Annotated in this window: 52 protein-coding genes and 4 tRNA genes (2 of these 56 only partly in view); 40 read left to right on the forward strand and 16 right to left on the reverse strand. The window is 60.1% G+C overall.

From position 1 onward, the window contains the following. The 3 genes in view from C9411_RS07425 to C9411_RS07435 are tightly spaced (at most 29 nt apart) and all read left to right on the forward strand, a layout consistent with a single transcriptional unit that may run on beyond the window. Positions 1-1,164: the 3' portion of an FAD/NAD(P)-binding oxidoreductase gene (locus C9411_RS07425; RefSeq protein ID WP_107226770.1), read on the forward strand. Its footprint begins 27 nt before the window's first position; 1,164 of the gene's 1,191 nt are visible here — the last part of the coding sequence; its start codon lies off the left edge, out of view; it ends in the stop codon at positions 1,162-1,164. Beyond that, positions 1,161-1,565, forward strand: a complete 405-nt coding sequence (locus C9411_RS07430; RefSeq protein ID WP_107226771.1) for a hypothetical protein — start codon at positions 1,161-1,163, stop codon at positions 1,563-1,565. Before C9411_RS07425 ends, C9411_RS07430 begins: the two co-directional genes overlap by 4 nt. 29 nt (positions 1,566-1,594) lie before the next feature. Then, entirely contained in the window at positions 1,595-2,788 is a 1,194-nt protein-coding gene (locus tag C9411_RS07435; RefSeq protein ID WP_063991385.1) for a methionine gamma-lyase, read from the forward strand. A gap of 36 nt (positions 2,789-2,824) precedes the next feature. On the opposite strand, the gene C9411_RS07440 is transcribed toward C9411_RS07435, so the two are convergent. From C9411_RS07440 to C9411_RS07455, 4 genes are all read right to left on the reverse strand, one after another. Further along, complete coding sequence (locus tag C9411_RS07440) at positions 2,825-4,219, reverse strand: amino acid permease (protein ID WP_063991384.1); 1,395 nt, start codon at positions 4,217-4,219, stop codon at positions 2,825-2,827. A gap of 102 nt (positions 4,220-4,321) precedes the next feature. Beyond that, positions 4,322-5,857, reverse strand: coding sequence for a histidine ammonia-lyase (gene hutH, locus C9411_RS07445; protein ID WP_063991383.1), 1,536 nt, complete (start codon positions 5,855-5,857; stop codon positions 4,322-4,324). After that, on the reverse strand, positions 5,854-7,545 hold the full coding sequence (hutU, locus tag C9411_RS07450; RefSeq protein ID WP_175089867.1) for a urocanate hydratase: 1,692 nt from the start codon (positions 7,543-7,545) through the stop codon (positions 5,854-5,856). Before hutU ends, hutH begins: the two co-directional genes overlap by 4 nt. Positions 7,546-7,919: 374 nt before the next feature. Continuing rightward, a complete protein-coding gene (locus C9411_RS07455) occupies positions 7,920-9,260 on the reverse strand; it encodes an aromatic acid/H+ symport family MFS transporter (protein WP_063991381.1) in 1,341 nt (446 codons plus the stop codon). A gap of 326 nt (positions 9,261-9,586) precedes the next feature. Here C9411_RS07455 and queE point away from each other — a divergent pair, with 326 nt between their 5' ends. Then, positions 9,587-10,258, forward strand: a complete 672-nt coding sequence (gene queE / locus C9411_RS07460; RefSeq protein WP_063991380.1) for a 7-carboxy-7-deazaguanine synthase QueE — start codon at positions 9,587-9,589, stop codon at positions 10,256-10,258. Between the two features lie 30 nt (positions 10,259-10,288). Here queE and queD read toward each other — a convergent pair whose 3' ends face one another. Beyond that, positions 10,289-10,648: a 6-carboxytetrahydropterin synthase QueD gene (gene queD, locus C9411_RS07465; protein ID WP_004932638.1), complete on the reverse strand. Its 360-nt coding sequence runs from the start codon at positions 10,646-10,648 to the stop codon at positions 10,289-10,291. A 436-nt stretch (positions 10,649-11,084) separates the two neighbouring features. Here queD and cysJ point away from each other — a divergent pair, with 436 nt between their 5' ends. From cysJ to C9411_RS07480, 3 genes are all read left to right on the forward strand, one after another. Next, entirely contained in the window at positions 11,085-12,887 is a 1,803-nt protein-coding gene (gene cysJ, locus C9411_RS07470) for an NADPH-dependent assimilatory sulfite reductase flavoprotein subunit (RefSeq protein WP_107226773.1), read from the forward strand. After that, positions 12,887-14,602: an assimilatory sulfite reductase (NADPH) hemoprotein subunit gene (gene cysI, locus C9411_RS07475; RefSeq protein ID WP_107226774.1), complete on the forward strand. Its 1,716-nt coding sequence runs from the start codon at positions 12,887-12,889 to the stop codon at positions 14,600-14,602. Before cysJ ends, cysI begins: the two co-directional genes overlap by 1 nt. A 61-nt stretch (positions 14,603-14,663) precedes the next feature. After that, positions 14,664-15,398 carry a phosphoadenylyl-sulfate reductase gene (locus C9411_RS07480; protein WP_016929052.1) on the forward strand — a complete coding sequence of 245 codons (735 nt, stop codon included), beginning with the start codon at positions 14,664-14,666 and terminating at the stop codon, positions 15,396-15,398. 55 nt (positions 15,399-15,453) lie between these two features. On the opposite strand, the gene C9411_RS07485 is transcribed toward C9411_RS07480, so the two are convergent. Then, positions 15,454-16,524, reverse strand: a complete 1,071-nt coding sequence (locus C9411_RS07485) for an aminopeptidase (RefSeq protein WP_060422571.1) — start codon at positions 16,522-16,524, stop codon at positions 15,454-15,456. 261 nt (positions 16,525-16,785) lie between these two features. Here C9411_RS07485 and cysG point away from each other — a divergent pair, with 261 nt between their 5' ends. From cysG to C9411_RS07510, 5 genes are all read left to right on the forward strand, one after another. After that, on the forward strand, positions 16,786-18,216 hold the full coding sequence (gene cysG / locus C9411_RS07490) for a siroheme synthase CysG (RefSeq protein WP_107226775.1): 1,431 nt from the start codon (positions 16,786-16,788) through the stop codon (positions 18,214-18,216). A gap of 22 nt (positions 18,217-18,238) precedes the next feature. Then, positions 18,239-19,147 (forward strand): sulfate adenylyltransferase subunit CysD, encoded by a 909-nt coding sequence (gene cysD / locus C9411_RS07495; protein ID WP_063991376.1) that lies wholly within the window; start codon positions 18,239-18,241, stop codon positions 19,145-19,147. A gap of 11 nt (positions 19,148-19,158) precedes the next feature. Continuing rightward, complete coding sequence (cysN, locus tag C9411_RS07500) at positions 19,159-20,586, forward strand: sulfate adenylyltransferase subunit CysN (RefSeq protein ID WP_107226776.1); 1,428 nt, start codon at positions 19,159-19,161, stop codon at positions 20,584-20,586. Then, complete coding sequence (cysC, locus tag C9411_RS07505; RefSeq protein ID WP_080473437.1) at positions 20,525-21,214, forward strand: adenylyl-sulfate kinase; 690 nt, start codon at positions 20,525-20,527, stop codon at positions 21,212-21,214. Before cysN ends, cysC begins: the two co-directional genes overlap by 62 nt. Positions 21,215-21,298: 84 nt before the next feature. Then, on the forward strand, positions 21,299-21,625 hold the full coding sequence (locus tag C9411_RS07510; protein ID WP_063991373.1) for a DUF3561 family protein: 327 nt from the start codon (positions 21,299-21,301) through the stop codon (positions 21,623-21,625). A 52-nt stretch (positions 21,626-21,677) separates the two neighbouring features. Here C9411_RS07510 and C9411_RS07515 read toward each other — a convergent pair whose 3' ends face one another. The 3 genes from C9411_RS07515 to C9411_RS07525 all read right to left on the reverse strand — a co-directional run bounded on the left by C9411_RS07515 (position 21,678) and on the right by C9411_RS07525 (position 23,988). After that, positions 21,678-22,400 (reverse strand): amino acid ABC transporter ATP-binding protein, encoded by a 723-nt coding sequence (locus C9411_RS07515; protein ID WP_060445929.1) that lies wholly within the window; start codon positions 22,398-22,400, stop codon positions 21,678-21,680. Then, a complete protein-coding gene (locus C9411_RS07520; RefSeq protein ID WP_042706788.1) occupies positions 22,384-23,103 on the reverse strand; it encodes an amino acid ABC transporter permease in 720 nt (239 codons plus the stop codon). Before C9411_RS07520 ends, C9411_RS07515 begins: the two co-directional genes overlap by 17 nt. Before the next feature lie 114 nt (positions 23,104-23,217). After that, positions 23,218-23,988 (reverse strand): basic amino acid ABC transporter substrate-binding protein, encoded by a 771-nt coding sequence (locus tag C9411_RS07525; protein WP_107226777.1) that lies wholly within the window; start codon positions 23,986-23,988, stop codon positions 23,218-23,220. A 403-nt stretch (positions 23,989-24,391) separates the two neighbouring features. Here C9411_RS07525 and ftsB point away from each other — a divergent pair, with 403 nt between their 5' ends. The 8 genes from ftsB to rpoS all read left to right on the forward strand — a co-directional run bounded on the left by ftsB (position 24,392) and on the right by rpoS (position 30,697). Then, positions 24,392-24,712: a cell division protein FtsB gene (gene ftsB, locus C9411_RS07530; RefSeq protein ID WP_021505314.1), complete on the forward strand. Its 321-nt coding sequence runs from the start codon at positions 24,392-24,394 to the stop codon at positions 24,710-24,712. A 3-nt stretch (positions 24,713-24,715) separates the two neighbouring features. Next, the gene (gene ispD, locus C9411_RS07535; protein WP_107226778.1) at positions 24,716-25,423 is read left to right on the forward strand and encodes a 2-C-methyl-D-erythritol 4-phosphate cytidylyltransferase; all 708 of its coding nucleotides are present in this window, start codon (positions 24,716-24,718) and stop codon (positions 25,421-25,423) included. A 10-nt stretch (positions 25,424-25,433) separates the two neighbouring features. Next, the gene (gene ispF, locus C9411_RS07540; RefSeq protein WP_004932594.1) at positions 25,434-25,907 is read left to right on the forward strand and encodes a 2-C-methyl-D-erythritol 2,4-cyclodiphosphate synthase; all 474 of its coding nucleotides are present in this window, start codon (positions 25,434-25,436) and stop codon (positions 25,905-25,907) included. 4 nt (positions 25,908-25,911) lie between these two features. Beyond that, positions 25,912-26,958 carry a tRNA pseudouridine(13) synthase TruD gene (gene truD, locus C9411_RS07545; RefSeq protein WP_107226779.1) on the forward strand — a complete coding sequence of 349 codons (1,047 nt, stop codon included), beginning with the start codon at positions 25,912-25,914 and terminating at the stop codon, positions 26,956-26,958. Beyond that, positions 26,939-27,700, forward strand: coding sequence for a 5'/3'-nucleotidase SurE (gene surE, locus C9411_RS07550; RefSeq protein ID WP_063991368.1), 762 nt, complete (start codon positions 26,939-26,941; stop codon positions 27,698-27,700). Before truD ends, surE begins: the two co-directional genes overlap by 20 nt. Further along, the gene (locus C9411_RS07555) at positions 27,694-28,320 is read left to right on the forward strand and encodes a protein-L-isoaspartate(D-aspartate) O-methyltransferase (protein ID WP_004932585.1); all 627 of its coding nucleotides are present in this window, start codon (positions 27,694-27,696) and stop codon (positions 28,318-28,320) included. The genes surE and C9411_RS07555 overlap by 7 nt, the downstream gene beginning before the upstream one ends. Positions 28,321-28,645: 325 nt before the next feature. Continuing rightward, positions 28,646-29,644 (forward strand): murein hydrolase activator NlpD, encoded by a 999-nt coding sequence (gene nlpD, locus C9411_RS07560; RefSeq protein ID WP_063991367.1) that lies wholly within the window; start codon positions 28,646-28,648, stop codon positions 29,642-29,644. 54 nt (positions 29,645-29,698) lie between these two features. Then, a complete protein-coding gene (rpoS, locus tag C9411_RS07565; protein WP_004932578.1) occupies positions 29,699-30,697 on the forward strand; it encodes an RNA polymerase sigma factor RpoS in 999 nt (332 codons plus the stop codon). Positions 30,698-30,776: 79 nt separating this feature from the next. On the opposite strand, the gene mutS is transcribed toward rpoS, so the two are convergent. The 4 genes from mutS to C9411_RS07585 all read right to left on the reverse strand — a co-directional run bounded on the left by mutS (position 30,777) and on the right by C9411_RS07585 (position 36,447). Next, entirely contained in the window at positions 30,777-33,332 is a 2,556-nt protein-coding gene (mutS, locus tag C9411_RS07570; protein ID WP_063991645.1) for a DNA mismatch repair protein MutS, read from the reverse strand. A gap of 308 nt (positions 33,333-33,640) precedes the next feature. Then, complete coding sequence (locus C9411_RS07575) at positions 33,641-34,633, reverse strand: hypothetical protein (RefSeq protein WP_233221887.1); 993 nt, start codon at positions 34,631-34,633, stop codon at positions 33,641-33,643. A 29-nt stretch (positions 34,634-34,662) separates the two neighbouring features. Next, positions 34,663-35,634: an aldo/keto reductase gene (locus tag C9411_RS07580; protein ID WP_107226780.1), complete on the reverse strand. Its 972-nt coding sequence runs from the start codon at positions 35,632-35,634 to the stop codon at positions 34,663-34,665. Between the two features lie 12 nt (positions 35,635-35,646). Then, a complete protein-coding gene (locus C9411_RS07585) occupies positions 35,647-36,447 on the reverse strand; it encodes an SDR family NAD(P)-dependent oxidoreductase (RefSeq protein ID WP_175089869.1) in 801 nt (266 codons plus the stop codon). A 106-nt stretch (positions 36,448-36,553) separates the two neighbouring features. On the opposite strand from C9411_RS07585, the gene C9411_RS07590 reads away from it, so the two are divergent. From C9411_RS07590 to chbG, 6 genes are all read left to right on the forward strand, one after another. Then, positions 36,554-37,447 carry a LysR family transcriptional regulator gene (locus C9411_RS07590; RefSeq protein ID WP_107226781.1) on the forward strand — a complete coding sequence of 298 codons (894 nt, stop codon included), beginning with the start codon at positions 36,554-36,556 and terminating at the stop codon, positions 37,445-37,447. 417 nt (positions 37,448-37,864) lie between these two features. Then, positions 37,865-38,182: a PTS sugar transporter subunit IIB gene (locus tag C9411_RS07595; RefSeq protein ID WP_004932561.1), complete on the forward strand. Its 318-nt coding sequence runs from the start codon at positions 37,865-37,867 to the stop codon at positions 38,180-38,182. Positions 38,183-38,194: 12 nt separating this feature from the next. Continuing rightward, a complete protein-coding gene (gene chbC, locus C9411_RS07600) occupies positions 38,195-39,556 on the forward strand; it encodes a PTS N,N'-diacetylchitobiose transporter subunit IIC (protein WP_063991364.1) in 1,362 nt (453 codons plus the stop codon). Between the two features lie 43 nt (positions 39,557-39,599). After that, positions 39,600-40,985, forward strand: coding sequence for a glycoside hydrolase family 1 protein (locus tag C9411_RS07605; protein WP_063991363.1), 1,386 nt, complete (start codon positions 39,600-39,602; stop codon positions 40,983-40,985). 15 nt (positions 40,986-41,000) lie between these two features. Next, positions 41,001-41,849 carry a transcriptional regulator ChbR gene (gene chbR / locus C9411_RS07610; RefSeq protein WP_063991362.1) on the forward strand — a complete coding sequence of 283 codons (849 nt, stop codon included), beginning with the start codon at positions 41,001-41,003 and terminating at the stop codon, positions 41,847-41,849. Between the two features lie 148 nt (positions 41,850-41,997). Further along, positions 41,998-42,759, forward strand: a complete 762-nt coding sequence (chbG, locus tag C9411_RS07615; RefSeq protein WP_107226782.1) for a chitin disaccharide deacetylase — start codon at positions 41,998-42,000, stop codon at positions 42,757-42,759. Between the two features lie 9 nt (positions 42,760-42,768). On the opposite strand, the gene C9411_RS07620 is transcribed toward chbG, so the two are convergent. Beyond that, entirely contained in the window at positions 42,769-44,148 is a 1,380-nt protein-coding gene (locus C9411_RS07620; protein ID WP_063991360.1) for an MFS transporter, read from the reverse strand. A 243-nt stretch (positions 44,149-44,391) separates the two neighbouring features. Between C9411_RS07620 and pncC the strand changes: the two genes are divergently transcribed. The 13 genes from pncC to luxS all read left to right on the forward strand — a co-directional run bounded on the left by pncC (position 44,392) and on the right by luxS (position 54,207). Then, positions 44,392-44,880: a nicotinamide-nucleotide amidase gene (gene pncC, locus C9411_RS07625; RefSeq protein ID WP_107226783.1), complete on the forward strand. Its 489-nt coding sequence runs from the start codon at positions 44,392-44,394 to the stop codon at positions 44,878-44,880. Between the two features lie 111 nt (positions 44,881-44,991). Continuing rightward, entirely contained in the window at positions 44,992-46,056 is a 1,065-nt protein-coding gene (recA, locus tag C9411_RS07630) for a recombinase RecA (protein WP_107226784.1), read from the forward strand. Positions 46,057-46,116: 60 nt separating this feature from the next. After that, entirely contained in the window at positions 46,117-46,629 is a 513-nt protein-coding gene (gene recX / locus C9411_RS07635) for a recombination regulator RecX (protein WP_107226810.1), read from the forward strand. A 133-nt stretch (positions 46,630-46,762) separates the two neighbouring features. After that, on the forward strand, positions 46,763-49,390 hold the full coding sequence (gene alaS, locus C9411_RS07640; RefSeq protein WP_107226785.1) for an alanine--tRNA ligase: 2,628 nt from the start codon (positions 46,763-46,765) through the stop codon (positions 49,388-49,390). A gap of 252 nt (positions 49,391-49,642) precedes the next feature. Next, positions 49,643-49,828, forward strand: a complete 186-nt coding sequence (gene csrA, locus C9411_RS07645) for a carbon storage regulator CsrA (RefSeq protein ID WP_004091602.1) — start codon at positions 49,643-49,645, stop codon at positions 49,826-49,828. A gap of 310 nt (positions 49,829-50,138) precedes the next feature. Beyond that, positions 50,139-50,231: transfer RNA gene (locus C9411_RS07655), tRNA-Ser, on the forward strand. A gap of 3 nt (positions 50,232-50,234) precedes the next feature. Next, positions 50,235-50,311: transfer RNA gene (locus tag C9411_RS07660), tRNA-Arg, on the forward strand. Positions 50,312-50,508: 197 nt separating this feature from the next. Continuing rightward, positions 50,509-50,585: transfer RNA gene (locus tag C9411_RS07665), tRNA-Arg, on the forward strand. A 53-nt stretch (positions 50,586-50,638) separates the two neighbouring features. After that, a tRNA-Arg gene (locus tag C9411_RS07670) sits at positions 50,639-50,715 on the forward strand. A 173-nt stretch (positions 50,716-50,888) separates the two neighbouring features. Beyond that, complete coding sequence (yqaB, locus tag C9411_RS07675; protein ID WP_033637176.1) at positions 50,889-51,455, forward strand: fructose-1-phosphate/6-phosphogluconate phosphatase; 567 nt, start codon at positions 50,889-50,891, stop codon at positions 51,453-51,455. After that, positions 51,452-51,880 carry a YqaA family protein gene (locus C9411_RS07680; RefSeq protein WP_004932520.1) on the forward strand — a complete coding sequence of 143 codons (429 nt, stop codon included), beginning with the start codon at positions 51,452-51,454 and terminating at the stop codon, positions 51,878-51,880. The genes yqaB and C9411_RS07680 overlap by 4 nt, the downstream gene beginning before the upstream one ends. An 82-nt stretch (positions 51,881-51,962) precedes the next feature. After that, the gene (gene gshA / locus C9411_RS07685; protein ID WP_107226787.1) at positions 51,963-53,525 is read left to right on the forward strand and encodes a glutamate--cysteine ligase; all 1,563 of its coding nucleotides are present in this window, start codon (positions 51,963-51,965) and stop codon (positions 53,523-53,525) included. A 166-nt stretch (positions 53,526-53,691) separates the two neighbouring features. Next, positions 53,692-54,207 (forward strand): S-ribosylhomocysteine lyase, encoded by a 516-nt coding sequence (gene luxS, locus C9411_RS07690; protein ID WP_019455133.1) that lies wholly within the window; start codon positions 53,692-53,694, stop codon positions 54,205-54,207. A gap of 66 nt (positions 54,208-54,273) precedes the next feature. Here luxS and C9411_RS07695 read toward each other — a convergent pair whose 3' ends face one another. Both C9411_RS07695 and C9411_RS07700 read right to left on the reverse strand, forming a co-directional pair. After that, positions 54,274-55,563 carry an HlyC/CorC family transporter gene (locus C9411_RS07695; protein WP_146158875.1) on the reverse strand — a complete coding sequence of 430 codons (1,290 nt, stop codon included), beginning with the start codon at positions 55,561-55,563 and terminating at the stop codon, positions 54,274-54,276. A gap of 42 nt (positions 55,564-55,605) precedes the next feature. Next, positions 55,606-56,397 (reverse strand): inner membrane protein YpjD, encoded by a 792-nt coding sequence (locus C9411_RS07700; RefSeq protein ID WP_063991354.1) that lies wholly within the window; start codon positions 56,395-56,397, stop codon positions 55,606-55,608. A gap of 169 nt (positions 56,398-56,566) precedes the next feature. Between C9411_RS07700 and ffh the strand changes: the two genes are divergently transcribed. Continuing rightward, positions 56,567-57,671: the 5' portion of a signal recognition particle protein gene (gene ffh / locus C9411_RS07705; RefSeq protein WP_004932504.1), read on the forward strand. It continues 257 nt past the right edge of the window; only the first 1,105 of its 1,362 coding nucleotides appear in the window; the start codon lies at positions 56,567-56,569; the stop codon falls past the right edge of the window.

Consider the following 57,671-nt stretch of genomic DNA (forward strand, 5'->3'; position numbering starts at 1 on the left):
GGCGGAACCGGCGGCACCATCCTGGCGAATCTATTGGCGGCAAAATTACATCGGGAAATTATTAATAATAAAGTCGAGTTATTAATGATATCGGATTCGCCGCTGCATTATTACAAGCCGGCGTTTATGTATGTGGCGTTCAATGCTTTTTTCAAACAGGAACTCACGCGCTCACAGCAGAGTTTATTGCGGCCCGAAATACAATTTCTTGTTGATAAAGCGGAATCTTTCGATTTAAAGCAGCGAAGTTTAGCCACGCAAAGCGGTAAACTTTATTCCTATGATTTTCTGGTCTTTGCTACCGGCTGTGTCCCCTGGCCGGAGCGCATCGAAGGGCTGGCGCACGCAGGCGATCATTTCTACCAGTATCAGGCCGCCAGGCGGTTGGCGCATAAACTGGCGACCATAGAAAAAGGACGTATCTTTATCACTGTTTCTTTCCCTGAAACGCCCAACGTGCCCCACCAGTGCGGTATCGCACCGATTGAAACCACGCTGATGTTGGACGATTACCTGCGGCGGCGCGGCGTACGTAAGGCGGTAGAGATCGTTTATACCTACCCGACGATTTCCCAACTGCTGCGCAACTGTCTGTTTTTGCAGCGCCCGACCGGCGAAGCGCTGCCCGCCATTTTTGCCGCGCGCGATATCCGTCACCAGCGCGGTTTTACCCTCAGTCGGGTGGATGCACAGCGCAACATCGCCTATTCCGCGGAAGGTGAGGAACAGTCGTTTGACATCCTGATGGCGACGCCGCCGATCCGAGCGGTGGAGGCGGTGCGCAATACCGGGCTAAGCGATATTCAAAACGGTGAGGGCTGGTTGCCGACCGATCACCAAACGTTACAGGTGTACGGCCAACAGGGCGTATACGTGATCGGCGACACTGTGGATCTGCCGGTCAGCAAAGCCGGCGGTTCTTGCCACAACCAGGCACCGGTGATTGCCGACAACATCGTGGCTGAAATACGGCTGGGGCAAACGGTCAGCCATTACGACGGCAAGGTGCAGGCGATCGCGCAAATGGGGCTGCATGCCGGCATGCCGCTGGTCTACGACTACCGTCATGATGTACTGCCGACCCCGGCTACCAAGGTGGGGGGCATGCTGCGTAACGGCTTTAATCGCGGCCTTTATTGGGCCACGGTAAGGGGGATGCTATGACAGAAAGCACGGTGCATGGCGACGAACTCCAATCGCTGGTGGGCTTGCTGGAAAAACTGCGGCCGCTGCTGGCCGGCGGGCGGTTGGACAACGTGGTCGATCTGCTGTCGTTGCTGTCGGACGTAGTGGATATCGCCGACAACGCGCTGGTAGAGAAACTGGCCGGCGTGTTTGAAGGGCTGGTTACGGTCGGTTGGGAGGGAGGGACTGCGTTGAAGATGGCGCACAGCGAGCTGCAATTGAACCCGCCGCCCGCCAATTTTCGTGCGGCTTACGCCTTGCTGAAGCATCCGGATACTTTACTGGGCATCATGCTGCTGCTGCGTACTCTGCAAATCATCGGCCGGCGCACGCAGGACAGCGCGTTGCCGCCATCGCTCCAGGATGAGCCATCGAATTAAGCTTTCCCACTCAGGTAAGGAGTTGCGTTATGTCCGCCATCACTGGCCACGCTTTCGCCACCCGCGCCATTCATTACGGCTATGATCCTCAGCAGCATCAGGGGGCACTGTGCCCGCCGGTATTTATGAGTTCCACCTTTACCTTTCCCACGGCGGAATATGGCGGTGCTTGTTTTGCTGGCACCGAGCCGGGGTATTTTTATTCGCGTATCGCTAACCCAACGCTGAATCTGCTGGAGCAGCGCATCGCCAACCTCGAAGAAGGGGAAGCGGCGGTGGCGTTCGCTTCTGGCATGGGGGCGATCACCGCCTGTTGCTGGACGTTGCTCAACCCGGGCGACGAGCTGATCGTCGATGAAACGGTGTATGGTTGCACCTTCAGCTATTTTCATCACGGTCTGGCGCGTTTTGGCGTCAAGATAACCCACGTTGATATGACCCGGCCGGAGCAGTTGGCCGCGGCGATCGGTCAGCGTACCCGGCTGGTGTATTGCGAAACCCCGGCCAACCCCAACATGCGATTGATCGATATCGCCGCCGTGGCGGAGATCGCCCACCGTCACCAGGCGCTGTTGCTGGTGGACAACACCTATTGCACGCCGTACTTGCAGCGGCCGCTGACGCTGGGCGCCGATATCGTGGTGCACTCGGCGACCAAGTACCTCGGCGGGCACGGCGATCTGCTGGCCGGAGTAGCGGTGACGAGCGAGGCGCTGGCGCAGGAGATACGGTTGGAGGGGCTGAAGGATATGAACGGAGCGGTGTTGTCGGCACAGGACGCCGCATTGGTGCTGCGTGGGTTGAAGACGCTGCCGCTGCGTATGGATCGTCATTGCGATAACGCGCAGCGCCTGGCAGAGATGTTGGCGGAGCATCCGGCGGTCGAGCGAGTGTATTACCCCGGCCTGGCGAACTTCCCGCAGCATGCGTTGGCGCAGCGGCAAATGGCGCGCCCCGGCGGCATGCTGGCGTTTGAACTGCGGGGCGGCATGGCGGCGGGTATTCGCTTCCTCAATGCGCTGCAGCTCATCTTGCGCGCGGTCAGCCTGGGCGATTGCGAAAGCCTGGCGCAACACCCGGCCAGTATGACTCACTCGGCTTACACGCCGGAAGAGCGGAAGCGGCACCACATCAGCGAGGGGCTGGTGCGGCTGTCCGCGGGGTTGGAGGAGTTCGACGACCTGAGGGCGGATATCTTGCAAGCGTTGACGCAGGTGCAATAAAAAACCCGCCGCAGCGGGTTTTATCAGAAGCGAGCGTTACATCTGCTGCGTTGCCGCGCTCACCGGTGAACCCCCGCCTTTTTTGCGCACCCACAGCCAGTAAGCTACGGTGAGGAGGGCGATCCACACCAGCCCGACGTACAGGGCGATGCGGCTCTCTTCGAAGTAGCCGAGCAGGCCGATGACAAATGCCATAAAGGCGGTCGCCAATGCCGGCGCCACCGGCCACCATGGCACCGGGAAGCTCAGCTGACGGGTTTCCTCCGGTGACAGCGTGCGGCGCATGACGATCTGCGACAGCAGGATCATCAGCCACACCCAGACGGTGGCGAAGGTGGCGATCGAGGCAATGATCATGAAGACCTTCTCCGGGATCAGGTAGTTGAGCACCACCGCCAGCAGCAGGGCGACCGACATCACCAACACCGTCATCCACGGCACGCCGCTGGCGGTCAGTTTGGTGAAGCTGCGCGGCGCCTGGCCGTCCTGCGCCATGCCGTACATCATGCGGCCGGCGCCGAAGATGTCGCTGTTGATGGCCGAAATGGCGGCGGTGATCACCACCACATTCAATACGTTGGCGGCGGAGCTGATGCCGAGGTTGCTGAAGATCTCAACGAACGGGCTGCCGTTCTGGCCGATGCTGTTCCACGGGTAAATCGCCATCAGCACCGTCAGCGTCAGCACGTAAAACAGCAGGATGCGCACCGGCACGGCGTTGATCGCCTTCGGCAGCACTTTGGCGGGGTCTTTCGCCTCGCTGGCGGTAATGCCGATGATCTCGATGCCGCCGAAGGCGAACATCACCACCGCCAATGACGCGACCACGCCGCCCATGCCGTTAGGCATAAAGCCGCCGTGCTGCCACAGGTTGCTGATGCCGGTGGCGTGCTGGGTTTGGCCGAAGCCGAACAGCATCACCGCCGCGCCGCCGACGATCATCGCCACGATGGCGGCGACTTTGACCAGCGACAGCCAGAACTCCAGCTCGCCGAATACCTTGACGCTGCACAGGTTGAGCGCGCCGATAAACAGAATGATGCTGAGCACCCAGACCCACTGGGCGACGTCCGGGAACCACAGCCCCATATAGATGCCGAAGGCGGTGACATCCGCCAGGGCGACGATCACCATTTCAAAGGTGTAGGTCCAACCGGTGAGGAACCCGGCCAGCGGGCCGAGATAGTGGCTGGCGTAGTGGCCGAACGAGCCGGAAACCGGCTGGTGCACCGCCATTTCACCCAGCGCGCGCATCACCATGAATACCGCTGCACCGCCCACCAGGTAGGCCAGCAGCACGGCCGGGCCGGCCAGTTGGATGGCGCCGGCGGAGCCGTAGAACAGGCCAGTGCCGATCGCCGAGCCGAGAGCCATGAAACGGATGTGCCGCGCGTTTAGTCCGCGTCTGAGTTGTGTCGTTTCGTTACGCATGTTGCTTCCCGTTAAGTGTTTGCCGAACAGGCACGCGCTGCCCGCGCCGGGTGGAACGCACCCGGCGGGGCAGAACAAACTGCGTGATTCAGTGTGTGATGATTATGCCTGGCTAGGCAGCAGCGCCGCAGGCAGCAGCGATGTCAGGTGACCGGCCGCCAAGAGTTGGCTGGCGGCTTCAATGTCGGGGGCGAAGAAACGATCCTTGTCGTAGAAACTGACATGCTCGCGTAGCAGACGGCGCGCCTGCTCCAGACCTTCCGAGGTCTTCAGGCCGTTGCGGAAATCCAGGCCCTGGCAGGCGGCCAACCATTCGACCGCCAGAATGCCGCGCACGTTGTCCGCCATGCTCCACAGGCGGCGACCGGCGGCCGGCGCCATGGAGACGTGGTCTTCCTGGTTGGCGGAGGTCGGGATGCTGTCGACGCTCGACGGGTGCGCCAGCGCTTTGTTTTCGCTGGCCAGCGCCGCGGCGGTCACCTGGGCGATCATGAAGCCGGAGTTCACGCCGCCGTTTTCCACCAGGAACGGTGGCAGCTGCGACATGTGCTTGTCCATCATCAGCGAGATGCGGCGTTCGGACAGCGAACCGATTTCGGCAAACGCTAGCGCCAGGTTATCGGCGGCCATCGCCACCGGTTCGGCGTGGAAGTTGCCGCCGGACAGCACGTCGCCCTGTTCGGCGAACACCAGCGGGTTATCGGAGACGGCGTTGGCTTCAATTTCCAGCACCTCGGCGGCCTGGCGGATCTGCGTCAGGCAGGCGCCCATCACCTGTGGCTGGCAGCGCAGGGAGTAAGGATCCTGCACTTTTTCACAGTTGCGGTGCGAGTCGGAGACTTCGCTGCGCGCGCCGAGCAGGTGGCGATAGGCGAGGGCGGCGTCGATCTGGCCGCGCTGGCCGCGCACTTCGTGGATACGCGCATCGAACGGGCTGCGAGAGCCCAGCGCCGCTTCCACCGTCAGGCTGCCCGCCACGGTCGCGGCGGCGAACAGATCTTCGGCATCGAACAGGCCGCGCAGCGCGAAGGCGGCGGAGACCTGGGTGCCGTTCAGCAGTGCCAGGCCCTCTTTCGCCGCCAGGGTCAGCGGTTTCAGGCCGGCCTTGGCCAGCGCTTCGGTCGCCGGCAGCCATTGGCCCTGATGGCGCGCCTGGCCTTCGCCCAGCAACACCAGGCTCATGTGCGCCAGCGGCGCCAGGTCGCCGGAGGCGCCGACCGAGCCTTTCAGCGGAATATGTGGATAAACTTCGGCGTTGACCAGCGCGATCAGCGCCTGAATGACTTCCAGACGAATGCCGGAGAAGCCGCGCGACAGGCTGTTAATCTTCAGCACCATGATCAGGCGCACCAGGCTGTCGTCGGTCGGCTCGCCTACGCCGGCGGCGTGTGACAGCACGATCGAGCGCTGCAGGTTTTCCAGATCGTCGCGGGCGATGCGCGTCGAAGCCAGCAGGCCAAACCCGGTGTTGATGCCGTAGGTGGTGCGGTTTTCTTCAACGATGCGTTCCACGCAGGCCACGCTCTGCTGGATTGGCGCGTAGGCGTTGTCGTCCAGCGTCAGCGTTACCGGGTGTTGATAGACGTCGCGTAGCTGGGCCAGCGTCAGTTTGCCAGGGCGAATAGTCAGCGCTTTCATGCTTTTTCTCCTTGGGTCGCGGCAACCATCGGCAGGTTCAGGCCTTGCTCGCGGGCGCAGTCGATAGCGATATCGTAACCGGCGTCGGCGTGACGCATGACCCCGGTAGCCGGGTCATTGTGCAGAACGCGGGCGATGCGCTCGGCGGCCTCGTCGGTGCCGTCGCAGACGATCACCATGCCGGAGTGTTGGGAGAAGCCCATGCCGACGCCGCCGCCGTGGTGCAGGGAAACCCAGGTGGCGCCGCTGGCGGTGTTCAGCAGGGCGTTCAGCAGCGGCCAGTCGGAAACCGCATCGGAGCCGTCTTTCATCGCTTCGGTTTCACGGTTCGGGCTGGACACGGAGCCGGAATCCAGGTGGTCGCGGCCGATGACGATCGGGGCGGACAGTTCGCCGCGGCGCACCATCTCGTTGAACGCCAGGCCCAGCTTGGCGCGCTGGCCGAGGCCAACCCAGCAAATGCGCGCCGGCAGGCCCTGGAAGCTGATGCGCTCGCGCGCCATGTCCAGCCAGCGGTGCAGGTGTTCGTCATCCGGAATCAGCTCTTTCACCATGGCGTCGGTTTTGTAGATGTCCTGCGGATCGCCGGACAGCGCCGCCCAGCGGAACGGCCCGATACCGCGGCAGAACAGCGGACGGATGTAGGCCGGCACGAAGCCCGGGAAGTCGAAGGCGTTGTCGACGCCCACTTCTTTCGCCATCTGGCGAATGTTGTTGCCGTAGTCGAAGGTCGGCACGCCCATCTGCTGGAACGCCAGCATGGCTTTGACGTGATCGGCCATCGACTGCTTGGCGGCGGCGACCACTTTAGCCGGCTCGGTCTGGGCGCGCTGGCGATACTCTTCCCAGCTCCAGCCCTTCGGCAGGTAGCCGTTCAGCGGATCGTGGGCGCTGGTCTGATCGGTGACCATGTCCGGGCGCACGCCGCGGCGAACCAGCTCAGGCAGAATTTCTGCCGCGTTGCCGCACAGGGCGACGGAGATGGCTTTGCCTTCTGAGGTGTATTTTTTGATGCGGGCCAGCGCGTCGTCCAAATCGTTGGCCTGCTCATCTACGTAGCGGGTTTTCAGGCGGAAATCGATACGGCTCTGCTGACATTCGATGTTCAGCGAGCAGGCGCCCGCCAGCGTCGCGGCCAGCGGCTGTGCGCCGCCCATGCCGCCCAGGCCGGCGGTCAGCACCCAGCGGCCCTGCAGGCTGCCGTCGTAATGCTGGCGGCCCGCTTCGACGAAGGTTTCATAAGTGCCCTGAACAATGCCTTGGCTGCCGATGTAGATCCAGCTGCCGGCGGTCATCTGGCCGTACATGGCCAAGCCTTTGGCGTCCAGTTCGTTGAAGTGTTCCCAGGTCGCCCAGTGCGGCACCAGGTTGGAGTTGGCGATCAGCACGCGCGGCGCATTGCTGTGGGTCTTGAAGACGCCAACCGGCTTACCGGACTGCACCAGCAGGGTTTCGTCTTCTTCCAGCGTTTTCAGGGTTTCGACGATCTTGTCGTAGCAATCCCAGTCGCGTGCGGCGCGGCCGATGCCGCCGTACACCACCAGCTCGTGTGGGTTCTCCGCAACTTCAGGATCGAGGTTGTTCATCAGCATGCGTAACGGCGCTTCGGTCAGCCAGCTTTTTGCGTTTAATTGTGTGCCGCGTGGCGCGCGTACATCGACATTGCGAACTTTGTTATTTGTAGTCACAGCAGTTTCCTCAAACAGTATCGGTGCAGATTCCATGCCGCGGTGGGGATGAGTACCACGGCATAACAATGCGTAGGGCTTATTAACATATACTTGTATGTACAAGCATATGCAACACTGACCAGTTGCCGCTGAAAAGTGGCATAAGAAAAAGTTATTTTCTTTTATATCAGGTTGATATGCGATTTTTAATCGCCGGTCTCATGGGCGGAAAGCCGGAGAAAAGTGAGCTGTTCGGCAAAAATGAATTAAAAATGACTCATTTTTGGGCGGCTAGTCACAATATTTTTACAGACTGATTACAGTTGGCGGCGAAGGATAAACAAGTCCTATCACCGCAGGAACAAAGCCCGCCGTGGGCGGGCTTGCCAGGCTCAGGCGGCCGGTTGCAGCATCGGTTTGCGGCTCATTTTGCACACCGTGGCGATGGCGGCGATCAGCGCCGGTACGCACAGGAACATCAGGATGCTCTGCACTTCCCACTGCATCGCCAGCAGTTGGGCGCCCATCATGGTGCCGGCGACGCCGCCGAAGCGGCCGATGCCCTGCATCCAGGCGATGCCGGTGGCGCGGCTATGGGTGGGGTAGAAGGTGGCTGCCAGCGTTTGCAGCCCGGACTGCGCGCCGTTCATGGTGACGCCCATCAGGAAGATAAAGGCGCCCAGCAACACGATCTGCCTGTCTTCGGTCGCCATCGCCACGATCAACAGGGCGGTGACGACAAAGCCGCTCGAGACCACCTTGTGCGCATTCCAGCGATCCATCAGCCAGCCGGCCACCAGGATGCCAAGCGTGCCGCCGAAGGTGAACAGCGAGGTGAGCATCGCCGACTGTTCCAACTGATAGCCCAGCCCCTGCATCAGGATTGGCATCCAGCTCAGCAACACGTAGTAGATCACCAACCCCATGAAGTAGGTCAGCCACAGCATCAGCGTACCGAGCAGGTAAGGGCGGCTGAACAGCAGGCCGACGCTGGTCTTGGCCTGCGTCAGCTTCTCTTCGTACAGATAAAAACGCGTTACGCCGTCGAGGCTCTGGCTGACGAAGCGTTGCGCGATGCGTTTGATCTTCATCGCATCCTGCCCGCGGTTGACCATATATTTGACTGATTCCGGCAGCAGCAGGATCAAGAAGACCGTCAATACCAGCGGCGCAATGGCGCCGAGCAGCAGCACGCTGTGCCAGCCGTAGCTCGGGATCAGCCACGATGAAATGGCGCCGCCGCCGGCCGCGCCCAGCGGAAAGCCGCAGTACATGGTGTTGATCGCCAGCGAACGGCAGCGCTGCGGCGCGTATTCGGAGATCAGCGTGATGGCGTTGGGCATTGCCGCTCCCAGCCCGAGGCCGGTGAGGAAACGCCACAGCGTCAGGCTATTGAGCGAGCCGGCGTAGGCGGTGGCCAGGCTCGACAGGCCGAAGAACAGGCAGGAAAACACCAGCACGCGCTTGCGGCCGATGCGGTCGGAGATCGGCCCGGCGATCAGCGCGCCGAGCGACAGCCCCAGCAGCGCGGCGCTCAGCACCGGCCCCAGATCCTGTTTGACGATGCCCCAGTCTTTGGCGACCGAGGGGGCGATATAGCCCATGGCGGCGGTATCGAAACCGTCGATGGCGAGGATCAGGAATCCGAGAATGATCAGGGTCCAGTGAAACAGCGAAAACTTGCTGTCGTCGATGGCCTGCTGAATGTTCAACTCGCTGGTGGAATGAGTCATGGCACCCTCTAAACGCAGATGTAGTCGTGATGGATGGAACGCGGCCGAAACTGACGCCCGGCTTGTGTTTGCTTGTATATACATCTGCGCGTCGACGCTTTATGTCAAATATATTTATCTTATGCGTTAAATAAATGTTGTTTTTGCGAAGCAGGTTACACCGTGAATGAAAGATCAGAACCCGTCGAACAAATTAAATAAACGCCATGGGCGGTGAGATATGCTGGTGGCGGCGCGGAGGATAAAATTTAATACAATTTTGGCCGTTTGGTCGCCGGGCCGGAATCTGCGATAATCGCTTTTTACTTTTCCAGATTGAGAAACTGATGCAGTACCCGATCAATGAGATGTTCCAAACCTTGCAGGGCGAAGGCTTTTTCACCGGCGTGCCGGCCATTTTTATCCGCCTGCAGGGCTGCCCGGTAGGGTGCAGTTGGTGCGATACCAAACATACCTGGGAAAAGGAAGCCAATCGGGAAGTCGACCTGCAACGGATCCTGGTCAAAACAGAAGAGAGCGACGCCTGGGGCAATGCCAGCGCCGAGCAGCTGCTGGCGGTGATGCGTCAACAAGGCTACACCGCGCGCCATGTGGTGATCACCGGCGGCGAACCCTGCATCTACGATCTGATGCCGCTGACCGAGCTGTTCGAACAGCATGGTTACGGCTGCCAGATTGAGACCAGCGGTACCCACGACATCCGCTGTTCCGCCAAAACCTGGGTGACGGTTTCGCCCAAGGTGAATATGCGCGGCGGCATGAAGGTGTTGGATCAGGCGCTGCGGCGCGCCGACGAGGTGAAGCATCCGGTGGCGCGCGAGCGCGACATCGAGGCGCTGGACGCGCTGCTGGCGACGCTGCAGGACGACAAGGCACGGATTATTGCGCTGCAGCCGATCAGTCAGAAAGAAGAGGCGACCCGCCTGTGCATCGAAACCTGCATCGCGCGCAACTGGCGGCTGTCGATGCAGACCCACAAGTATCTGAACATCGCCTAAAATCAGGGCGCCTTTGCGGCGCCCTTTCTTTTAACCTTTATATACGCATCCCGCGGTACAGGTCTCTTTCACCATCACCGCAGTCAGTTCCGGCAACTGGGGCTTGAGCTGCTGCCAAATCCAGGCGGCGAGCACTTCGCTGGTGGGATTTTCCAATCCTGGAATATCGTTCAGATAATGGTGATCCAACCGTTCCCAGATCGGGGAAAACACAGCCTTGAGCTCGGCGAAATCCATCACCCAACCGGTGTGGGGGTCCACTTCACCGGTCACTTCCAGACGCACCATAAACGAATGCCCATGCAGGCGGCCGCATTTATGGCCCTCCGGCACGTGCGGCAAACGGTGTGCGGCTTCAAACTGAAAATCTTTAAACAGCGTGGTTGCCATTATTACGGCCTCATTGACTCAAAAACCGCCGCATAGTACCGGAAAGCGCGTCTGCTTGCCATTTATACCGTTATGGTCTAGCGCCACGGTAACCGCGCCCGGTTAACACTTTTTTTGTTTGGTGTTTGCGGCACCTATCGGCTGGGGTAATGAGCCGAAATGTTGAACGGTGAAAAAACGATGAAAAAAAGCGCTTTAATTTCATCTGGATAAAAAACTTTGTTTAACGGTTTAAGCGTTATCCCTTACCAGAAAAACAGCTTAGTCATTTTGGTTATGATTTATTGCTATCCCTTATTTAATCGTTGCTATTCTGCTCGGTAACCTTACAAACTCTCCTGATCTTTTCCGCACACCCGACGCAGCGAAGAGACAGCGACTGACACTGGCGCGCGCCTGGCAGGAAAGGCGCTAAGTATAGGAAATAAGTACAGCAATGACGACTCAGGCTCCTCCAACATCTTTGCTCCCGCTGACGCCCGAACAGCTGGCGCGCCTGCAGGCGACGATCGGTGACTATTCGCCGACGCAGCTGGCGTGGCTGTCCGGTTATTTTTGGGGCATGGTCAATCAACAGCCCGGAGCCGTGGCCATTGCGCCTGTCGCCCCTGCGGCTGCCGCCGGCATCACCCTCATTTCCGCTTCGCAGACCGGCAATGCGCGCCGCCTGGCGGAGCAGCTGCGCGACGATCTGCTGGCCGCCAATCTGAATGCTACGCTGATCAGCGCCGGCGACTACAAGTTCAAGCAGATAGCTCAAGAGCGCCTGCTGGTGATCGTCGCCTCCACACAGGGTGAGGGCGAACCGGCGGAAGAAGCGGTGGCGCTGCATAAATTCCTGTTCTCGAAGAAGGCGCCGAAGCTGAATGATACCGCTTTTGCGGTGTTCGGGCTGGGCGATACCTCTTATGAGAATTTCTGCCAGTCTGGTAAGGATTTCGACGGCAAGCTGGCCGAGCTGGGTGCCGAGCGCCTGGTGGAGCGCGTGGATGCCGACGTGGAGTACCAGGAACTGGCCGCCGCCTGGCGTAAACAGGTGGTATCGGTGCTGAAGGCGCGCGCGCCGGCGGAAAGCGCCGCGCCGGGCGTGTTGGCCAGCGGCGCGGTCGATCTGATCGACAGCAGCCCGTACAGCAAGGAACAGCCGCTCACCGCCCAACTGGCGGTCAATCAGAAAATTACCGGCCGCGCGTCGGATAAAGACGTGCGCCATATCGAGATCGATCTGGGCGACTCCGGCCTGCGCTATCAGCCGGGCGATGCGCTCGGCGTCTGGTTCGACAACGATCCGGCGCTGGTGGACGAACTGGTGCAGCTGTTGTGGCTGAAAGGCGACGAGCCGGTCGAGGTGGAAGGGCAAACCCTGCCGCTGGCGCAGGCGCTGCGCAGCCATTTCGAGCTGACGCAGAACACCACGCCTATCGTCGATAAATACGCCGCGCTGTCGCGCGACGAAACGTTGATCGGCCTGTTGGCGGATAAAGCCGCGCTGCAGCACTATGCGCACAACACGCCGATCGTTGACATGGTGCGTCAGGCGCCGGCGGACCTGAGCGCCGAACAGCTGGTCGGTCTGCTGCGCCCGCTGACGCCGCGCCTGTACTCCATCGCCTCTTCGCAGGCGGAGAACGAAAGCGAAGTGCACATCACCGTGGGCGTGGTGCGTTACGACATCGACGGGCGCGCCCGCAGCGGCGGCGCCTCCGGCTTCCTGGCGGATCGCCTGGAGGAGGACGGCGACGTGCGGGTGTTTATCGAACACAACGACAACTTCCGCCTGCCGGCCAATCCGGAAGCGCCGGTGATCATGATCGGCCCGGGCACCGGCATCGCGCCGTTCCGCGCCTTTATGCAGCAGCGCGACGCCGACGGCGCCGGCGGCAAGAACTGGCTGTTCTTCGGCAACCCGCACTTTACCGAAGATTTCCTGTATCAGGTCGAATGGCAGCGCTACGTGAAAGACGGCCTGCTGACCCGCATCGATCTGGCCTGGTCCCGCGACCAACAACATAAAATATACGTACAAGACAAACTGCGCGAACAGGGCGCGGAAGTGTGGCGCTGGATTCAGGAAGGCGCGCACATTTACGTCTGCGGCGATGCTAATCGCATGGCGAAAGACGTGGAAAACACATTACTGGAACTGGTGGCCGAGCACGGTGGCATGGATACCGAGCAGGCGGATGAATTTTTAAGTGAGCTGCGCCTTGAGCGCCGTTATCAGCGAGATGTTTACTGATGAGTGATAAACACCCCGGGCCTTTGGTAGTCGAAGGCAAACTGGCCGATGCGGAGCGCATGAAGAAGGAGAGCCACTTCCTGCGCGGCACCATCGCCGAAGATTTGAACGACGGCCTGACCGGCGGCTTCAACGGCGACAATTTCCTGCTGATCCGTTTTCACGGCATGTATCAGCAGGATGACCGCGATATTCGCGCCGAACGCGCCGAGCAGAAGCTGGAGCCGCGCCACGCCATGATGCTGCGCTGCCGCCTGCCGGGCGGCATCATCAGCCCGCAGCAGTGGCTGGGCATCGACAAGTTCGCGCAGGAGAGCACGCTGTACGGCAGCATTCGCATCACCAACCGCCAGACGTTCCAGTTTCACGGCATTCTGAAAGGCAACGTCAAACCGGTGCACCAGCTGCTGAACCGTCTGGGGTTGGACGCGCTGGCGACCGCCAACGACGTGAACCGCAACGTGCTGTGCACCTCCAACCCGGTGGAGTCCGAGCTGCATCAGGAAGCCTACGAGTGGGCGAAGAAGATCTCCGAACACCTGCTGCCGCGCACCCGCGCCTACGCCGAGGTGTGGCTGGATCAGGAGAAGGTGGCCACTACCGACGAAGAGCCGATTCTGGGGCCGACCTACCTGCCGCGTAAGTTCAAAACCACGGTGGTGATCCCGCCGCAGAATGACGTCGATCTGCACGCCAACGACATGAACTTCGTGGCGATCGCCGAAAACGGCAAGCTGGTAGGCTTCAACCTGCTGGTGGGCGGCGGGTTGTCCATCGAACACGGCAACAAGAAAACCTACGCGCGCCAGGCCAGCGAGTTCGGCTACATTCCGCTCGAACATACGCTGGCGGTCGCGGAGGCCGTGGTGACCACGCAGCGCGACTGGGGCAACCGCACCGATCGCAAGAACGCCAAAACCAAATACACGCTGGAGCGCGTCGGGGTGGACGTTTTCCGCGCCGAAGTGGAAAAGCGCGCCGGCATCACCTTCGCGCCGATCCGGCCGTATGAATTCACCGGCCGCGGCGATCGCATCGGTTGGGTGAAGGGCATCGACGATCAGTGGCACCTGACGCTGTTTATTGAGAACGGCCGCCTGCTGGACTATCCGGGGCGCCCGCTGAAGACCGGCATGGCGGAGATCGCCAAGATCCATAAAGGCGACTTCCGCCTGACGGCGAACCAAAACGTGATCATCGCCGGCGTGCCGGCAAGCGAGAAGACGAAGATCGAAGCCCTGGCGCGCGATCATGGCCTGATCGACGATGAGATCAGCGAGCAACGCAAGAACTCGATGGCCTGCGTATCGTTCCCGACCTGCCCGTTGGCGATGGCGGAGGCTGAGCGCTTCCTGCCGCAGTTCGTCACCAAGGTGGAAGGGATCATGCATCGGCACGGGGTGGGCGACGAGCATATCGTGCTGCGCATCACCGGCTGCCCGAACGGCTGCGGCCGCGCGCTGCTGGCGGAGCTGGGGCTGGTGGGCAAGGCGGTCGGCCGCTATAACCTGCATTTGGGCGGCAATCGCGAAGGCACGCGCATTCCGCGTATGTATCGCGAGAACATCAACGAAGACGAGATCCTGAGCGAGATCGACCTGTTGGTGGGGCGCTGGGCGAAGGAGCGCAACGCCGGCGAAGGCTTCGGCGACTTCACCGTTCGCGCTGGCATCGTCAAACCGGTGCTGGACCCGGCGCGAGATTTCTGGGAGTGAGGCCGGGCGGCCCCTGGGCAGAGGGGCCGCACAGGTAATTTCAAGTAGCAGGAGAGACAACATGGCTGAATTCGATCTGGCGGCGCTGAACGCGTTGCCCAAATCCGGGCAGGCGCTGGCATTGGCGGTGGTCAACGGCCAACTGGAGACCCTCAGCGCCGAACAGCGCGTTGCATGGGCGCTGGAGCATCTGCCCGGCGAGTTCGTACTCTCGTCCAGTTTCGGCATTCAGGCGGCGGTATGTCTGCACCTGGTGACGCGCATCCGGCCGGATATCCCGGTGATCCTGACCGACACCGGTTACCTGTTCCCGGAAACCTACCGCTTTATCGATCAACTGACCGACCAGCTGAAGCTGAATCTGCAGGTGTTCCGCGCCGAACAGTCTCCCGCCTGGCAAGAGGCGCGCTATGGCAAACTGTGGGAACAGGGTGTGGAAGGGATTGAAAAGTACAACCAGATCAACAAGGTTGAGCCGATGAACCGCGCGCTGGAGACGCTGGGGGCGCAGAGCTGGTTCGCCGGCCTGCGGCGCGAGCAGTCCGGCAGCCGCGCCAATCTGCCGGTGCTGGCGGTGCAGCGCGGGGTGTTCAAGATCCTGCCGATCATCGACTGGGACAACCGCAAGATTTACCAGTATCTGACCGAGCACGGGCTGAGCTATCACCCGCTGTGGGAGCAGGGCTACCTGTCGGTAGGCGATACCCACACCACCCAGAAGTGGGAACCGGGCATGAGCGAGGAAGAGACGCGTTTCTTCGGGCTGAAGCGCGAGTGCGGCCTGCACGAAGGCTAAACGAGGCGAATCACACGACAGGGCTCAGCAATGCTGGGCCCTGTTTTTTTGCGGGCTACTTTTTCTTCTGTGCTTTCGGCGGGTGCGCCTGCGCCAGCTCTTTGATCAGCGGCAGCAGGATCTGCACGCTGTCGCGGCTGCGTTTGTCGATCCGCCCCGGCAGGTAGCGATCCAGGTACTGCAGGTTGTCATACTGCGGGCGGTGCCAGGTGATGCCCTGCGGGAAGTGCGGGCTGACGGCGCGCTGCTGGTAGCCGTCCTTGTCGCCCAGCGACCAGTTGGTGGCCTCCACCGACAGCACCGGGATGCCCGCCGCATCGAATACCTCTTGATCGGAGCAGCAGCCGGTGCCCTTCGGATGCTGTGCGCTGCCCGGATTGCTGGCGGCGGCGATGCCGTAGCGATGGGCGATATCCAGCGCGCGATCGCGGGAGCGTTTCGCCATCTGCGGCGGCGTGTTGCGCCCGGCGTTGAAGTACAGGCGATCGCCGGTGATCAGGCTGTCGAGGTTGATCACCAGCACGGTGTTGCTTTTCTCTTCCGCGCTCATGCGTTGCAGGTAGTTCTGTGCGCCCAGCGAGCCGAGCTCTTCGGCGCTGGTGGCGACGAAGCGCAGGCCGTAGGCGGTGGGGATGCTCTTCAGGCGCTCCGCCAGCTCCAGCATCACGCCGATGCCGGAGGCGTTGTCGTCGACGCCCTGCAGCGTCAGGCCGCCGAGGTTGTTATCCAGATCTTCGTCGCTCTGCGGCGTGTAGGTGTCGAAGTGGGCGACGATCACTATCTGTTTCGGACTGTCGCCGTTGCGGGCGGCGATCACCGAGCTGGCGGTGACGTTGTTCCAGTTCTTCTTGCCGTCTTTACTGGTGTAGAGATAGCGCGTGTTGACGCTGCGAATGTCGCTTTGGTAACCCATCTTGGCGAACTGCTGCTTCAGGTAGTCGGCGGTGAGCAATTCGGCCGGGCTGCCCGCCATGCGGCCGGGGAAATAAGTGGCGATGTGGCGGGTCTGTTCGGCGGCGAAACGGCCCATTGGCGCGTCTTTTGCGGGCTGTGCGGCACAAACGCTGAAGACGCCGCCGAGTGCGAGGGCCAGCAGGCTGGTCTTCAGGTAAAAACGGGAAAACATACCGAAAAATCCTTCTTTGCTATCGGCGCTGCCGATCATTTTTCTGCGGCACCCAGTATGAGACGCCGGGCGGCATTACACAATTTCCCCGTCTCTTAATTTTCGCGCTAACGCGCAAACCGTCGCCGCAGTTATCACCGTTTGCCTCTGGCGTTGCGGCCTATATTCCATAAAGGAACTAATCATTCCTTTTCGTCATTTCAGAGGCTAAATCTCAGCCCGTATAGTCACACTATCTTTCTGTTATATGAAAAGGCTGTTGTGGACTATCTACCAATATTCGCCGACCTGAAACAACGCCCGGTGCTGGTCGTTGGCGGCGGTGACGTGGCTGCGCGCAAAGTCGATCTGCTTCAGCGCGCCGGGGCTGAAATACGGATAGTTGCGCAGTCGCTCTCACCGGAACTGGAACAACAACGTCAGCGAGGGCAATTGCTCTGGCTGGGGAAAACCTTTGACCCGCAACAGCTGGACGACGTGTTTCTGGCGATCGCCGCCACGGACGACAACGCGCTGAACGCCGCGGTGTTCGCCGAAGCGGATAAACGCCGGGTGTTGGCCAACGTGGTGGACGACCAGCCGCGCTGCTCGTTCATCTTCCCGTCGATCATCGATCGCTCGCCGCTGGTGGTGGCCGTATCGTCCAGCGGCCAGGCGCCGGTACTGGCGCGGTTGCTGCGCGAAAAGCTGGAGGCGTTGCTGCCCGCCAGTTTGGGGCAGATGGCGCAGGTGGCGGGCCGCTGGCGTGGCCAGGTCAAACAGCGGCTGGCCTCGATCGGCGAGCGTCGCCGTTTCTGGGAGAAAGCCTTCGGCGGCCGTTTCGCCACGCTGGTGGCCAACGGCCAAACGGCGCAGGCGGAGCGGCAGCTGGAGCAGGATTTACACCGCTTCGCCGCAGGCGATGAAGGCGCGCAGGGCGAGATCGCCCTGGTGGGCGCCGGGCCGGGCGACGTGGGGCTGTTGACCCTGCGCGGGCTGCAGGTGATGCAGCTGGCGGACGTCGTATTGTATGACCACCTGGTCAGCGGCGAGATCCTCGATCTGGTGCGCCGCGACGCCGAGCGCATCTGCGTGGGCAAGCGCGCCGGCGCGCACTCGGTGATCCAGGAAGAGACCAACCGGCTGTTGGTGGAGCTGGCGCAGCAGGGCAAACGCGTGGTGCGCCTCAAGGGCGGCGATCCGTTCATCTTTGGCCGCGGCGGCGAAGAGCTGCAGGTAGCCGCCGCCGCCGGCATTCCGTTCCAGGTGGTGCCGGGCGTCACGGCCGCGGCGGGGGCGACCGCCTACGCCGGCATTCCGCTGACGCACCGCGATCACGCGCAGAGCGTGACCTTTATCACCGGCCACTGCCGCCCCGACGGCGATGGCCTGGACTGGGCCGATCTGGCCCGGGCGCGGCAGACGCTGGCTATCTACATGGGCACCATGAAGGCGGCGGACATCAGCCAACGCCTGATCGCCCACGGCCGCGCTGCCGATACGCCGGTGGCGGTGATCAGCCGCGGCACGCGCGCCGATCAGCAGGTGCAGATCGGTACGTTGGATCAACTGGAACATCTGGCCCACCGGGCGCCGCTGCCGGCGCTGCTGGTGATTGGCGAAGTGGTGGAACTGCACCATCAAATCGCCTGGTTCGGGCATCAATCGCAGACGGAAGGGGCCGCGCGCCCGGCCGTCGTGAATTTGGCATAAGCAAGGCTTTTAAGGACCTGTTATGGACGAAAAACGACTCACTCATTTGCGGCAATTGGAGGCGGAGAGTATCCATATCATCCGTGAAGTCGCCGCTGAATTCACCAACCCGGTGATGCTGTATTCCATCGGTAAAGACTCTTCCGTGATGCTGCATCTGGCGCGCAAGGCGTTCTTCCCCGGCACGCTGCCGTTCCCGCTGCTGCACGTCGATACCGGCTGGAAGTTCCGCGAAATGTACGAATTCCGCGATCGCACCGCGAAGGAGTACGGCTTCGAGCTGCTGGTGCATAAAAACCCGGAAGGGGTGGCGATGGGCATCAACCCGTTCGTGCACGGCAGCGCCAAGCATACCGACATCATGAAGACCGAGGGCCTGAAGCAGGCGTTGAACAAGTACGGTTTCGACGCTGCCTTCGGCGGTGCGCGGCGCGACGAGGAGAAATCGCGCGCCAAAGAGCGCATCTATTCGTTCCGCGATCGCTTCCACCGCTGGGATCCGAAAAACCAGCGGCCGGAGCTGTGGCACAACTACAACGGCCAGATCAACAAAGGGGAGAGCATCCGCGTCTTCCCGTTGTCGAACTGGACCGAGCTGGATATCTGGCAGTACATCTTCCTGGAAAAGATCGACATCGTGCCGCTGTACCTGGCGAAACCTCGCCCGGTGGTGGAGCGCGACGGCATGCTGATGATGGTGGACGACGATCGCATCGATCTGCAGCCGGGTGAAGTGATCAGCCAGCGCATGGTGCGTTTCCGCACCCTGGGGTGCTGGCCGCTGACCGGCGCGGTGGATTCGCAGGCGCAAACCCTGCCGGAGATCATTGAAGAGATGCTGGTCTCCACCACCAGCGAACGCCAGGGGCGGATGATCGACCGCGATCAGTCCGGCTCGATGGAGCTGAAAAAGCGTCAAGGGTATTTCTAAGGAGCCGCCGGATGAACAACGCAATTGCACAACAAATCGCTGACCAGGGCGGCGTCGAATCTTACCTGCACGCGCAGCAGCACAAGAGCCTGCTGCGCTTTCTGACCTGCGGCAGCGTCGATGACGGCAAAAGCACCCTGATCGGCCGCTTGCTGCACGATACCCGCCAGATCTACGAGGATCAGCTGTCGACGCTGCACAGCGACAGCAAACGCATCGGCACCCAGGGCGAGAAGCTCGATCTGGCGCTGCTGGTGGACGGCCTGCAGGCCGAGCGCGAGCAGGGCATCACTATCGACGTGGCCTATCGCTATTTCTCGACCGAAAAACGCAAATTTATCATCGCCGATACCCCGGGACACGAGCAGTACACCCGCAACATGGCCACCGGCGCCTCCACCTGCGATCTGGCGATCCTGTTGATCGACGCGCGCAAAGGGGTGCTGGATCAGACCCGCCGCCACAGTTTTATCGCGACCCTGCTGGGCATTCGCCATCTGGTGGTGGCGGTGAACAAAATGGATCTGGTGGACTACCAGGAAGCGGTGTTCGAGCAGTTCAAACAGGATTACCTGACCTTTGCCCAGCAGCTGCCAGGCGATCTGGATATCAAATTCGTGCCGCTGTCGGCGCTGGACGGCGACAACGTGGCGAGCGAAAGCGCCCATATGCCGTGGTACAGCGGCCCGACGCTGCTGGAAGTGCTGGAGAGCGTGGACGTGGTCAGCGAGCGTGAAAACCAGCCGCTGCGCTTCCCGGTGCAGTACGTCAACCGCCCGAACCTCGATTTTCGCGGCTATGCCGGCACGCTGTCGGCCGGCGTGGTGCGGGTGGGGCAACGGGTCAAGGTGCTGCCTTCCGGCGTGGAATCCAGCGTGGCGCGCATCGTGACCTTCGACGGCGATCTGCAAGAGGCGGTGCCGGGCGAGGCGATTACGCTGGTGCTGAAGGATGAGGTGGACATCAGCCGCGGCGATTTGCTGGTCGACGCCGGCGAAAGCCTGCAGGCGGCGCAGAGCGCGCTGGTGGACGTGGTATGGATGGCGGAGCAGCCGCTGGTGCCGGGCCAGAGTTACGACATCAAGATCGCCGGTAAAAAGACCCGCGCACGCGTGGAGAGCATTTGTCATCAGGTGGAGATCAATACGCTGGCGCAACACCCGGCCGACACCCTGCCGCTTAACGGCATCGGGTTGGTGGAGCTGACGTTCGACGAACCGCTGATGCTGGACAGCTACCAGAGCAATCACGACACCGGCGGGCTGATCTTCATCGATCGCATGAGCAACGTCACGGTCGGTGCCGGTCTGGTGCGTGAAACGCTGCAGGCCACTCCGGCGGCGCACGGCGAGTTCAGCGCCTTCGAGCTGGAGCTGAATGCGCTGGTGCGCAAGCACTTCCCGCACTGGGGCGCACGCGATCTGCTCGGTGGTCGATAAGGTGGCCGCCGAACTGAGGGCGACCGGGCCGGACGATGAGAACGTGGTTTGGCATCCGCACGCCGTGACGCGCGCGGATCGCGAAGCGCGCAACGGCCACCGCGGCGTGGTGCTGTGGTTTACCGGGCTGTCCGGCTCGGGCAAATCCACCGTCGCCGGCGCGCTGGAGCAGGCACTGCACGGGCTCGGCGTCAGCACCTATCTGCTGGACGGCGATAACGTGCGCCACGGCCTGTGCCGCGATCTCGGCTTCTCCGACGAAGATCGCCGCGAAAACATCCGCCGGGTGGGGGAAGTGGCCAAACTGATGGTGGACGCCGGGCTGGTGGTGCTGACCGCGTTCATTTCGCCGCACCGCGCCGAGCGGCAGATGGTGCGCGAGATGCTCGGCGACGATCGCTTTATCGAGGTGTTCGTCGACACGCCGTTGGCGATCTGCGAGGCGCGCGATCCGAAGGGATTGTATAAAAAAGCGCGCGCCGGCGAGCTGCGCAATTTCACCGGCATCGACGCGGTTTACGAGGCGCCGCAGCGGCCTGAAATCCACCTCGATGGCCAACAATTGGTAACAAATTTGATTGCGCAATTGTTAGACGTGTTGCGTGGTCAGGCTATTATCAAACCCTGAATTCAAAAAAAGCGTGTGGCGTTTTTCGCCATGCGCTTTTTACTCTAAGCCGCCGCAGAGCGAGCCGAATAACCAGGGATCACTATGCAAAATGTCACGCCTATCTTGATCGACTCCAAGCAGTCAAAACAGGAGAGAGAGGAGCCTTCTTATTCTTTCCTGGGCGGCGTCAGCGGCTTTGTTTTCTACTGGCTGGCGTTCGCGTTGCCGTTCCTGGTTTACGGTTCCAACACGCTGTTTTTCCTGCTCTATACCTGGCCGTTCTTCCTGGCGCTGATGCCGCTGTCGGTGCTGATCGGCATCACCCTCAGCACGCTGTTGCGCGGCCGTCTGATCCTGACGCTGCTGCTGACTGGCGCCATCGTGCTGTGCCTGTTCTGGCTGGTGTTCAGCTTCTTAACCGGGTGGTGAGAGAGCGGGCGCCGATGCCGGCGCCCGAAGGATTGCAAAGCGGTGCCGAAGGTTACAAAACTTTGCTCAGAAACGCCTGTGTGCGCGGATTGGCCGGATGGCTGAAGATCTGCTGCGGCGCACCTTCCTCCTGAATGATCCCCTGATCGATAAACAGCACCCGATCGGCCACCTCGCGGGCAAAGCCCATCTCATGCGTGACTACCACCATGGTCATGCCCTCGTGTGCCAGCGATTTCATCACCGCCAACACTTCGCCCACCAGCTCCGGATCGAGCGCGGAGGTCGGTTCGTCGAACAGCATGATCTTCGGCTCCATCGCCAGCGCGCGGGCGATGGCGACCCGCTGCTGCTGGCCGCCGGACAGGCTGTTGGGGTAGGCGTCTATCTTGTCGAGCAGCCCGACCTTGTGCAGCAGCTGCTCGGCTTGTGCGATGGCTTCGGCGCGCGGCTGCTTCTTCACGCTCACCGGCGCCATGATGATGTTTTCCAACACCGTCATGTGCGGGAACAGGTTGAAGCGCTGGAACACCATCCCCACGCTTTCACGCATCTTGTTCAGGTCGGTTTTCTGATCGTGGACGGCGAAGCCATTCACCTCGATCTCGCCGCCGGAGAGCGTCTCCAGCGCGTTGATGCAGCGCAGGAAGGTGCTTTTTCCCGAGCCGGAGGGGCCGATGACGCATACCACTTCGTTGGCGGCGATCCGGCAGGAAATGCCGCGCAGCACGTGGCTCTCGCCGAACTGTTTTTGCAGGTTATGTACGCGAATCACTTTTACCGAACCTCTTTTCCATGTGTTGCACCAGCAGTGAGAGCAGGAAGGTGATGACCCAATAGACCAGCGAAATGGTCAGATAGGGCTCCCAGTAGGTGGCGTAGGCGCCGGAGACGGTACGGGCGGCATAGGCCAGATCCGCCAGGCCGATGGCGGAGGCCAGCGACGAATCCTTGACGATGGCGATGGCGTTGTTGCCCAGCGGCGGCAGCATGCGGCGGAAGGCCTGCGGCAGGATCACCTGGCGCATGGTCTTGCCGTAGCTCATGCCCAGCGAGCGCGAAGCCTCCATCTGGCCGCGGTCAATCGACTGGATCCCGGCGCGGAAGATCTCCGACACATAGGCGCCGGCGTTGAGCGTGATCGCCACCACGCAGGAAAGAAAGGCACCGTAATCGGCGCGCAGCGCACGGGCGAAATCGACGCTCATCAGGCCGCTGGTGACCAGCAGGCCGTCACGCGGGTTGATGAACAGCGGCACCAGCGCGAAGTGCACCACCATGATTTGTACGAACAGCGGCGTGCCGCGAAAGGCGCTGATGTAGATGCGTACCGGCCACTGAACGCCGTAATGCAGGATGGGTTTCCAGATGCCGTGCGGCGCCTGCGCCAAACGCCCCAGCCCGAGGATCAAGCCCCAGGTGGTGCCGAGCAGTACGCAGATAATGGTGCATTTGATGGTCATCCAGGCGCCTTCCATAAACAGCGGCGCGTATTCCTGGATGATCTCCCAGCGGAAGTTCAAAGGGTATTCCTTCTTGGTGTGCTGAAACGGTGGCGCGCCGACGGCCTGGCGGGCGCCGGCGACAGAGTGTTATTCCGCCGGCAGCGTCGGCACGTTGCTGTCGAACCAGGTTTGGTAGATCTTGGCGTAGGTGCCGTCGGCGACGATCTTCTTCAGGCCGGCGTTGATCTTGTTACGCAGTTCGTCGTTGCCTTTGGCGACGGCGATGCCGAAATACTGGCGCTCAAACTTGGCGTCGGGCACCAGTTTGAAGGCTTTCTCCGGATGGGTCTTGATATAGAACTTGGCCACGCCAACGTCGCCGACCGCCGCGCCGATGCCGTCTTCATACAGCTCCTGCAGCATCAGCGGGGTATTATCGAAGCGCTTGATGGCGGTGCTGTTTTTGCCCAGCACGTCGGACACCACGATATCGCCGGTGCTGGAGTTCACCACGCCGACCTTCAGCGTTTTCAGCGCGGCGATGGAGTCTACCGTCGAGTCTTTCGGCACCACGATGGCCTGCTCGGCCGGGAAGTATGGCGCCGAGAAATCAACCATTTGTTTGCGTTTGTCGGTGATGGTGATGCCGGAAATGATGATGTCGCGATCGCCGGAATTCAAGGTGGCGAAGATCCCCTCCCACGGCGTATTGATCAGTTTGATTTGGAAACCTTCGGCCTTGGCTACCGCTTTGATGATGTCGATGTCGAAACCTTCCAGCTGCTTTTGGCTATTTTCAAACTCGAACGGCCGATAGGTGCCGCCGGAGCCGACGACGTAGGTAGTTTCAGCCGCCAACGCGACGGTGGAGAAGGTGGCGGCCAGGCAGGCGCCGATCAGAACTAAACGTTTTAACATCGCGATCCCCGATAATGAAAGGTTATATATTGGAATTATTTATGCACTATGAGTGCATAAAAATAAGCTTCAATGAATGAAAGTACAACCCCTGTATAAGGATTATTCTTTCTATGGTGTTAAATATTCACTTTTTTCGTTGCTGTGGCGTAAGCGATGGGTCAGGAGGCGGCTGTGCAGTGGTTCTTGCTGCATAATGGGTGAAGGGCAGGGTATGCTTCATTGCAAAACGCGTCGCGCGCATCGGGCAAAAGGGGCTTTTTTTGCCGCTTTCGCCGTGGAATTAGTCGATAAACTCGGGAATCCTTCATCCGTATTCTGAATTTGGCGTTGAAATGCCGCTCTCAGTGTGGAGTCCAACGAGAAGTTGTGGGATGATTGGTCGGTTTTTCAGGGGGCGGAGATGGGAAAACTTACGCTGCTATTGCTGGCATTGCTCGGTTGGTTACAGTATTCACTGTGGCTGGGCAAAAATGGTATTCACGATTACGTGCGAGTCAATGAAGACGTTGCGGTCCAGCAGGGCAGCAACGCCAAGTTGAAAGCGCGTAACGATCAGCTGTTTGCCGAAATCGATGATTTGAACGGCGGTCAGGAAGCGATCGAAGAGCGAGCGCGTAATGAGCTGGGCATGATCAAGCCCGGTGAGACTTTCTATCGTCTGGTTCCTGACCAATCCAGACGCAACGCGGCGTCTTCCTCGCAAAATAACGCACAAAAATAACGCATGAATCACTCCGCAGGCACCTTTCCCTCGGTGATTGCCGTCCTGCCCGCTGCCGGTATCGGCAGCCGCATGCAGGCGGAATGCCCGAAGCAATATTTAACCATCGGCCGGCACAGCATCGTCGAGCACGCCATCCACGCCCTGTTGCGTCATCCGCGCATTGAGCGGGTGATCGTGGCGATCGGCCCCGAAGATCGCCAGTTCGAACAGTTGCCGATCGCCCAGGATCCGCGGGTGATCGTCACTGAGGGCGGCAAACAGCGCGCCGATTCGGTGATGGCCGGGCTGAAGCTGGCGGGCGATGCGGACTGGGTGCTGGTGCACGACGCTGCGCGCCCCTGCCTGCACGCCGACGATCTCGAGCGCCTGCTGGCGATCACCGTACACAGCAAGGTCGGCGGCATTCTCGCCGCCCCGGTGCGCGACACCATGAAGCGCGCCGAACCCGGCCGCGAAACCATCGCCCACACCGTCGAACGGCAGGATCTGTGGCATGCGCTGACGCCGCAGCTGTTTCCGCTGCCGCTGCTCAAGCAGTGCCTGCAGCGCGCGCTGGATGAAGGCGCGAACGTCACCGACGAAGCCTCGGCGCTGGAGCATTGCGGCTATCATCCGCTGCTGGTCGCCGGCCGGGCGGACAACATTAAAGTAACGCGGCCGGAGGATTTGGCGCTGGCGGCGTTCTATTTGACTCAGTTGGACAATTAAGGAGCGCATCATGCGTATCGGTCACGGTTTTGACGTACATAAATTCGGCGGCGAAGGCCCGTTAGTGATCGGCGGTGTTCGCATCCCTTACGACAAAGGTTTGTTGGCCCATTCCGACGGTGACGTCGCGCTGCATGCGGCGACCGACGCCTTGCTGGGCGCGGCGGCGCTGGGCGATATCGGCAAGCTGTTCCCCGATACCGATCCGGCCTTCAAGGGCGCCGACAGCCGCGAGCTGCTGCGCGAAGCCTGGAAACGCATCCGCGCCAAAGGGTATCGCCTCGGCAACCTCGATATCACCATCATCGCCCAGGCGCCGAAAATGGCGCCGCACATCCCGCAGATGCGCGTCTTCCTGGCGGAAGATCTGCAGTGCCATATGGATGACGTCAACGTGAAGGCTACCACCACCGAGCAGCTCGGTTTCACCGGGCGCGGCGAGGGCATCGCCTGCGAAGCGGTCGCCTTGCTGATCAAGGAATAATTGCATGGATATGGCGAATCTGACCTGGCTGCATGGCCGGCCGCAGAGCACCGGGGTGTTGAAAGCCAATCCGGAAGATTTCGTGGTGGTGGAAGACCTGGGCTTTGCGCCGGATGGCGAAGGCGAGCACGTGCTGGTGAACATCCGTAAAAACGGCTGCAATACCCAGTTCGTGGCCGACTATTTGGCGCGTTTCGCCGGTATCCATGCACGTTCCGTCAGCTATGCGGGCTTGAAGGATCGCCACGCGGTGACCGAACAGTGGTTCTGCCTGCACATGCCGGGCAAGGACACGCCGGATTTCTCCCAGTTTGCGCTGGAAGGCTGCGAGGTGCTCTCGTCAGCCCGCCACCTGCGTAAAATGCGCATCGGCAACCTGAAAGGCAACCACTTTACGCTGGTGCTGCGCCAGATTTCCGACCGGCAGGACGTGGAACGCCGTCTGCAGGCCATCGCCGCGCAGGGCGTGCCAAACTATTTCGGCAGCCAACGCTTCGGCCGCGGCGGCAATAACCTGGTGATGGCGCGCCGCTGGGCGAACGACGAAATCCGCGTCAAAGAGCGCAGCAAACGCAGTTTCTACCTTTCCGCCAGCCGCAGCGCACTGTTTAATCTGCTCGCGAGCACGCGCCTGGCCGAAGGCCTGCAGCGCACCGTGCTGGAGGGGGACGCCCTGCAGCTGAGCGGCCGCGGCAGTTGGTTCGTCGCCAAGGCCGATGAGCTGGAGACGCTGCAACAGCGGCTGGATGCCGGTGAGCTGGTTGTCACCGCGACGTTGCCGGGCGACGGCGGGCCGGGTACTGCCGGCGATGCGTTGGCATTTGAACAACAATGCTTGGCGGAGCAGCCGGAATTGCTTACGCTTTTAAAGCGCGAGCGTGTCGAACCCGCTCGTCGGGCCCTGCTGTTGCAGCCGCAAAATATGCTGTGGAACTGGTGGGATGACGTTACCGTGGAACTGCGCTTCTGGCTGCCGGCAGGCAGCTTCGCCACCAGCGTGGTTCGCGAGATCATGCAGCAGGATGACAGTAATGCGGATATTGCTGAGTAACGATGACGGCGTTAGCGCCCCGGGCATTCAGGTGCTGGCGGCGGCGCTGCGGGAATTTGCCGAGGTGCAGGTCGTGGCGCCGGATCGTAATCGCAGCGGCTCTTCCAATGCCCTGACGCTGGAGTCGCCGCTGCGCACGCAGACGCTGGCCAACGGCGATATTGCGGTGCTGCAGGGGACGCCGACCGACTGTGTCTACCTTGGCGTCAACGCTTTGATGCGCCCGGCGCCGGATATTGTGGTCTCCGGCATCAACGCCGGGCCGAATTTGGGCGACGACGTCATCTATTCCGGCACCGTCGCGGCGGCGATGGAGGGGCGGCATCTGGGGCTGCCCGCGTTGGCGGTGTCGTTGAACGGCCACCAGCACTATGCGACCGCCGCCGTCATTACCTGCCGTATCCTGCGCGCGTTGCAGCGTGAGCCGTTGCGTACCGGAAAAATCCTGAATATCAACGTACCGGATCTGCCGCTGGCGGAGATCAAAGGCTTGCGCGTTACCCGCTGCGGCAGCCGCCATCCCGCCGACACGGTTTTCTGCCAGCAGGATCCGCGCGGACAAAATCTCTACTGGATCGGGCCGCCTGGTGATAAATTTGATGCCGGGCCGGATACCGACTTTGCGGCGGTGGAACAAGGCTATGTGGCGATCACGCCGCTGCAGGTGGATTTGACCGCCTACGCGGCGCAGGAAGTCGTGACAACATGGTTAACCAAGGCAGAGGTTAGCGGGGAATGGTGAACAAGCGTATGCAAACATTGCTGACGCAGCTGCGTCAGCAGGGGATCCGGGACGAAAAGCTGCTGCGGGCGATCGAAGCGGTGCCGCGCGAGCGTTTTGTCGACGAAGCGCTGGATCACAAAGCCTACGAAAACACCGCATTGCCGATCGGTTCCGGTCAGACCATTTCTCAGCCTTATATGGTGGCGCGGATGACCGAGCTGCTGAACCTGAAGCCCACCTCAAGGGTGCTGGAGATCGGCACCGGTTCCGGTTATCAAACCGCTATCCTGGCGCATCTGGTGCAACACGTTTGTTCCGTCGAGCGCATCAAGGGGCTGCAGTGGCAGGCCAAGCGCCGGCTGAAGCAGCTCGATCTCCACAATGTTTCTACCCGCCACGGCGACGGCTGGCAGGGCTGGGCGTCGCGCGGCCCGTTCGATGCGATCATCGTCACCGCCGCACCGCCGGAGATCCCGCAGGCGCTGGTGGAGCAGTTGGACGACGGCGGCATTTTGGTGTTGCCGGTGGGCGAGCAGGCCCAAACCCTCAAACGCATTCAGCGTCATGGCAACGATTTCGTTGTCGATGCGGTCGAAGCGGTGCGCTTTGTTCCGCTGGTGAAAGGCGAATTGGCCTAGCGATTGTCTGAATTTTCGACCGTCGGCAAAATCTGTTGCACTTTCATCACGTCCGGATAAGGTTTTCTCGTTCCAATCAGGCTAATTTTCACTAGAATTGGCCTTTCTACGTAGTTGTCTTATGGTGCGGCGACGTCAATGTGGTTAGCATTGGCGCGCGTTTTGATGCTCCGGCGGGAGATGACCTGGCGTTCAGGGATCGGCCGGCGGCGCCTTTACATCGCAGAAACTGGGAAGTGGCAAAAGCTCGGCTACGATGTAAAGGGTATTTTGGATATATCACTGATATTGCTGTCATGGGGGAAGCATGAGCACGGGAAGCCCAATGATTACGTTACGCCGGGTTGCGGTGTGTACGATGGTAAGTTTGTGGTTGGCGGGTTGTACGAATACGGCCTCGACGTCGGCCCCTATCAGCAGCGTGGGCGGCGGCGGTGCCGTTCCATCCGGCAATAATAATGGCGGAGTGCAGCAGGCCAGCCCAGAGGGCCGCATTGTCTATAATCGCAGTTATACCGCCATTCCTAAAGGGAGTTACAGCGGCGGTGAAACTTATACGGTCAAGCGCGGCGACACGCTGTTTTACATCGCCTGGATCACCGGCAATGATTTCCGCGACTTGGCGCAGCGCAACAATATTCCCGAGCCATACAGCCTGAATGTTGGCCAAACCATTCAGCTTGGTAATGGTTCTGCTAACGGCGGCGGCGGCATGTTGGCGACGACAGACGCGACCAAAGGCGGTGTTCCGAAGCCACCTTCCAGCTCCCAGATCCAGACGGCAACGGTTGATTCTCAATCAACTAACGCGTATTCTGAAAACTCGGGTAAACAGAATGTAGGTAAGATGTTACCTGCAGCAGGTGCCGCAGCGGTTGGGACCGCGACTGCGCCTGTTACCGCGCCGGAAGCCGCTCCACCAGTGAGCAGCACCGTCAGCAACAGCGCTCCGGTCAGTACCTGGAGATGGCCGACTGACGGTAAGGTTATTGATAACTTTTCCTCATCAGAAGGTGGGAATAAGGGTGTCGATATCGCCGGTTCCCGTGGGCAGCCTATCTTCGCTACCGCCGATGGTCGTGTAGTGTATGCAGGCAACGCTTTACGGGGCTACGGTAATCTAATCATCATCAAACATAATGATGATTACCTGAGCGCCTACGCTCATAACGACACAATGCTGGTCCGGGAACAACAAGAAGTGAAGGCGGGTCAAAAAATAGCCACCATGGGTAGCACCGGTACCAGTTCAGTACGTTTGCATTTTGAAATTCGTTACAAGGGGAAATCCGTAAACCCGCTGCGTTATCTTCCGCAGCGATAGATTGGGCAGAATACGCTGAGATTCTGCTCGCGGTATCACGGGTAGGAGCAGCATATGAGCCAAAATACGCTGAAAGTTAACGAGTTACATGATGATGCGGATTTCGACGAGAATGGAGCTGAGGCCGAGTCGTTTGATGAAAAAGCGCTGGTAGAAGAAGAGACCAGCGAGAACGATTTAGCGGAAGAAGAGCTGTTGTCTCAAGGCGTTACGCAACGCGTATTGGATGCGACGCAGCTCTATCTGGGTGAGATCGGTTATTCACCTCTGCTGACCGCAGAGGAAGAAGTCTATTTTGCGCGGCGTGCTCTGCGCGGTGACGTGCCGTCCCGCCGCCGCATGATTGAAAGCAACCTGCGGCTGGTGGTGAAAATCGCCCGCCGCTACAGCAACCGCGGTCTGGCGCTGCTGGATTTGATCGAAGAGGGTAACCTCGGTCTGATTCGGGCAGTGGAAAAATTCGACCCGGAACGCGGTTTTCGCTTCTCCACTTACGCAACCTGGTGGATCCGTCAGACGATTGAACGGGCGATCATGAACCAAACCCGTACCATTCGTTTGCCTATCCATATCGTCAAAGAACTGAATGTCTATCTGCGCACCGCGCGCGAGCTTTCCCACAAGCTGGATCATGAACCGAGCGCTGAAGAAATTGCCGAGCAACTCGACAAGCCGGTGGATGACGTCAGCCGCATGCTGCGCCTGAATGAGCGCATCACCTCGGTGGATACGCCGCTGGGCGGGGATTCTGAGAAAGCGCTGCTGGACATTCTGGCCGACGAAAAGGACAACGGGCCTGAAGACACCACGCAAGACGACGATATGAAGCAAAGCATCGTCAAATGGCTGTTCGAACTGAACGCCAAACAGCGTGAAGTGTTGGCGCGTCGTTTCGGCCTACTGGGCTATGAAGCGGCGACGCTGGAAGACGTAGGCCGGGAGATTGGCCTGACGCGCGAGCGCGTCCGTCAGATTCAGGTTGAAGGTCTGCGCCGTCTGCGTGAGATTCTGCAGATGCAGGGCCTGAGCATTGAGGCGCTGTTCCGCGAATAACGCCGGTTGTTGAACCGCATCAAATAAAAACGGTGAGCATGATGCTCACCGTTTTTTTATGCCCGCGTTTGGCGCCAGGTTACACCATATTTTTCAGCCGGTAGATCCATTCCAGCGCCTGGCGTGGCGACAGGGAATCCGGATCAAGCCCCTCCAGGGCTTCTACCGCCGGCGAGGTTTCTTCCTGCAGCAGCGTCATCTGGGTAGCATCGACGCTGCCCGAGGCGGTGTGGCTGGAGATTGACTCCAGCTCGCGCAGCTTCTGACGGGCGCGCTTGATGACGTCGCGCGGCACGCCGGCCAGCGCGGCGACCGCCAGGCCATAGCTTTTGCTGGCGGCACCGTCCTGTACGCTGTGCATGAAGGCGATGGTATCACCATGTTCGAGCGCGTCCAGATGCACGTTGACCACGCCTTCCATTTTCTCCGGCAAGGTCGTCAGCTCGAAGTAGTGGGTGGCGAACAGCGTCATCGCCTTGATGCGGTTGGCCAGGTTTTCGGCGCAGGCCCAAGCCAGCGACAGGCCGTCGTAGGTGGAGGTGCCGCGGCCGATTTCATCCATCAACACCAGGCTGTGCTCGGTGGCGTTGTGCAGGATGTTGGCGGTTTCGGTCATTTCCACCATGAAGGTGGAGCGGCCGGAAGCCAGATCGTCCGCCGCGCCGACGCGGGTGAAGATGCGATCCACCGGGCCGATGGTGGCCTTGGTGGCCGGCACGTAGCTGCCGATGTGCGCCATCAGCACGATCAGCGCCGTTTGCCGCATATAGGTACTTTTACCCCCCATGTTCGGGCCGGTGATGATCAGCATGCGGCGCTGTGGCGACAGGGTGAGCGGGTTGGAGATAAACGGCTCGCTCAGCACCTGCTCAACCACCGGGTGGCGGCCTTCGGTAATGCGGATCCCCGGCTGCTCGCTCATGGTCGGGCAAGCGTAGTTTAGGGTATCGGCGCGCTCGGCCAGGTTGGCCAGCACGTCCAGCTCGGCCAGTGCGGCGGCGCTTTGCTGCAGCTCCGCCAGGTGCGGCAGCAGCAGATCAAACAGCTCGTCGTACAGGCTTTTCTCGATCGCCAGCGCCTTGCCCTTGGAGGTGAGCACTTTGTCTTCGTACTCTTTCAATTCCGGGATGATATAGCGCTCGGCGTTTTTCAGCGTCTGACGGCGAACATAGTGGATCGGCACCAGGTGGCTTTGGCCACGGCTGACCTGAATGTAGTAGCCGTGTACGCCGTTAAAACCGACCTTGAGCGTATCCAGCCCCAGTTTTTCACGCTCGCGGATCTCCAGCCGATCGAGATAATCGCTGGCGCCATCGGCCAGTGCGCGCCACTCGTCCAGTTCGCTGTTGTAACCGGGGGCGATCACGCCGCCGTCGCGTACCAGCACCGGCGGCGACTCAATGACCGCGCGTTCCAGCAGCTCACGCAGATCGTCGAACTGGCCCACCTGCGACAACAGTTGCTGCACGTGTGGGGTATCCACATCTTGCAGCAGCGCGCGGATGTCCGGCAGTTGCTGGAAAGCATGGCGCATGCGCGCCAGATCGCGCGGCCGGGCGGTGCGCAGCGCCAAACGCGCCAAAATTCGCTCCTGATCGCCCACCTGACGCAGCGAAGGCTGCAGATCGGTGAACAGGTCCTGCAATGCGCCGATCGCCTGTTGGCGGGCGGTGAGAACCTTGATATCGCGGGTCGGCATGTGCAGCCAGCGTTTCAGCATACGGCTGCCCATCGGCGTGACCGTGCGATCGAGGATCGCCGCCAGCGTGTTGTCGCTGCCGCCGGACAGGCTCTGCGTCAGCTCCAGATTGCGGCGGGTCGCGGCGTCCATGATGATACCGTCCTGCTGGCGCTCCATGGTGATGCCGCGAATGTGCGGCAGCGAAGTGCGCTGGGTATCTTTGACGTACTGCAGCAGGCAGCCGGCGGCGCGCAGTGCCTGGTGCGCCTGTTCGACGCCGAAACCGGTCAAGTCGCGGGTACCGAATTGCAGGTTGAGCTGCTGACGCGCGGTCTCAAGCTCGAATTCCCACAGCGGGCGGCGGCGCAGGCCGTGGCGCTGTTCGATCAGCGCCATTTGTTCGAAGGTTTCCGGGTAGAGCAGCTCGGCCGGATTGGTGCGCTGCAGCTCGGCGGCCATGGTTTCCAGATCCTGCGGCTCGGCGACGCGGAAGCGGCCGGAGCTGACGTCCAGGGTGGCGTAGCCGAAGCCGCGCGCGTCCTGCCAGATTGCCGCCAGCAGGTTATCTTGGCGCTCTTGCAGCAGCGCTTCGTCGGTGATGGTGCCGGGAGTGACGATACGCACCACTTTGCGTTCGACCGGCCCTTTGCTGGTGGCCGGATCGCCGATCTGCTCGCAGAGGGCGACGGACTCGCCGAGCTGCACCAGCTTGGCCAGGTAGTTCTCCACTGCGTGGTGCGGCACGCCGGCCATCGGGATCGGTTCACCCGCCGAGGCGCCGCGTTTGGTCAGCGAGATATCCAGCAGTTGGGAAGCGCGCTTGGCGTCGTCGTAAAACAGCTCGTAGAAGTCGCCCATGCGGTAGAACAGCAGGATTTCAGGATGCTGGGCCTTGAGGCGCAGGTACTGCTGCATCATCGGCGTATGCGAATCGAGTTTATCGGTGCTATTCATGCGATTATTTTTCCAATCCATTGAATGTAAAGGGAACTGTGATTTTCATTGTCGTCATTCGCTATCACATTGTTTCAGCAGGCGCCGCCCCATTCAGCGCTTGGCGGGCGGCGCAAATCAAATCATCAAAACGCCAGACGGCGCGCTCAAACCTGAGGTTTGCACAGACGCTTATACTAGCCCAGCGGGCAATCGGCTGTCACAGGTAAAAATGGGAAGCGCTGCGCAAGGCGAGGTTGCAACGAAGCGAGATTGTCGTTTGCCTGCGGGCAACAACGCAAGTCGCCGCCCGCAGTGAGGCGGCGAATTTATTGTGCGGCGGTGAGAGGCAGGGGCAGTTGATAAAGGCGGAAGCTGTCGGGCACTTCGGTTTCATGGCCGGGCAGCAGGCGGTGGCGGATGCGCGATTCGCTGACGAAGGCACAGCCTTGTGGTGTGATAGTCAGATTGACCGGTGATTCCATGCCTTCGCGCAAGACCTCAATCCGGTGCGAGCCTGCCGCCTTGGGGGACGGGATCCGCAGGATCCGCCCTTGGCCGCTCTGGATCCCGTTCTCCAGCACGATCAGCGCGCCGTCCGGTGCCAATCCCATTCCGTCCGGGTTTTCAATCAGGCGCGGCAGCTGCATTTCCGTCAGCTGCGGCTTTGGATCGTTATAGCTGAGGGTATAGAGCTTACCGGTGCCGAAATTGGCGACAGCCATCTGCCGGTTGTCGAGCAGTACGATACCGGCGGCGCCCAGCCCGCTGGGGGCCGCTAACCGCGCATCCTGATACAACGTACTGAATGCCGCTTCGCCCGGCCGCAGGCGCAGGATGCCGCCGCCGCGGGTTTCCGTCACGTACACTGTACCGTCTGCACCGAGCACGATATCGTTGCCCATTTCCCCCGTCGGCAGTGCCAGGCTGCGGTTGAGGGTGCCATCCGCGACGTTCAGCGCATAAATGCGGTTGGCGCGCGTTTTGCCGCCGGAGAGGAAGTCCGGCGAGTTTCCCCACAGCAACCCGCGCCGTTCGTCCAGCCGCAGCGCGTTTGAGGCGAACACCGTGTCAGCGCCGGGGAAGAAGGTTTCCCACGCCTGACCCGGCCGTTTGCGCAGCACGTTGCCGCTGGTGATCAGCCCGACATACAGCGTGCCGTCCGCCGCACGGGCGATGCCGTTGGGGTAAAGCGCGCCGGGCGGCAGCGTCATGCTGCTTTCTGTGCAGTCTGCGCTGATGGCGGCCTGCGCCGGCGCGTTAAGGGTGAGTGCGGTAGCGAGGGTGAACAACGCCGCTCGCGCGGTAACAGCGTATGACATGTTTCTCTCCGGGAATGAGGTAAAAGGGGCTACCAGCGCTCGGGGCGGGCAGCGTGTGCCATTGGCGCCTCCAGCGCGGCCACGTCTTCTGACGATAGCCTGAGGTCGAGCGCCGCCAGCGCATCCTGCAGATGGTGTGGCTTGGACATGCCCACCAGCGGCGACGCCACGCCGGGTTTGGCCAACAGCCAGGCCAGCGCAATCTGCGCCGGTGGAACGCCGCGCGCGGCCGCTACCTCCGCTACCGCGGCGACGGTGCGTTCTACCTCGTTTCTGCCGCCGTACCAACGGGGCGTCTGTTCGTCGGTGGCGGCGCGCAGCGTGCTGCCACTGCCGGAGCCGGCCAGCATGCCGCGGGCCAGCGGCGACCAGGGCGTCAGGCCAAGACCTTCTTCCAGGCACAGCGGGATCAATTCTTCTTCGTCTTCACGCGTCACCAGGTTGTATTGGCTTTGCAACGAAATAAACGGCGCCAGGCGGTGCTGACGTTGAAAGGCCAGCATTTTCATCAGGCGCCAGGCGTGCAGTGAAGACGCGCCGAGATAACGGATCTTGCCCGCCCGCACCAGGCCGTCGAGGGTGTCGGCAGTTTCTTCGATCGGCGTTTCGGTGTCGAAGCGGTGCAGCACGAACAGATCGAGGTAATCCGTTCCCAACCGCTGCAAGGAGGCGTCGACGCTGTGCAGCAGGTGTTTGCGCGACAGCCCGCGGCTGTTCGGTTGCGCATCCATCGGAAAGTAGGCTTTGGTGGCGATCACCACGTCTTCACGGCGGGCGAACGCTTTCAGCGCACGGCCGAGAATGCGCTCGCTTTCTCCGCCGGAGTAAATGTTGGCGGTATCGAAAAAATTGATGCCCGCCTCCAGCGCCTCGCGGATAAAGGGGCGCGCTTCATCCTCTTTCAGTACCCAGGGCCGCCAGGCCGGATCGCCGTAGGTCATGCAGCCCAGGCAGAGGCGAGATACCTGCAGGCCGCTGCCGCCAAGCCGAACGTAGTTCATGGTGTCGTCTCCTCAGCGCATGCCGGCGATGGTGTAGCCGCCGTCCACCAGCAGGCTTTGGCCGGTGATGAAACGGGCTTCGTCCGTCGCCAGCCACAAAGCCACATCGCCGATGTCTTCCGATTCGCCCAGGCGGCCGGCGGGCGTGTGGGCGATAAAGGGCGCGAACGCCGCGCTGTCGGCCACGCTGCCGCGCGCCATCGGCGTGTCGATGATGCCGGGGTTGATGTTGTTGACGCGGATGCCCTGGCCGCTGTATTCGAGCGCCACCGCGCGGATCATCGCATCGAGCGCGCCTTTGCTGGCGGAGTAGCTGGACGAACCGGCCAGCGCGCCGTGGGTCAGCCAGGAGGACGTGTTAACGATCACGCCGCCCGAGTGCTGAGCCAGGAAGGTTTCAATCTCGTATTTCATCGCCAGCCAGACGCCTCGGAGGTTAATGGCGATCACGCGGTCAAAATCCTCGCTGCTCTGTTCGGTGATGGGGGCGAAGTTGCCGATGATGCCGGCGTTGTTGAAGGCGACGTCGAGCCGGCCGTAGTGGGCCGTCACCGTGGCGAGCAGCTGACGGATATCGTCTTCCTGGGAGACGTCGGCCACGATGGGCAGGGCGTCGCCGCCTGCGAGCGCGATGTCGCGCGCCGTGGCTTCTATTTCCGCCGCGCGCCGGCCGGCCAGCGCGACTTTGGCGCCTTCGCGGGCATAGGCCAACGCGGCTGCGCGGCCGATACCGGTGCCGCCGCCGCTCACCAGCACGACTTTGTCAGCCAGACGGCGCGGCGTTTCATGAGTTGGAGCTGTAGCATTAATCATCGCATCGATACCTGGTAATGGGGTCGATCGCAATGCTATGTTGTTAGATGACGAATAACTATCCGCTAAAAATTCATCTCACTATTAGATAATTTATATTAATAGCATGAAGAAACCCGAATTGTCCGGCCTGGCGGCCTTCGTGGCTATCGCCAGTGAACGCAGCTTCCGCCGCGCCGCTGCCCGATTGGGCGTGACGCCGCCGACGCTGACCCACACCCTGCGTGAACTGGAAGCGCAGGTGGGCATTCGCCTGCTGAACCGTACCACCCGCAATGTCTCGCCGACGGAGGCCGGTGAGCATCTGCTGGCACAGCTGGTGCCGGCTTTTACCGACATCGACGCCGCGCTGGAGAGTCTGAATGCGTTTCGAGAAGGGCCACGCGGCCTGGTGCGCATCAACGCGCCGCGTTCGGCGATCGATCTCGCCATCGTGCCGCATCTGGGGCGGTTGGCAAGTGAGTATCCCGGCATTACGCTGGAGGTGGTAGCGAACGAAGGGTTCACCAATATCGTCGAGCAAGGCTTTGATGCCGGTATTCGGCTCGGCGAGGATCTGCACAACGATATGCGTGCGGTGCGCCTGACGCCGGATCTGCGTTTTGCCATCGTCGCCACGCCGGACTATTTTCAACGGCACGGCGAACCGACGCACCCGCAGGATTTACTGCAGCACCGCTGCATCGGTTGGCGCAAGGCCTCTTCGGGCGAGCGCTACAAATGGACTTTTCAGCAGGGCGAGCAGCGGTTTTCCGTGGCGGTCAACAGCCCGCTTATCGTGGATGACGCCAGGCTGTTGCTGCAAGCGGCGTTGGCACACGTCGGCATCGCTTTCGCCATCGAGCAGGAGGTGGAAGAACACTTGGCGAGCGGGCGGCTGCGGCGAGTGTTGGCCGACTGGTGCGCGCCGTTTCCCGGTTTTTACCTCTATTACCCCAACCGCAGGAACCATTCCGTGGCGCTGGCCACAGTGATCGAGTTGCTCCGTCTGCCCACCTAATCCTCTTCGCCTGCCATCGCGTTCGGAGAGCAGCAGGCGAATCAAGCTTGAACTATTTTAATTCCCCCTTCGCTTGTTCGGGCGCAAATAAACCCTTAAATTCTCAGCGAGTTTGTAACTGGCTGTTTATAATTGTTATTTGTGTATTTATTGCGAATATTCCGAGTTTTTATCGGTTATTTGAGAGCCCGGTCACACTATTTTTTTATGTGAAATGTGAAGGGGGTCAAGCCGGTAGGTCAAGGAGAGACGGTTATTATCCCCGCTGGCTTACCGATCCGTTTTTCATGCTCCGTATACTGTCTGCAACCAGGGCAACGTGACGGAAATTTTCATAAGGAATGTGCGTGAAGCAATCGTGATTGCATCTGGCATACAAATAACACGGGGTTTTTTTGATTATCTGAGGTGCTTGGTATGGAAAAGAAAAAAATCTATCTGTTTTGTTCTGCCGGTATGTCCACTTCCCTGTTGGTATCAAAAATGAAGGCGCAGGCCGAGAAATACGAAGTACCGGTGATCATCGCCGCCTACCCGGAGGCGCTGGCCGCGGAGAAAGGCGTTGAAGCGGATCTGATCCTGCTGGGGCCGCAGATCGCCTACACCTTGCCGGAGGTGCAAAAACAGCTGCCCAACAAACCCGTTGAAGTCATCGATCCGCTGCTGTACGGCAAGGTCGATGGGCTGGGGGTGCTGAAGGCCGCGGTGGCCGCCATCAAGAAAGCCAACCAATAACAGGAGGCCGCCGTGAATACCCTCATTGCCTCGCTCGAGAAGGTTATCCTGCCTTTCGCCGTAAAAATCGGTAAGCAGCCCCACGTCAACGCCATCAAAAACGGCTTTATCCGCCTGATGCCGCTGACCTTGACCGGGGCGATGTTTGTGTTGATCAACAACGTGTTCCTGAGCTTCGGCGAAGGATCGTTCTTCTATTCGCTGGGCGTGCGCCTGGATGCCTCCACCATCGAGACGCTGAACGGCCTGAAGAGCATCGGCGGCAGCGTTTACAACGGCACGCTCGGGATCATGTCCCTGATGACGCCGTTCTTTATCAGCATGGCGTTAGCCGAAGAGCGTAAGGTCGATCCGCTGGCTTCGGCGCTGCTGGCGGTGGCGGCCTTTATGACCGTCACGCCGTTCAACGTTGGCGAAGCCTATGCGGTGGGCGCCAATTGGCTGGGCGGCGCCAACATCATTTCCGGTATGGTGATCGGGCTGGTGGTGGCCGAGATGTTTGCTTTCATCGTGCGGCGCAACTGGGTGATTAGCCTGCCGGACAGCGTGCCGGCTTCGGTGTCGCGCTCCTTCTCGGCGCTGATCCCCGGTTTCATCATCCTCTCCATCATGGGGCTGGTGGCGTTCGCGCTGGCGCACTGGGGCACCAACTTCCACCAGATCATCATGGACGGCATCTCGGCGCCGCTGGCCAAGATGGGCAGCGTGGTGGGCTGGGTGTACGTGCTGTTCTCCTCGCTGCTGTGGTTCTTTGGGGTGCACGGCTCCATGGCGCTGGCGGCGCTGGACAGCGGCATCATGACGCCGTTCGCGCTGGAAAACGTGGAGCTGTATAACAAATACGGTTCGGTCGAAGCGGCGGTGGCCGCCGGCAAAGAGTTCCACATGTGGGCGAAACCGTTCGTCGACTCCTACATCTACCTTGGAGGAACCGGCTCGACGCTGGGCCTGATCATCGCCATCTTCATCGCCTCGCGCCGCGAAGATTACCGCCAGGTCGCCAAGCTGGCGACGCCGTCCGGCATTTTCCAGATCAACGAACCGATTCTGTTCGGCCTGCCGGTGATCATGAACCCGGTGATGTTCATTCCGTTCATCCTGGTGCAGCCGGTGCTGACCATCATCACCTCGCTGGCTTATTACTCCGGGCTGATCCCGCCTATCACCAACATTGCGCCCTGGACCATGCCGGTCGGCCTGGGGGCGTTCTTCAACACCAACGGCAGCATCATGGCCATGTTGCTGAGCCTGTTCAACCTGGCGGTCGCCACCGTGATTTATCTGCCGTTTGTGGCGATCTCCAACAAGGCGCAGAGCCAGATCGACGCGGCGACGGAAAGCGAAGAAGACATCGCCAAGGCGCTGAAATTCTAACTGTGGAACGGGGCGGCGCGGCCGCCCCGCGAGGGACGCGAGTATGGAATATCAATTTGCCGACGGGTTCTGGTGGGGCAGCGCCACCTCCGCGCCGCAGTCTGAAGGGGCGGCCGCGCGGGACGGCAAGAGCCGCAATATCTTCGACTATTGGTACGAGATCGCGCCCGAGCGCTTTCACGATCGGGTGGGGCCGGCTGAGGCCTCGACCTTTTACGACCATTTCCGCACCGATATCGGGCTGCTCAAAACGCTGGGCCACAATACCTTTAGAACCTCGATCTCGTGGTCGCGGCTGATCCCGGACGGCGACGGCGAGGTTAACCCGCAGGCGGTGGCGTTCTATAACGCGATGATCGACGAGCTGCTGGCGCAGGGCATCACCCCGTTTATCAATCTCTACCACTTCGATATGCCGCTGCGCATGCAGCAGCGCGGTGGCTGGGAAAGCCGGGCGGTGGTCGAAGCCTACGCGCGTTACGCCGATATCTGCTTCGATCTATTTGGCGATCGGGTCACCCACTGGTTCACCTTCAACGAGCCGATCGTGCCGGTAGAGGCAGGTTACCTGAATGACCTGCACTACCCTTGCGTGGTGGACTTCAAACGGGCGGTCACCGTGGCGTATCACAGCGTACTGGCGCACGCCATGGCGGTGCAGCGTTTCAGAGCACGTGAGCTGCCGGGGAGCATCGGCATCATTCTGAATCTGAGCCCGACCTACCCGCGTTCCGACGCGCCGGAGGATCGGCAGGCTGCGCACGACGCCGATCTGCTGCTCAACCGCAGTTTCCTCGATCCGGTCGCCAAAGGGCGTTATCCGGCGGCGTTGCTGCAGCTGCTGGAACGGCATGGGCTGATGCCCTGCTGCGAGCCGCAGGATGCGCGGCTGATCGAAGGCGGCGTGGTGGATATCCTCGGCGTCAACTACTACCAGCCGCGCAGGGTGCAGGCGAAAGAGGGGCGTCGTGCCGAGGGGCCGATCGCATCGCCGGAGGATTTGTTCAGTTACTATGCGATGCCGGGACGCAAAATCAATCCGCACCGCGGCTGGGAGATCTATGAGAAGGGGCTGTACGACATCCTGATGGACCTGAAAGAGAACTACGGCAATCTGCCTTGTTATATTTCGGAAAACGGCATGGGCGTCGAGGGAGAAGAAGCGTTTATCGGCGCCGATGGGCGGGTGGAGGACGATTACCGCATCGACTTTATTCGCGAGCACCTGAAGTGGCTGCACCGCGCGCTGGCAGAAGGCTCGCAGTGCAAAGGCTATCATCTGTGGACCTTTATCGACTGCTGGTCCTGGCTGAACGCCTACAAGAATCGTTATGGGCTGGTGCGATTGGATCGGGCGGATCAGCGCCGCACCATCAAGAAAAGCGGCTACTGGTTTGCCGAGGCGGCCAGACGCAACGGATTTGACTAACGGGAGGCCGACGCCGTGTCTGACAACCGAATTTCGCTGAGTGCCAACGATGTGAAGCTGATTCGCGAGCAGGATTTCTTTAACTGCAAAGATTTTCACCTGTTTATCTACAACAAGGTGGAAAGCGCCACCGGCCTGCATCAGCACGACTATTACGAGTTCACCATCGTGCTGAGCGGCAAATGCTATCAGGAGATCAACGGTAAGCGGGTGCTGCTGGAACGCGGTGATTTCGTCTTTATCCCTATCGGCTCCTATCACCAGAGCTTTTACGAGTTCGGCGCGACAAAAATCTTCAACGTGGCGGTCAGCAAAGCGTTTTTTGAAGAGCACTATTTGCAGCAGCTGCCGCGCTGCTTTGTTGCCTCGCAGGCCTACAGCCTGAGAAGCGAGTTTCTGGCCTATATCGAATCGGTGGTGAGTTCGCCGCAGTTTCGTGAGGATGATTTCGCCGAGTTTCTCGAAACGCTGACCTTCTATGTGATCAGCCGCATTCGTCATTATAAAGAAGAAAATGACGGCGGCGATGATATCCCGCAGTGGCTGAAGAACACCCTGGCCGGCATGCATGACAAGGCGATGTTCGGCGAGAGGGCGTTGGCGAACATGGTGGCGCTGTCGGGGAAGACTCAGGAGTATCTGACCCGGGCGATGCGGCGTTACTACCATAAGACGCCGATGCAGGTGATCAATGAGATCCGCATCAATTTCGCCAAGACGCAGCTGGAGGTCACCAACTCTTCGGTGTCCGATATCGCCTTCGATTCCGGCTATGGCGATGTCAGTCTGTTCATCAAAAACTTCAAGCGGCTCACCGAGGTGACCCCAGGCAACTACCGAAAAAAGTGCTACGGCCCTCTTTAGGGCCGCTCCCGATCAGTCTCAATGCCGATATGCCGATGAGCTTCAGGCCGCCGGCCGGTTAGTCATTCGATTTTTACCTTAGCGAAAGGGAATGCCGCGTCGGTCGGTCGGACTTCCCTTGCCAAAAATCCATCTCGCGGGAGCCACTATGGAAAAACTACTGATCGTGAATGCCGATGACTTCGGCCTAAGCAAGGGGCAAAACTACGGTGTTATCGAGGCGTATCAATATGGCGTCGTCTCCTCCACCACGGCGATGGTGAACGGCGGCGGCGCACAGCACGCGGCGGCGCTCAGCCGGCAACATCCGGGGCTGCCGATCGGGCTGCATTTCGTTTTGACCTATGGCAGGCCGCTGGGCGCCATGCCTTCGCTGGTCAACGAGCATGGCGAATTGGGCAAATGGCTGTGGCGCCGCGCCGAGGCCGGTGAGCTGCAGCTGGACGAGATTCAGGAGGAGCTGCAGCGCCAGTTCACGCGGTTTGTGACGCTGTTCGGCAGGCCACCGACGCACATCGACAGCCACCACCATGTGCATATGCAGCCGCAGATTTACCCGCTGGTGGAGGCGTTTGCGCAGGCGCAGGGGCTGCCGCTGCGCCTCGATCGCGAAGAGGCGAAACGGCGCGATATTGCGTTGCAGACGCCCTGCAGCACCGACGCGTTTGATGCGGGATTCTACGGCGAAACGATTTCCGAAGCCTTATTCCTGCAGAGGTTGGCGCGCGCCGACGAGCAGGGCGCCGAGTCATTGGAAATGATGTGCCACCCGGCGTTCCTCGACGCGACGATCCTGCAGAGCAAATACTGCCACCCGCGCCTTGTCGAGCTGGATGTGTTGACCGCGCCGACGCTGAAAGCGGCGATCGCCGAACGCGGTTTTATGCTGGGCTCCTTCCAGGATCTGTAGCGCCGCCGTTCACAGCATGGCGTGCGCCTTTTTCAGGCCGGTGTCCTCTTGCGGATCGGCCCCCTGAGGCAGGGGCTCCGCCTCCTGTTCTTCAGACTGCGGCTCGTCGACATCGGGCGCCGCTTCCGGCGGCGGCATGGTGTCGTGAATGATCTGCTCATCGAAGGTCGGATTGAGCGCCGGCGACAGCGGTGAACTGGCGAGGCTGTCCGGCAGCGCAATGTGTGGCACCGGCGCATCTTGCGCCAGCTGCGGTTCCTCCGCTTTCGCCGTACGGCCGAGGGCCGCCAGCAGTACGCCGCACAGAGCGAAGAAAGCGTACAGGATATTGCCGCCAAGCGGCTCGATCAGTGCGCCGACCGCCAACGGCCCTATGCTGGCGCCGACGCCGAACGCCATCAGCAGACAGGCAGCCAGCGAGACGCGGCGCTCCGGCTCGATCAGATCGTTGGCCAATGCCACCACCAGCGGATAGAGCGTAAACTGCAACATGCTGACGACAAAGCCCACCGCCAGCAGCAACGGAAAATCGATGTGCGGCAGCAGCGCCAGCGGCAGCGCCGCCACGATCAGCAGAATGGCGTTGAAGCGCATCAGCAACGGGCGGTTATAGCGATCCGACAGCCAACTGAGCGGGAACTGCGCCACCAGCCCGGCGAAGATGGCCAGCGCCATGAACAGGCCGGTTTGCTGAGTGGTTAAGGATTGCAGGCTGGCGTAGACCGGCGCCAGGCCGTAAAACGAGCCCACCACCATGCCGATCACCAACGTGGTGGCCAGCACCTTGGGAATGGCGCCGACAAAGTAACGCAGCTCCATCGGGGCCGGCGACATGTGGCGTGCATTGGTGCGGGTGGTGAGAGCGATCGGCACCAGACAGAGCGCGAAACACAGTGCGATCACCAGCAGCGTGGTGATGCCCAGATTGCTTTGCAGCATCAACACGATCTGGCCCAGCGACATGCCGAGATAGGTCGCCGCCATATAGAAGCCGAACACCATGCCGCGCTGGTTGGATTCCGCCTGGTCGTTCAGCCAGCTTTCCAGCACCATATACTGGCACATCATGCACAGCCCGATCACCAGACGCAGCGCGACCCAGGCGGGAATGAACTCCGTCAGGCCGTGCCCCAGCACCGCAGCGGTGATGATGCCGGCGCAGGCCACGTAGGCGCGGATATGCCCGACGCGGGCGATGAGAAAGTGGCCGACCTTGCCGCCGATCACCAACCCGATGTAGTTGGCGGCGATGATGGCGCCGATCAGCGCGCTGCTGACGTGGATGGAGGTCAGCCGCAGCGAGACGTAGGTGGTGAGCAGGCCCGAGCCCAACAGCAGCAACAGGGTGGTGGTGTACAACGGCAAGAATACGCCCAACGTTTTTTTCACGCTATCATCCTAATCTCTTCTGGTGCGCCCTGAGGCCGCCGCCGCCGCGTGCCGCCTCCGTGATGTTCCTTGTGCTGGTGCGCCGCCGCTCAATGGGGCGCTTCTTTTGATACTAGCAGCTTGGCCGGGCGCTTAAAACCGCACCTCCTGCGAGGCGCTGCGCATTTCTGCGCGCCAGCCGCCGCGTCGCCTTGATAAATGCTACTATCGGGCGCATATACCTGAATTCGCGAGGGAGGGGTTATGAGTGAAAACCAACTGCGCCGGCTCAGCGTGCTGGCGGGGGAAAAACTGAAGGCTCAGGGCCGCTGGATCACCTGCGCGGAATCCTGCACCGGCGGCGGCATCGCCAAGGCCATTACCGATATCGCTGGCAGCTCCGCCTATTTCGATCGCGGTTTCATCACCTACAGCAATGCGGCGAAGCATGACCTGTTGGGAGTGAGCGAAGCCACGTTGGCGGCGCACGGCGCGGTCAGCGAAGAGGTAGTGCGCGAGATGGCGATAGGGGCGCTGCGGGCGGCGCAGGCCGATCTGGCGCTGTCGGTAAGCGGCATCGCCGGCCCGGACGGCGGCAGCGCGGAAAAGCCGGTCGGTACCGTGTGGTTCGGCTTCGCCGGCAGCGATGGCCGGGGGCTGTCGCGCAAGATGCAATTCGAGGGCGACCGCGACGCGGTGCGGCTGCAGGCGACGATTTTCGCGCTGCAAACCGCCATCGACGAATTTTTGTAAATTAGGCTTGATACTGTATGACCATACAGTATAATTAGTGACATTTCCTGCACAACATACATTCAGTGGCAGTGTGGGGTAACACCGGCATTGCGAAACGAAGGAGCAAAAATGGCTATTGATGAGAACAAGCAAAAGGCGTTAGCTGCGGCACTGGGCCAGATTGAGAAACAGTTCGGCAAAGGCTCCATCATGCGCCTGGGTGAAGACCGCTCCATGGACGTGGAAACGATCTCCACCGGCTCACTGTCACTCGATATCGCTCTGGGCGCCGGCGGCCTGCCGATGGGCCGCATCGTCGAAATTTACGGCCCGGAATCATCCGGTAAAACCACCCTGACGCTGCAGGTGATCGCCGCTGCGCAGCGCGAAGGCAAAACCTGTGCGTTCATCGACGCCGAGCACGCGCTGGATCCTATTTATGCGAAAAAGCTGGGCGTCGATATCGACAACCTGCTGTGCTCCCAGCCGGACACCGGCGAGCAGGCGCTGGAAATCTGTGATGCGCTGACCCGCTCCGGCGCGGTTGACGTCATTATCGTCGACTCCGTGGCGGCACTGACGCCGAAGGCGGAAATCGAAGGTGAAATCGGCGATTCGCACATGGGTCTGGCGGCACGCATGATGAGCCAGGCGATGCGTAAGCTGGCCGGCAACCTGAAAAACGCCAATACCCTGCTGATCTTCATCAACCAGATCCGTATGAAAATTGGCGTGATGTTCGGCAACCCGGAAACGACGACCGGCGGTAACGCCCTGAAGTTCTACGCTTCGGTGCGTCTGGATATCCGCCGCATCGGCGCCATCAAAGAGGGCGACGAAGTGGTGGGCAGCGAAACCCGTGTGAAAGTGGTGAAGAACAAAATCGCTGCGCCGTTCAAGCAGGCTGAGTTCCAAATCATGTACGGCGAAGGCATCAACAGCCGTGGCGAACTGGTCGATCTGGGTGTGAAACACAAGATGATCGAAAAAGCCGGCGCCTGGTACAGCTATAACGGCGAGAAGATCGGCCAGGGTAAGGCGAATGCCTGTAACTTCCTGAAAGAAAGCCCGGCTATCGCCGCCGAGCTGGATAAGAAGCTGCGTGACCTGCTGCTGCACAGCGGCGGTGAACTGGTGGCCGCTTCCGGTGACGACTTCGAAGACGATGAAGCGGAAACCAGCGAGCAGTTCTAATCGCTGAAGATGTGCGCCGCCGTTCGTGTGGCGCATATCCCATAAATTCAGGCTTGAATGATGAATGACTTGCTAAGCCGCGCCATGCGCCTGCTGTCGCAACGCGATCATAGTGAAGCTGAACTGCGCCGCAAACTTGCGGCGCAGCCGTTTGTGGCGAAGGCCCGTTTTGGCGGCAAGAGGCCACATGCGCCGTCATTACCGCCGGTGGCTGAAGAGCCGGTGGATCCTGCGCTGATCGAGCAGGTTATTGCCTACTGTTACCAGCATAACTGGCTAGACGATAAGCGTTTCGCTCACAGCTACATCGGCAGCCGCAGCCGCAAAGGTTACGGCGCGCAGCGCATCCGCAGCGAACTGATGCAAAAGGGCGTCGTCAAAGCGCTGGTGCAGGACGCGCTGGCGGAATGCGATATCGATTGGTGCGAACAGGCAAAACAGGTGGCGCAGCGAAAATTTGGCGATGCGTTGCCAACCGACTGGAAAGAGAAAGCCAAAGTGCAGCGTTATCTGCTCTATCGCGGCTTCTTCCAGGAAGAAATTCAGTCAATTTACCGTGATTTTGCGCAATGAGCGCACACGGGGTTTTACTTCCCTCTGAAGAAAATTTATCTTATCCCCACTTTTTGTTCGTGAGCTGGTTGTCATCGTCGGGGTGACGCGTCACCGGCTCACGTGTCGTTATTCTAGCCTTTCCAGGAAAATTATGAGCAAGAGCACCGCTGAGATCCGTCAAGCGTTTCTCGATTTCTTTCATAGTAAGGGTCATCAGGTTGTAGCGAGCAGCTCCCTGGTGCCTAACAATGATCCGACATTGCTGTTTACCAATGCCGGCATGAACCAATTTAAGGATGTTTTCCTGGGGCTCGACAAACGCGCCTATTCCCGCGCCACCACCTCACAGCGCTGTGTGCGCGCAGGCGGCAAGCATAACGACCTGGAAAACGTCGGTTATACCGCACGCCACCATACCTTCTTTGAAATGCTGGGCAACTTCAGCTTCGGCGATTACTTCAAGCACGACGCGATCAGCTACGCGTGGGAACTGCTGACCGGTGAAAACTGGTTCAACCTGCCGAAAGAGAGACTGTGGGTCACCGTGTATGAAACCGATGACGAAGCGTTCGACATCTGGCAGAAGCAAATTGGTGTACCGGCCGAGCGCATTATCCGTATCGGCGACAACAAGGGCGCGCCTTTCGCTTCCGACAACTTCTGGCAGATGGGCGACACCGGCCCATGCGGCCCGTGCACCGAAATTTTCTACGATCACGGCGATCACATCTGGGGCGGCCCTCCGGGCAGCCCGGAAGAAGACGGCGACCGCTACATCGAGATCTGGAACATCGTTTTCATGCAGTTCAACCGTCAGTCCGACGGCACCATGCTGCCGCTGCCGAAACCTTCGGTGGATACCGGTATGGGGCTGGAGCGCATCGCGGCGGTGTTGCAGCATGTGAACTCCAACTATGAAATCGACCTGTTCCGTACCCTGATCGCCGCCGTGGCGAAAGTGACCGGCGCGACCGATCTGGACAACAAATCCCTGCGCGTTATCGCCGACCACATCCGTTCCTGCGCCTTCCTGGTGTCGGACGGCGTGATCCCGTCTAACGAAAACCGCGGCTACGTGCTGCGCCGCATCATTCGTCGCGCGATCCGCCATGGCAACATGCTGGGCGCGAAAGATACCTTCTTCTACAAGCTGGTGGCGCCACTGATCGACGTGATGGGCCCGGCGGCCGACGAATTGAAACGCCAGCAATCGCTGGTGGAGCAGGTGCTGAAAACCGAAGAAGAGCAGTTTGCCCGCACGCTGGAGCGTGGCCTGGCGCTGTTGGACGAAGAGCTGGCCAAGCTGAAGGGTGATACCCTGGACGGCGAAACCGCTTTCCGTCTGTACGATACCTACGGCTTCCCGGTCGATCTGACCGCTGACGTCTGCCGCGAGCGCGGTCTGAAAGTCGATGAAGCGGGCTTTGAAGAAGCGATGGAAGCGCAGCGCCGCCGCGCGCGCGAATCCAGCGGCTTCGGCGCCGACTACAACAGCCTGATCCGCGTGGACGGCAGCAGCCAGTTCAGCGGTTACGATCACGACGAGCAGCAGGCAACTGTTATCGCGCTGTTCCGCGACGGCCAGCCGGTCGATCAGATCAACGCTGGCGAAGAGGCGGTGGTGGTGCTGGATGAGACGCCGTTCTACGGCGAATCCGGCGGCCAGGTCGGCGATAAAGGCGTGCTGAAAGCCGCCGGCGTAGAGTTTGTGGTCAACGACACCCAGAAATACGGCCAGGCTATCGGCCACCAGGGCAAACTGGCGCAGGGCTCGCTGAAGCTGAACGATCGCGTGGATGCGCAGATCGACGCTGAGCGCCGCAACAGCATTCGTCTGAACCACTCCGCGACTCACCTGCTGCACGCCGCACTGCGTCAAACGCTGGGCGACCACGTCGCGCAGAAAGGCTCGCTGGTTAACGACAAATACCTGCGTTTCGACTTCTCGCACTTCGAAGCGATGAAGCCGGAGCAAATCCGCGCGGTGGAAGATCTGGTGAACCAGCAGGTGCGTCGTAACCTGCCGGTACAGACCGAGCTGATGGCGTTGGAAGATGCCAAAGAGAAGGGCGCGATGGCGCTGTTCGGCGAGAAGTACGATGACAACGTGCGCGTACTGACCATGGGCGACTTCTCCACCGAACTGTGTGGCGGTACTCATGCCAGCCGCACCGGCGATATTGGCCTGTTCCGCATTCTGAGCGAGTCGGGCACCGCGGCGGGCATCCGTCGTATTGAAGCGGTGACCGGCGCAGGCGCTATCGCCACGCTGCACCAGCAAAGCGATTTGTTGCAAGACGTTGCGCAGCTGGTTAAGGGCGACAGCAACACCCTGACCGATAAAGTGCGCTCGGTGCTCGATCGCACCCGCGCGCTGGAAAAAGAACTGCAGCAGCTGAAAGATCAGCAGGCGGCGCAGGAAAGCGCGTCGTTGTCCAGCCAGGCAAAAGTGGTTAACGGTGTGAAGCTGTTGGTCAGCCAGTTGGACAAGGTCGAAGCCAAAATGCTGCGCACCATGGTGGATGACCTGAAAAATCAATTGGGTTCGGCCATCATCGTGTTGGCAACGACGGCTGATGACAAAGTCAGCCTGGTTGCAGGCGTGACCAAGGATCTGACTGACCGCGTGAAAGCCGGCGAGTTGATCGGCAACGTGGCGCAGCAGGTAGGCGGTAAGGGCGGTGGTCGCCCGGATATGGCGATGGCGGGGGGGACGGATATCAACGCCCTGCCAGCGGCGTTAAACAGCGTAGAAGCCTGGGTGGCCTCGAAGCTGTGAACATAAATAAATAGCACGCACAAACGCCATAATACTTTGTTGATTATGGCGTTTTCATACTGTGCTAACACAATTTAGTTACAATTGCGGGAACAAAGTTTTTCAGGTCGGCTAAACTTACCATTATCTGAGGTGGGACCAAGTCTGCTTACACTTATTGTGGGTTGCGCGGCTTACGTTTTCACCACATATGATGGATAATGACGGGGAAACTGAGAGACCCGACTCTTTTAATCTTTCAAGGAGCAAAGAATGTTAATTCTGACTCGTCGAGTTGGTGAAACCCTCATGATTGGCGATGAGGTTACGGTCACTGTGCTAGGGGTAAAAGGCAACCAGGTGCGTATTGGTGTGAATGCCCCCAAAGAGGTTTCGGTTCACCGTGAAGAAATCTATCAGCGCATTCAGGCAGAGAAGTCTCAGCAGACGACTTACTGATTCCGAAGCAGCGTCTCGTTGCCAGACGAGACGCTACTGCATCGTTTTACCCACTTCTTTCGTTCTCCTCTCTCTTTTTCGTGATTATTTTCCCGGTTAGTTTTCTGCTTTGTTGCCACAAACGCTGCGGTTGCCTGTTGATAAAACGCCCTTTTTGCCTTGAAATCGCCCATGTTGGGTGCGAATTGTGCAAACGCGCATGAGTTGGGAAAAATTGTTTGACTTAAAAGTCGGAGAAAGTAATATGTGCGCCACGCAGTGCCGATGAGCTTCTCTAAAGCAAGTTAGGCACAATTCGAAAGAAGCGTATGGTGAGGTGGCCGAGAGGCTGAAGGCGCTCCCCTGCTAAGGGAGTATGCGGTCAAAAGCTGCATCCGGGGTTCGAATCCCCGCCTCACCGCCATTTGCATCCATAGCTCAGCTGGATAGAGTACTCGGCTACGAACCGAGCGGTCGGAGGTTCGAATCCTCCTGGATGCACCATATTTTCCTCATGTGTCGCGGAGCGAGAGTTTCAGACAGATGACGAGCAAGAAAGTGCTCGAAGGAGGATAACATTGCTTAAGCAATGGCCCGTAGGGCGAGGCGCTAGCGCCGAGTAATCCTCCTCGATGCACCATATTTTGCGGTATGGTGGGGTAGTAACAACGTACCATACGGTATCAAAAAAGAATTCCTGTGCATCCATAGCTCAGCTGGATAGAGTACTCGGCTACGAACCGAGCGGTCGGAGGTTCGAATCCTCCTGGATGCACCATTCTTTCCGTCATGCTTCATTAGTGAAGCAGGCAAGCAGTAAAAAATAGACATGCATCCATAGCTCAGCTGGATAGAGTACTCGGCTACGAACCGAGCGGTCGGAGGTTCGAATCCTCCTGGATGCACCATCTAAGAGAAACCCGCTTCGGCGGGTTTTTCGCTTTTCAGCCTTTATCCATCGTCCCCTTCTTTCCCCCTTGCGCCCGATCGGGCACAGCACATTCCGTTATGACGCAGTCAGCGACAACCCATCGGCTTTACGCTAAAGTAGTTTTCTTTCCTCTACGATCATGGAGTAACGATGTACGACCGCTATCAGGGTCTTATTTTCGACATGGACGGTACGATTCTGGACACCGAGCCAACGCACCGCAAAGCGTGGCGTGAAGTGCTGTCCCGTTATGGCATGACGTTTGATGAAGCGGCCATGGTGGCGCTGAGCGGTTCACCGACATGGCGCATCGCTCAGGCGATTATCGCCAGCCACCAGGCCGACCTCGATCCGCATCACCTGGCCGCGGAGAAAACGCGCGCGGTGGAAGCGATGCTGCTGGATAGCGTGCGTCCATTGCCGCTGATCGAAGTGGTGAAGTCCTATCATGGTCGCCGTCCGATGGCGGTCGGTACCGGCAGTGAGCACCGCATGGCGGAAATGCTGCTGCGTCATCTCGGCCTGTTCAACTGCTTCGACGCGATCGTCGGCGCGGACGACGTGCAGCGCCATAAACCGGAGCCGGACACCTTCCTGCGCTGTGCCGAACTGATCGGCGTACCGCCGGAAAAATGCGTGGTGTTTGAAGACGCCGATTTCGGCATTCAGGCGGCGAAAAGTGCCGGTATGGCTGTGGTAGACGTCCGCACGCTGTGAGTAGTACGCTAGCCGTAATATCGTTATTTGGCAGTAGCTTCCTCAGTGCGACGCTGCTGCCGGGAAATTCAGAAATCGTTCTGGTCGCCTTGCTGACCCAGAGTCGCGTCTCGCCAGAGTTGCTGGTATTGGCCGCGACCCTGGGCAACACGCTGGGTGGCTTGACCAATGTCATTATCGGGCGCCTGTTACCGGCGTTGAAACCACAGCGGGGGCTGGCAACGGCGCTCGGGTGGCTGCAACGCTTCGGCCCGGCTGCGCTGCTGCTCAGCTGGGTGCCGGTGGTGGGCGATTTGTTGTGCGTGTTGGCAGGTTGGCTGCGCATGCCCTGGGGCTCTGTCGCGCTGTTTCTGTGTATCGGAAAGGCGCTGCGTTACATCGTGTTGGCTATGATAACGGTACAGGGTATCGCCTGGTGGCAGTAACCAAGTGAATATAACTCAATATTCTCTCGGGTGCGGATTCAGTATGCTTACGAGTTATTGTTTTTAGAAGCGGGAGGTCAATTTGATCCCGGACGTATCACAGGCGCTTTCTTGGTTGGAAGCCCATCCCCAGGCATTAAAAGGCATTCGTCGCGGCATCGAGCGTGAAACGCTGCGGGTCACGCCGAACGGCACCTTGGCGACCACCGGGCATCCGGAGAAGCTGGGCGCGGCATTGACGCACCACTGGATCACCACGGATTTCGCCGAAGCGCTGTTAGAGTTCATTACGCCGGTTGATGACAACATCGATCACCTGCTGACGTTCCTGCGCGATATTCATCGCTACGTGGCGCGTAATATCGGCGATGAGCGCATGTGGCCGCTCAGCATGCCGTGCTTTATCGAAGCCGAGCAGGATATCGAGCTGGCGCAGTTCGGTTCGTCGAACATCGGCCGCATGAAGACGCTGTATCGCGAAGGGTTGAAGAATCGCTACGGCGCGCTGATGCAGACCATTTCCGGCGTGCATTACAACTTCTCGCTGCCGCTGGAGTTTTGGCAGGCGTGGGCCGGCGTGCAGGACGCAGAAAGCGGCAAAGAGCAGATCTCGGCGGGGTATTTCCGCCTGATCCGCAACTATTACCGTTTCGGCTGGGTGATCCCGTATCTGTTCGGTGCATCACCGGCCATTTGTTCTTCGTTCCTCAAGGGGCGCGAGACCAATCTGCCGTTCGAGCGCACCGAGCAGGGGATGTGCTACCTGCCGTACGCCACCTCGCTGCGACTGAGCGACCTGGGTTACACCAACAAGTCGCAGAGCAATTTGGGCATCACCTTCAACGATCTGCACAGCTATGTGGCCGGTCTGAAGCGGGCGATTGCTACGCCTTCCGAAGAGTTCGCCAAGCTGGGCGTGAAAGAGGGCGATCGCTACCTGCAGCTGAACAGCAACGTGCTGCAAATCGAGAACGAGCTGTATGCACCGATACGGCCGAAGCGCGTGACCCAAAGCGGCGAGACACCGTCGGACGCGCTGCTGCGTGGCGGTATCGAATACATCGAAGTGCGTTCGCTGGATATAAACCCGTTCTCGCCGATCGGCGTGGACGCGGTGCAGGCGCGTTTCCTGGATCTGTTCCTGGTGTGGTGCGCGCTGGCCGATGCGCCGGAGATGAGCAGCGATGAACTGCTGTGCACGCGCAAGAACTGGAACCGGGTGATTCTGGAAGGGCGTAAGCCGGGCCAGACCATCGGCATCGGCTGTGGCGCCAGCCATGAACCGCTCGAAAAAGTGGGTAAGGCGCTGTTCGCCGATCTGCGTCGGGTGGCGGAAGTGTTGGACAGCGAAGCCGGCAACCGTCAATACCAGCAGGTGTGTGATGAGCTGGTCGCCGCGTTCGACGATCCTGAGCTGACCTTCTCCGCGCGCATTCTGAAGGCGATGAAGGAGGAAGGCACCGGGCGCGTCGGGTTGCAGCTGGCGGAGCAGTATCGCCAGACGTTGCTGGAAGAACCGTTGGAAATCCTGAACGAAGCCGAGCTGGATAAAGAGCGGGAAGCCTCGTGGCAGCGCCAACGCGACATAGAAGCCAATGATACGCTAAGCTTTGAAGCGTTCCTGAAGCAAAACGGCGGAAGCTGAAAAAGAAAAAGGCCACATCAATGTGGCCAAATATGCATCTCTGATGACAGGGATGATGATAACAAATGCGCGTCTTTCACATACTCAGACTCGCAGGGTTGGAAAAGGTTTCCCGGTTAGGAAAAAAAGTTTCGAAATAAATGCTCTTTTACGAGGAGGTAGCGAAATGCCATTGCTGGATAGCTTTACCGTCGATCATACCCGTATGGCAGCTCCGGCTGTCCGCGTTGCGAAAACCATGAAAACGCCTCATGGCGATACCATTACGGTGTTTGATCTGCGCTTTTGCCGCCCGAACCTGGAAGTGATGCCCGAGCGCGGCATTCACACGCTGGAGCACCTGTTCGCCGGCTTTATGCGTGACCATCTGAATGGCCAGGGCGTGGAGATTATCGACATCTCCCCGATGGGCTGTCGTACCGGTTTTTACATGAGCTTGATCGGCGTGCCGGAAGAGCAGCGCGTAGCCGACGCCTGGAAAGCGGCGATGGCCGACGTGCTGAAAGTGACCGATCAGCGCAAAATCCCCGAGCTGAACGAATACCAGTGCGGCACTTACCATATGCACTCGCTGGAAGAAGCGCAGGAGATCGCCAAGCACATCCTGGATAACGACGTGGTGGTTAACCACAACGACGAGTTGGCGCTGCCGAAAGAGAAGCTGCAGGAACTGCATATCTAGCCGCGAATTTTCCGCAGAGATAAAAAAAGACGCGATTTCGCGTCTTTTTTACGTTCAGGCCGGCGGTCAGTGATGGCCGACGCTGGACTGCAGCGAGGTGATCGGCGTGACCCGCACCTGTTTGATCATGTTGCCCTGCACGTCGAGAATGTCGATATCGTAATGGCCGATACGCACCCGGGTGCCGATGTCGGGGATCTCTTCCAGCTCTTCCAGCAGCATGCCGTTGACGGTGCGGGCCTCACTGGCCGGCAGGGTCCAGTTGAAGGCCTTGTTCAGCTCGCGCACGTTGGCGGTACCGTCGATCAAGACCGAGCCATCGCTCTGCGGCGTGACCTCTTCCGCCAGCGTCGGTGACATCGAGGTGGTGAAGTCGCCGACGATCTCTTCGAGAATGTCTTCCACCGTGACCAGGCCCTGAATGTCGCCGTACTCGTCGACCACGATGCCGACCTTCTCTTTGTTGCGCTGGAACTTCACCAGTTGCACGTTGAGCGGCGTGCCTTCCGGCACGAAGTAAATCTCGTCGGCGGCGCGCAGCAGGTTCTCTTTGTTGAATTCTTTTTTCTCGGTCATCAGGCGGTAGGCTTCGCGCACGCGCAGCATGCCGATCGCGTCGTCCAACGAACTGCGATACAGCACGATGCGGCCGTGCGGCGAGTGGGTCAGCTGGCGCATGATCGACTTCCAGTCGTCGTTGACGTCGATGCCGACGATCTCGGTGCGCGGCACCATGATGTCGTTAACCGTCACCTTTTCCAGATCCAGCACCGAGATCAGCATGTCCTGATTGCGGCGGGAGATTTGCGATTGAGATTCGCGCACGATAGTGCGCAGCTCATCCTTGCTGACGGCGTCGCTGATGCGCACGTTGGTGCGGATGCCGAACAGGCGCAAGGTCAGGCTGGTGATGCCGTTGAGCAACCAGACCAGCGGGAACATCACCTTTTGCAACGGAGCCAGCAGGACGCTGCTGGGGAAGGCAATGCGTTCCGGATAGAGGGCGGCGAAGGTCTTCGGCAGCACTTCGGCGAACAGCAGCACGGCAAAGGTCAGTATGCCGGTTGCGATCGCCACGCCGAGATCGCCATACAGCCGCATGCCGACGATGGTCGCCAGCGCCGAGGCGAGGATGTTGACCAGGTTGTTGCCGATCAGCACCAGGCCGATCAGCCGATCCGGTTTTTGCAGCAGCTTCTCCACCCGACGCGCCGAGCGGTTGCCCTGTTTGGACAGGTGACGCAGGCGATAACGGTTGAGCGTCATCATGCCGGTTTCGGAAGCGGAGAAGTAAGCGGAGACCACGATCATGATCACCAGGATAATGATGAGGGTCCCCGTCGACACATGCTCCAATGCAGTATTCCTTATAGAGAGGGAGAATTGAACCGGGCTGGCTTAGCGCACCATCACCTGCTGAATCAGACGGCTGCCGAAGTAGGCGAGCGTCAGCAGGAAGGCACCGGCGAGGCTGAACCAGACGACGCGGCGGCCGCGCCAGCCTTCATGGTAATGGCCCCACAACAACACGATATACACGAACCAGGCCATGATCGACAGCACGGCTTTATGCACGTTCTCTTTGCTGAACAGATTATCCATGTACAGCAGGCCGGTGCACAGGGTGAGCGTCAGCAGCACCACGCCGATCTGGGTGATATGGAACATCTTGCGCTCGATGCTCATCAGCGGCGGCATGTCGGCGCTAAAGGTCAACTTCTTGTTCTTCAACAGGTAGTCGAGCCAGGCGAGCTGCAAGGCGTAGAGCGCGGCGATGATCAAGGTGGCATAAGAGAACAGCGCCAGGCCGATATGCACCATCAGTTCCGGGCTGGCCTCCAGATGAGTGATGAACTCGCCGGGCATAAAGCTGGCGAAGGCCAGGTTGATCATCGCGAAGCTGTAGACGATCGGCAGCAGGAACCAGCCGCGGTCGCGCGAGGCGACGAAGGTCATCACCGAGCAGATGATCAGGCTGACGATGGAGCCAATGTTCAGCAGGCTGAGATTCTGCCCGGCGCTGACGTCAAAGATGCGCTGCTGCAGCGCGATGGCATGGCAAATCAGCGCCACCACCGCCGAGACGAGGGCAAGCCGACGGTATGCGCTGTTCTTCCGCAACAAACTGGGAATGATCAGTCCAAGGCTGAGCAGGTAGGCCATCAAAGCCACAATGGAGAAAACTGGCATAGCGTTTAATTTTGCTTCGGCGTGGTTAATTGGAGTGTCAGTATAACGTTGCGCGCGTTTCACTCCAACCTATCTCCAACGCTGAGGCAGAGATCCGCCGCGCTTCGTGTTATCATCGGCGCAATTGTGTCGCCGGAGCGGCCTGTCATTACACGTTGAGCATGAGACGATGTTTGAAAATTTAACCGATCGATTGTCGCGCACGTTGCGCAATATCAGCGGCCGCGGGCGGCTGACCGAAGAGAATATCAAGGAAACCCTGCGTGAAGTGCGTATGGCATTGCTGGAAGCGGACGTCGCGCTGCCGGTGGTGCGCGACTTCATCAACCGCGTCAAAGAGAGCGCTGTTGGCCATGAAGTCAACAAGAGCCTGACGCCGGGGCAGGAGTTCGTCAAGATCGTCAAAGGCGAGCTGATCGCCGCGATGGGCGAAGTGAACACCGAGCTGAACCTGGCGGCCCAGCCGCCGGCGGTGGTGCTGATGGCGGGCCTGCAGGGCGCCGGTAAAACCACCAGCGTCGGTAAGCTCGGCAAATTCCTGAAGGAAAAGCAGAAGAAGAAAGTGTTGGTGGTTTCCGCGGACGTTTATCGCCCGGCGGCGATCAAACAGCTGGAAACGCTGGCGGAAGGTGTCGGTATCGATTTCTTCCCGTCTGACGTCAAAGAAAAACCGATCGACATCGTCAATCGCGCGCTGCAACAGGCCAAGCTGAAGTTCTACGACGTCCTGATCGTCGATACCGCCGGCCGTCTGCACGTTGACGAAGCGATGATGGACGAGATTAAACAGGTGCATGCGGCGATCAAGCCGGTAGAAACCCTGTTCGTGGTCGACGCCATGACCGGCCAGGATGCCGCCAATACCGCCAAAGCGTTTAACGAAGCGCTGCCGCTGACCGGCGTGGTGCTGACCAAGGTCGACGGCGATGCGCGCGGCGGTGCCGCGCTGTCCATCCGTCATATCACCGGCAAGCCGATCAAGTTCCTTGGCGTGGGCGAGAAGACCGAAGCGCTGGAGCCGTTCTATCCGGATCGCGTAGCATCGCGCATCCTGGGCATGGGCGACGTGCTGTCGCTGATCGAAGATATCGAAAGCAAGGTCGACCGCGAGCAGGCGGAAAAACTGGCCAACAAGCTGAAGAAGGGCGACGGTTTCGATCTGACCGACTTCCTGGAGCAGCTCAAGCAGATGCGCAACATGGGCGGCATGGCCAACATGCTGAGCAAGCTGCCGGGTGCCGGCCAGCTGCCGGATAACGTCAAATCGCAGATGG

The organism is Serratia sp. Nf2 (genome assembly GCF_003028435.1).
GTDB classification, from domain to species: Bacteria; Pseudomonadota; Gammaproteobacteria; order Enterobacterales; family Enterobacteriaceae; genus Serratia; species Serratia marcescens_L.

Bases quoted from the DNA above. Each gene is read 5' to 3' on its own strand.
- C9411_RS07430 (WP_107226771.1), top strand. From the start codon at position 1,161: ATGACAGAAAGCACGGTGCATGGCGACGAACTCCAATCGCTGGTGGGC.
- C9411_RS07435 (WP_063991385.1), top strand. From the start codon at position 1,595: ATGTCCGCCATCACTGGCCACGCTTTCGCCACCCGCGCCATTCATTAC.
- C9411_RS07440 (WP_063991384.1), bottom strand. From the start codon at position 4,219: ATGCGTAACGAAACGACACAACTCAGACGCGGACTAAACGCGCGGCAC.
- hutH (WP_063991383.1), bottom strand. From the start codon at position 5,857: ATGAAAGCGCTGACTATTCGCCCTGGCAAACTGACGCTGGCCCAGCTA.
- C9411_RS07455 (WP_063991381.1), bottom strand. From the start codon at position 9,260: ATGACTCATTCCACCAGCGAGTTGAACATTCAGCAGGCCATCGACGAC.
- queE (WP_063991380.1), top strand. From the start codon at position 9,587: ATGCAGTACCCGATCAATGAGATGTTCCAAACCTTGCAGGGCGAAGGC.
- queD (WP_004932638.1), bottom strand. From the start codon at position 10,648: ATGGCAACCACGCTGTTTAAAGATTTTCAGTTTGAAGCCGCACACCGT.
- cysJ (WP_107226773.1), top strand. From the start codon at position 11,085: ATGACGACTCAGGCTCCTCCAACATCTTTGCTCCCGCTGACGCCCGAA.
- cysI (WP_107226774.1), top strand. From the start codon at position 12,887: ATGAGTGATAAACACCCCGGGCCTTTGGTAGTCGAAGGCAAACTGGCC.
- C9411_RS07480 (WP_016929052.1), top strand. From the start codon at position 14,664: ATGGCTGAATTCGATCTGGCGGCGCTGAACGCGTTGCCCAAATCCGGG.
- C9411_RS07485 (WP_060422571.1), bottom strand. From the start codon at position 16,524: ATGTTTTCCCGTTTTTACCTGAAGACCAGCCTGCTGGCCCTCGCACTC.
- cysD (WP_063991376.1), top strand. From the start codon at position 18,239: ATGGACGAAAAACGACTCACTCATTTGCGGCAATTGGAGGCGGAGAGT.
- cysN (WP_107226776.1), top strand. From the start codon at position 19,159: ATGAACAACGCAATTGCACAACAAATCGCTGACCAGGGCGGCGTCGAA.
- cysC (WP_080473437.1), top strand. From the start codon at position 20,525: ATGCGCTGGTGCGCAAGCACTTCCCGCACTGGGGCGCACGCGATCTGC.
- C9411_RS07510 (WP_063991373.1), top strand. From the start codon at position 21,299: ATGCAAAATGTCACGCCTATCTTGATCGACTCCAAGCAGTCAAAACAG.
- C9411_RS07520 (WP_042706788.1), bottom strand. From the start codon at position 23,103: ATGGAAGGCGCCTGGATGACCATCAAATGCACCATTATCTGCGTACTG.
- C9411_RS07525 (WP_107226777.1), bottom strand. From the start codon at position 23,988: ATGTTAAAACGTTTAGTTCTGATCGGCGCCTGCCTGGCCGCCACCTTC.
- ftsB (WP_021505314.1), top strand. From the start codon at position 24,392: ATGGGAAAACTTACGCTGCTATTGCTGGCATTGCTCGGTTGGTTACAG.
- ispD (WP_107226778.1), top strand. From the start codon at position 24,716: ATGAATCACTCCGCAGGCACCTTTCCCTCGGTGATTGCCGTCCTGCCC.
- ispF (WP_004932594.1), top strand. From the start codon at position 25,434: ATGCGTATCGGTCACGGTTTTGACGTACATAAATTCGGCGGCGAAGGC.
- truD (WP_107226779.1), top strand. From the start codon at position 25,912: ATGGATATGGCGAATCTGACCTGGCTGCATGGCCGGCCGCAGAGCACC.
- surE (WP_063991368.1), top strand. From the start codon at position 26,939: ATGCGGATATTGCTGAGTAACGATGACGGCGTTAGCGCCCCGGGCATT.
- C9411_RS07555 (WP_004932585.1), top strand. From the start codon at position 27,694: ATGGTGAACAAGCGTATGCAAACATTGCTGACGCAGCTGCGTCAGCAG.
- nlpD (WP_063991367.1), top strand. From the start codon at position 28,646: ATGATTACGTTACGCCGGGTTGCGGTGTGTACGATGGTAAGTTTGTGG.
- rpoS (WP_004932578.1), top strand. From the start codon at position 29,699: ATGAGCCAAAATACGCTGAAAGTTAACGAGTTACATGATGATGCGGAT.
- mutS (WP_063991645.1), bottom strand. From the start codon at position 33,332: ATGAATAGCACCGATAAACTCGATTCGCATACGCCGATGATGCAGCAG.
- C9411_RS07575 (WP_233221887.1), bottom strand. From the start codon at position 34,633: ATGTCATACGCTGTTACCGCGCGAGCGGCGTTGTTCACCCTCGCTACC.
- C9411_RS07580 (WP_107226780.1), bottom strand. From the start codon at position 35,634: ATGAACTACGTTCGGCTTGGCGGCAGCGGCCTGCAGGTATCTCGCCTC.
- C9411_RS07585 (WP_175089869.1), bottom strand. From the start codon at position 36,447: ATGATTAATGCTACAGCTCCAACTCATGAAACGCCGCGCCGTCTGGCT.
- C9411_RS07590 (WP_107226781.1), top strand. From the start codon at position 36,554: ATGAAGAAACCCGAATTGTCCGGCCTGGCGGCCTTCGTGGCTATCGCC.
- C9411_RS07595 (WP_004932561.1), top strand. From the start codon at position 37,865: ATGGAAAAGAAAAAAATCTATCTGTTTTGTTCTGCCGGTATGTCCACT.
- C9411_RS07605 (WP_063991363.1), top strand. From the start codon at position 39,600: ATGGAATATCAATTTGCCGACGGGTTCTGGTGGGGCAGCGCCACCTCC.
- chbG (WP_107226782.1), top strand. From the start codon at position 41,998: ATGGAAAAACTACTGATCGTGAATGCCGATGACTTCGGCCTAAGCAAG.
- pncC (WP_107226783.1), top strand. From the start codon at position 44,392: ATGAGTGAAAACCAACTGCGCCGGCTCAGCGTGCTGGCGGGGGAAAAA.
- recA (WP_107226784.1), top strand. From the start codon at position 44,992: ATGGCTATTGATGAGAACAAGCAAAAGGCGTTAGCTGCGGCACTGGGC.
- recX (WP_107226810.1), top strand. From the start codon at position 46,117: ATGAATGACTTGCTAAGCCGCGCCATGCGCCTGCTGTCGCAACGCGAT.
- alaS (WP_107226785.1), top strand. From the start codon at position 46,763: ATGAGCAAGAGCACCGCTGAGATCCGTCAAGCGTTTCTCGATTTCTTT.
- csrA (WP_004091602.1), top strand. From the start codon at position 49,643: ATGTTAATTCTGACTCGTCGAGTTGGTGAAACCCTCATGATTGGCGAT.
- yqaB (WP_033637176.1), top strand. From the start codon at position 50,889: ATGTACGACCGCTATCAGGGTCTTATTTTCGACATGGACGGTACGATT.
- luxS (WP_019455133.1), top strand. From the start codon at position 53,692: ATGCCATTGCTGGATAGCTTTACCGTCGATCATACCCGTATGGCAGCT.
- C9411_RS07700 (WP_063991354.1), bottom strand. From the start codon at position 56,397: ATGCCAGTTTTCTCCATTGTGGCTTTGATGGCCTACCTGCTCAGCCTT.